Origin of the sequence: Pseudomonas sp. RGM 3321, from assembly GCF_022836805.1 — a bacterium.
Classification (GTDB): Bacteria; Pseudomonadota; Gammaproteobacteria; order Pseudomonadales; family Pseudomonadaceae; genus Aquipseudomonas.
In genome coordinates, this window is sequence record NZ_JALHBH010000108.1 from 113,744 (window position 1) to 154,319 (window position 40,576).

General features: G+C 59.4%; 40 protein-coding genes and 3 tRNA genes (1 of these 43 only partly in view). 39 read left to right on the top strand and 4 right to left on the bottom strand.

Features of this window, described 5'->3' with window-relative positions; all coding sequences use genetic code 11:
- The 3 genes in view from rluC to sppA are tightly spaced (at most 24 nt apart) and all read left to right on the top strand, a layout consistent with a single transcriptional unit that may run on beyond the window.
- Positions 1 to 616, top strand: the 3' portion of a protein-coding gene (gene rluC / locus RGM3321_RS13170; protein ID WP_002552683.1) for a 23S rRNA pseudouridine(955/2504/2580) synthase RluC. The gene continues 341 nt to the left of window position 1, outside the view; 616 of the gene's 957 nt are visible here — the last part of the coding sequence; the start codon falls outside the window, past its left edge; its stop codon occupies positions 614 to 616.
- Positions 606 to 1,268 (top strand): HAD-IA family hydrolase, encoded by a 663-nt coding sequence (locus RGM3321_RS13175; protein WP_244393379.1) that lies wholly within the window; start codon positions 606 to 608, stop codon positions 1,266 to 1,268. The genes rluC and RGM3321_RS13175 overlap by 11 nt, the downstream gene beginning before the upstream one ends.
- A gap of 24 nt (positions 1,269 to 1,292) precedes the next feature.
- Complete coding sequence (gene sppA / locus RGM3321_RS13180; RefSeq protein ID WP_002552685.1) at positions 1,293 to 2,291, top strand: signal peptide peptidase SppA; 999 nt, start codon at positions 1,293 to 1,295, stop codon at positions 2,289 to 2,291.
- A 55-nt stretch (positions 2,292 to 2,346) separates the two neighbouring features.
- Here the strand turns inward: sppA and RGM3321_RS13185 are convergent, their stop codons facing one another.
- Positions 2,347 to 2,925 carry a nucleoside triphosphate pyrophosphatase gene (locus tag RGM3321_RS13185; protein WP_244393380.1) on the bottom strand — a complete coding sequence of 193 codons (579 nt, stop codon included), beginning with the start codon at positions 2,923 to 2,925 and terminating at the stop codon, positions 2,347 to 2,349.
- Positions 2,926 to 3,031: 106 nt separating this feature from the next.
- Here RGM3321_RS13185 and RGM3321_RS13190 point away from each other — a divergent pair, with 106 nt between their 5' ends.
- The 32 genes from RGM3321_RS13190 to RGM3321_RS13345 all read left to right on the top strand — a co-directional run bounded on the left by RGM3321_RS13190 (position 3,032) and on the right by RGM3321_RS13345 (position 31,008).
- Entirely contained in the window at positions 3,032 to 3,559 is a 528-nt protein-coding gene (locus tag RGM3321_RS13190; protein WP_002552687.1) for a YceD family protein, read from the top strand.
- A gap of 13 nt (positions 3,560 to 3,572) precedes the next feature.
- Positions 3,573 to 3,755 carry a 50S ribosomal protein L32 gene (gene rpmF, locus RGM3321_RS13195; RefSeq protein WP_002552688.1) on the top strand — a complete coding sequence of 61 codons (183 nt, stop codon included), beginning with the start codon at positions 3,573 to 3,575 and terminating at the stop codon, positions 3,753 to 3,755.
- Between the two features lie 4 nt (positions 3,756 to 3,759).
- Positions 3,760 to 4,782, top strand: a complete 1,023-nt coding sequence (gene plsX / locus RGM3321_RS13200; protein ID WP_244393381.1) for a phosphate acyltransferase PlsX — start codon at positions 3,760 to 3,762, stop codon at positions 4,780 to 4,782.
- Positions 4,783 to 4,898: 116 nt separating this feature from the next.
- On the top strand, positions 4,899 to 5,837 hold the full coding sequence (fabD, locus tag RGM3321_RS13205) for an ACP S-malonyltransferase (protein WP_244393382.1): 939 nt from the start codon (positions 4,899 to 4,901) through the stop codon (positions 5,835 to 5,837).
- Between the two features lie 15 nt (positions 5,838 to 5,852).
- Positions 5,853 to 6,596, top strand: a complete 744-nt coding sequence (gene fabG / locus RGM3321_RS13210) for a 3-oxoacyl-ACP reductase FabG (RefSeq protein WP_244393383.1) — start codon at positions 5,853 to 5,855, stop codon at positions 6,594 to 6,596.
- Between the two features lie 191 nt (positions 6,597 to 6,787).
- Positions 6,788 to 7,024, top strand: a complete 237-nt coding sequence (acpP, locus tag RGM3321_RS13215) for an acyl carrier protein (protein WP_244393384.1) — start codon at positions 6,788 to 6,790, stop codon at positions 7,022 to 7,024.
- Positions 7,025 to 7,152: 128 nt separating this feature from the next.
- The gene (gene fabF / locus RGM3321_RS13220) at positions 7,153 to 8,397 is read left to right on the top strand and encodes a beta-ketoacyl-ACP synthase II (protein WP_002552693.1); all 1,245 of its coding nucleotides are present in this window, start codon (positions 7,153 to 7,155) and stop codon (positions 8,395 to 8,397) included.
- A complete protein-coding gene (gene pabC / locus RGM3321_RS13225) occupies positions 8,397 to 9,212 on the top strand; it encodes an aminodeoxychorismate lyase (RefSeq protein ID WP_244393385.1) in 816 nt (271 codons plus the stop codon). The genes fabF and pabC overlap by 1 nt, the downstream gene beginning before the upstream one ends.
- 3 nt (positions 9,213 to 9,215) lie before the next feature.
- A complete protein-coding gene (mltG, locus tag RGM3321_RS13230; protein ID WP_244393386.1) occupies positions 9,216 to 10,340 on the top strand; it encodes an endolytic transglycosylase MltG in 1,125 nt (374 codons plus the stop codon).
- Positions 10,341 to 10,362: 22 nt separating this feature from the next.
- Complete coding sequence (gene tmk, locus RGM3321_RS13235; RefSeq protein WP_244393387.1) at positions 10,363 to 10,995, top strand: dTMP kinase; 633 nt, start codon at positions 10,363 to 10,365, stop codon at positions 10,993 to 10,995.
- The gene (locus RGM3321_RS13240) at positions 10,988 to 11,974 is read left to right on the top strand and encodes a DNA polymerase III subunit delta' (RefSeq protein ID WP_244393388.1); all 987 of its coding nucleotides are present in this window, start codon (positions 10,988 to 10,990) and stop codon (positions 11,972 to 11,974) included. Before tmk ends, RGM3321_RS13240 begins: the two co-directional genes overlap by 8 nt.
- Before the next feature lie 34 nt (positions 11,975 to 12,008).
- Positions 12,009 to 12,365, top strand: coding sequence for a PilZ domain-containing protein (locus tag RGM3321_RS13245; RefSeq protein ID WP_002552698.1), 357 nt, complete (start codon positions 12,009 to 12,011; stop codon positions 12,363 to 12,365).
- Positions 12,366 to 12,379: 14 nt separating this feature from the next.
- The gene (locus RGM3321_RS13250; protein ID WP_002552699.1) at positions 12,380 to 13,165 is read left to right on the top strand and encodes a TatD family hydrolase; all 786 of its coding nucleotides are present in this window, start codon (positions 12,380 to 12,382) and stop codon (positions 13,163 to 13,165) included.
- 358 nt (positions 13,166 to 13,523) lie between these two features.
- Entirely contained in the window at positions 13,524 to 14,177 is a 654-nt protein-coding gene (locus tag RGM3321_RS13255; protein WP_004664328.1) for a LysE family transporter, read from the top strand.
- A gap of 155 nt (positions 14,178 to 14,332) precedes the next feature.
- Complete coding sequence (locus RGM3321_RS13260) at positions 14,333 to 14,995, top strand: TetR/AcrR family transcriptional regulator (protein ID WP_004657874.1); 663 nt, start codon at positions 14,333 to 14,335, stop codon at positions 14,993 to 14,995.
- Positions 14,996 to 15,118: 123 nt separating this feature from the next.
- Entirely contained in the window at positions 15,119 to 15,721 is a 603-nt protein-coding gene (locus tag RGM3321_RS13265; RefSeq protein ID WP_002552702.1) for a DUF4823 domain-containing protein, read from the top strand.
- A 20-nt stretch (positions 15,722 to 15,741) separates the two neighbouring features.
- Positions 15,742 to 16,302: a DUF1285 domain-containing protein gene (locus RGM3321_RS13270; protein WP_244393389.1), complete on the top strand. Its 561-nt coding sequence runs from the start codon at positions 15,742 to 15,744 to the stop codon at positions 16,300 to 16,302.
- Positions 16,303 to 16,387: 85 nt separating this feature from the next.
- The gene (locus RGM3321_RS13275; protein WP_244393390.1) at positions 16,388 to 17,398 is read left to right on the top strand and encodes an aspartate-semialdehyde dehydrogenase; all 1,011 of its coding nucleotides are present in this window, start codon (positions 16,388 to 16,390) and stop codon (positions 17,396 to 17,398) included.
- A 109-nt stretch (positions 17,399 to 17,507) separates the two neighbouring features.
- The gene (locus tag RGM3321_RS13280) at positions 17,508 to 20,342 is read left to right on the top strand and encodes a FimV/HubP family polar landmark protein (protein WP_244393391.1); all 2,835 of its coding nucleotides are present in this window, start codon (positions 17,508 to 17,510) and stop codon (positions 20,340 to 20,342) included.
- A 158-nt stretch (positions 20,343 to 20,500) separates the two neighbouring features.
- Positions 20,501 to 21,325, top strand: coding sequence for a tRNA pseudouridine(38-40) synthase TruA (truA, locus tag RGM3321_RS13285; RefSeq protein WP_244393405.1), 825 nt, complete (start codon positions 20,501 to 20,503; stop codon positions 21,323 to 21,325).
- 61 nt (positions 21,326 to 21,386) lie between these two features.
- Positions 21,387 to 22,007 carry a phosphoribosylanthranilate isomerase gene (locus RGM3321_RS13290; protein WP_244393392.1) on the top strand — a complete coding sequence of 207 codons (621 nt, stop codon included), beginning with the start codon at positions 21,387 to 21,389 and terminating at the stop codon, positions 22,005 to 22,007.
- 252 nt (positions 22,008 to 22,259) lie between these two features.
- Positions 22,260 to 23,180, top strand: coding sequence for an acetyl-CoA carboxylase, carboxyltransferase subunit beta (gene accD / locus RGM3321_RS13295; RefSeq protein WP_244393393.1), 921 nt, complete (start codon positions 22,260 to 22,262; stop codon positions 23,178 to 23,180).
- Positions 23,177 to 24,478, top strand: coding sequence for a bifunctional tetrahydrofolate synthase/dihydrofolate synthase (gene folC, locus RGM3321_RS13300; RefSeq protein WP_244393394.1), 1,302 nt, complete (start codon positions 23,177 to 23,179; stop codon positions 24,476 to 24,478). The genes accD and folC overlap by 4 nt, the downstream gene beginning before the upstream one ends.
- Complete coding sequence (locus RGM3321_RS13305; protein WP_244393395.1) at positions 24,462 to 25,121, top strand: SPOR domain-containing protein; 660 nt, start codon at positions 24,462 to 24,464, stop codon at positions 25,119 to 25,121. The genes folC and RGM3321_RS13305 overlap by 17 nt, the downstream gene beginning before the upstream one ends.
- 118 nt (positions 25,122 to 25,239) lie before the next feature.
- Positions 25,240 to 25,827 (top strand): CvpA family protein, encoded by a 588-nt coding sequence (locus RGM3321_RS13310; RefSeq protein WP_002552712.1) that lies wholly within the window; start codon positions 25,240 to 25,242, stop codon positions 25,825 to 25,827.
- A gap of 12 nt (positions 25,828 to 25,839) precedes the next feature.
- Entirely contained in the window at positions 25,840 to 27,348 is a 1,509-nt protein-coding gene (purF, locus tag RGM3321_RS13315) for an amidophosphoribosyltransferase (RefSeq protein WP_004657889.1), read from the top strand.
- Positions 27,349 to 27,369: 21 nt separating this feature from the next.
- Entirely contained in the window at positions 27,370 to 28,581 is a 1,212-nt protein-coding gene (locus tag RGM3321_RS13320; protein WP_244393396.1) for an O-succinylhomoserine sulfhydrylase, read from the top strand.
- 50 nt (positions 28,582 to 28,631) lie between these two features.
- Positions 28,632 to 29,396, top strand: a complete 765-nt coding sequence (locus RGM3321_RS13325) for an SDR family oxidoreductase (RefSeq protein ID WP_161796185.1) — start codon at positions 28,632 to 28,634, stop codon at positions 29,394 to 29,396.
- Between the two features lie 149 nt (positions 29,397 to 29,545).
- A tRNA-Val gene (locus tag RGM3321_RS13330) sits at positions 29,546 to 29,621 on the top strand.
- A 66-nt stretch (positions 29,622 to 29,687) separates the two neighbouring features.
- Positions 29,688 to 29,764 (top strand) — tRNA-Asp (locus tag RGM3321_RS13335).
- 115 nt (positions 29,765 to 29,879) lie between these two features.
- Positions 29,880 to 29,956 (top strand) — tRNA-Asp (locus RGM3321_RS13340).
- 233 nt (positions 29,957 to 30,189) lie between these two features.
- On the top strand, positions 30,190 to 31,008 hold the full coding sequence (locus RGM3321_RS13345; protein ID WP_244393397.1) for a DUF2242 domain-containing protein: 819 nt from the start codon (positions 30,190 to 30,192) through the stop codon (positions 31,006 to 31,008).
- 158 nt (positions 31,009 to 31,166) lie between these two features.
- Here the strand turns inward: RGM3321_RS13345 and ilvA are convergent, their stop codons facing one another.
- Positions 31,167 to 32,681: a threonine ammonia-lyase, biosynthetic gene (gene ilvA, locus RGM3321_RS13350; RefSeq protein WP_244393406.1), complete on the bottom strand. Its 1,515-nt coding sequence runs from the start codon at positions 32,679 to 32,681 to the stop codon at positions 31,167 to 31,169.
- A 142-nt stretch (positions 32,682 to 32,823) separates the two neighbouring features.
- Between ilvA and RGM3321_RS13355 the strand changes: the two genes are divergently transcribed.
- Complete coding sequence (locus RGM3321_RS13355; RefSeq protein ID WP_244393398.1) at positions 32,824 to 33,243, top strand: hypothetical protein; 420 nt, start codon at positions 32,824 to 32,826, stop codon at positions 33,241 to 33,243.
- Positions 33,244 to 33,249: 6 nt separating this feature from the next.
- Here the strand turns inward: RGM3321_RS13355 and RGM3321_RS13360 are convergent, their stop codons facing one another.
- Together RGM3321_RS13360 and RGM3321_RS13365 are read right to left on the bottom strand one after the other, a co-directional pair.
- Positions 33,250 to 34,290 (bottom strand): AraC family transcriptional regulator, encoded by a 1,041-nt coding sequence (locus RGM3321_RS13360; protein ID WP_244393399.1) that lies wholly within the window; start codon positions 34,288 to 34,290, stop codon positions 33,250 to 33,252.
- Positions 34,291 to 34,292: 2 nt separating this feature from the next.
- Complete coding sequence (locus RGM3321_RS13365) at positions 34,293 to 35,426, bottom strand: nitrilase-related carbon-nitrogen hydrolase (RefSeq protein WP_244393400.1); 1,134 nt, start codon at positions 35,424 to 35,426, stop codon at positions 34,293 to 34,295.
- A 203-nt stretch (positions 35,427 to 35,629) separates the two neighbouring features.
- Here RGM3321_RS13365 and RGM3321_RS13370 point away from each other — a divergent pair, with 203 nt between their 5' ends.
- From RGM3321_RS13370 to RGM3321_RS13380, 3 genes are all read left to right on the top strand, one after another.
- Positions 35,630 to 37,669: an NADPH-dependent 2,4-dienoyl-CoA reductase gene (locus RGM3321_RS13370; RefSeq protein ID WP_244393401.1), complete on the top strand. Its 2,040-nt coding sequence runs from the start codon at positions 35,630 to 35,632 to the stop codon at positions 37,667 to 37,669.
- Between the two features lie 25 nt (positions 37,670 to 37,694).
- A complete protein-coding gene (locus tag RGM3321_RS13375) occupies positions 37,695 to 38,639 on the top strand; it encodes a pyridoxal-phosphate dependent enzyme (protein WP_244393402.1) in 945 nt (314 codons plus the stop codon).
- A 148-nt stretch (positions 38,640 to 38,787) separates the two neighbouring features.
- Positions 38,788 to 40,125, top strand: coding sequence for an MFS transporter (locus tag RGM3321_RS13380; protein ID WP_244393403.1), 1,338 nt, complete (start codon positions 38,788 to 38,790; stop codon positions 40,123 to 40,125).
- Positions 40,126 to 40,576: the final 451 nt, after the last annotated feature.

Sequence of the window (40,576 nt, forward strand, 5' to 3'; positions counted from 1 at the left end):
TGTGCATGGCGGCAGCGGCCTGAGTTTCGGGGTAATCGAAGCATTCCGTCAGTTGCGTCCGGATGCCAAGGAGCTTGAACTTGTGCACCGTCTGGACCGCGATACGTCGGGCCTGCTGATGATTGCCAAGAAACGCAGCATGCTGCGCCACCTGCACGAGGCCTTGCGCGGTGACGGTGTCGACAAGCGCTACATGGCGCTGGTCCGCGGTAACTGGGCAACGGCTCAAAAGCAAGTGCGTGCGCCACTGATGAAAAGCAATCTGCGTTCCGGCGAGCGCATGGTCGAGGTCAATGAAGAGGGCAAGGAGGCCCTGACGATTTTCAAGGTGCTGCGTCGTTTCGGTGACTTTGCCACCATGGTCGAAGCCAAGCCGGTGACCGGGCGCACGCACCAGATCCGCGTGCACACGCTGCATGCAGGGCACGCCATTGCAGGCGATACCAAATACGGTGACGAGAATTTCAGTCGCGAGATTCGCGATCTGGGCGGCAAGCGTCTGTTCCTGCACGCCTACATGCTGACGGTGCCGATGCCCGATGGCAGCAAACTGAATGTGCAGGCGCCTGTGGATGAAATGTGGGCCAAGACAGTGGAGCGTTTGAGTGCGCCGTAATTACGATCTGTTGATTTTTGACTGGGACGGCACGCTGGCCGACTCTGTGGGGCGAATTGTTCTGGCCATGCGTACCGCGGCTATCGAGACTGATCTGGAGGTTCGTGACGATCCGGTGATCAAGGGCATTATCGGTCTGGGTCTGCCGGAGGCGATTCGAACCCTTTATCCGCAGATCAGTGACAATCAGGTGATCCACTTTCGGCAGCGCTACGCTGACAGCTATATGGCGATGGATAGCGTGCCTTCGCCGCTGTTCGAGGGTGTGCTGGAGTCGATGCAGGCGTTTCGCGAGGATGGCTATCGTCTGGCGGTCGCTACCGGCAAGGCGCGCCGTGGGCTGGATCGGGTGCTGCGGGCCAAAGGCTGGGGGGATTACTTCGATGCTACCCGGGCTGCCGACGAAACCGCCAGCAAGCCGGACCCGCGGATGTTGAACGAGATCATGGCGCATTGTGATGTTGCGCCGCAGCGTTCGTTGATGATCGGCGATGCGTCATTCGATCTGCTGATGGCTCGCAACGCAGGTATGGATTCGGTTGCGGTGGGTTATGGCGCTCAGTCGCTGGAGTCGTTGCGCCAGTTTCAGCCACGGTTGGCTATTGAGCATTTTTCCGAGCTGCGCACCTGGTTGAATGGGCGCGGCGTCTAGTTTTAGGGTTGGAGTGATTGGAGCATGTCTGACGAATGGAAGGCACCCGTCTCGCAAAGTGCGGACGAGGGCGTCAACGGCAAGGAAGAAGCAAAAAGCTGGAAACTTCTTGAAAAGACGCTGCTGGCCAGTGTTCAGGAGCAGCGTCGCGCGCGCCGCTGGGGAATCTTCTTCAAGCTTCTGACATTCGCGTTTCTGTTTGTTGCAGTGGTCGTTCCGATGCTGGATTTCGAAGGTGGTACATCGCGCCGCTCCAGCCACACAGCGTTGATTGATGTGCAGGGTGTGATTGCCGACAAGGAGTCGGCCAGTGCCGAGAATATCGTCACGGCGCTGCAAAAGGCGTTCGAGGATGAGAAGACCAAGGGCGTGATTCTGCGTATCAACAGCCCGGGCGGTAGTCCTGTTCAGTCGGGCTATGTCTATGACGAAATCCGTCGTCTGCGTGCTGCAAAGCCGGACATCAAGGTTTATGCGGTCATCACCGATCTGGGTGCTTCGGGCGCTTATTACATTGCCAGTGCAGCTGACCAGATCTATGCCGATAAGGCCAGTCTGGTGGGGTCGATAGGTGTGACGGCGGCCGGGTTCGGGTTTGTCGGTGCCATGGACAAGCTCGGCGTTGATCGTCGTACCTACACATCGGGCGAGCACAAGGCATTTCTTGACCCGTTCCAGCCGCAGAAGGCCGATGAGACGCAGTTCTGGCAGGGTGTGCTGGACACAACGCATCGTCAGTTCATTGCCAGCGTCAAGCAGGGGCGTGGCGACCGTCTGAAGGACAAGGATCATCCCGAGCTGTTTTCGGGGCTGATCTGGACCGGTGAGCAGGCCGTTGCGCTCGGTCTGGTGGACGGTCTGGGCAGCGCCAGTTATGTCGCGCGGGATGTGATCAAGGAAAAGGATATCGTTGAATACACCGTCGAAGAGTCGCCTTTTGATCGCTTTTCGAAAAAGCTGGGCACCAGTATCGCCGAGCGCATTGCCATGCTGGTCGGCTTCAACGGTCCAAGCCTGCGCTGACGGCTTGATGCAGAAACAAAGAACCCGGCCAATGGCCGGGTTCTTTGTCTGAGCGTCAGGGTACGCTGACCCCTTCCTTTATTAGCATGTCCACAAGGCGTATCAGTGGCAGGCCGATCAGGCTGGTCGCGTCGCTGCCTTCTGTGCTGCGAAACAGGCTGACCCCCAACCCTTCAGCCTTGAAGCTGCCGGCGCAGTCATAAGGTTGCTCTGCATGCAGATAGCGTTCGATGCTGGTTTGATCGAGTTCGCGCATGTGCACGGTAAAGGGCACGCAATCGACCTGGTACTTGCCTGTCGAGCTATTAAGCAGGGCCAGTCCGGTCAGGAAGGTCACGCTGGTGCCACTGGCAGCCGTCAGTTGCTCAAGTGCACGCTCGAAGGTGTGGGGCTTGCCGAGTATCTGTCCGTTGAGGACGGCGACCTGATCGGAGCCAATGATCAGGTGGGCCGGATATTCGCCCGCCAGCGCCTCGGCTTTCTCTAAGGCAAGGCGCCGAACAAGGTCGTGTGCGGTCTCATCCGGTCGGTGACTTTCATCAATGTCCGGGGACTTGCAGGTGAATGGCAGGCGCAGACGAGTGAGCATTTCGCGCCGGTATGAAGAGCTGGAGGCAAGGAGCAGGGATGGCATGCGGATCTCCGTAGGCTGAGCGTCGATTCTAAAGAGTGGCCGGAGTGACGAACAGGCCTGAATTTCCTTTGACATGCCAAGGGGTCATCCCTAGAATGCTGCGCCTATGTTGAATGACCCGATTCCATCTCACGTTGATCCGCGCAAATTGTCTGATCGCGGCACTACCCTTCAGGGTGAAGTGCTGCTGGGCGATTTGAAGAGACTCTGCGACCCGCTTGCCGACACTGTCGGTACGGTGCAGGCGAAATTCGTTTTTGAGCGTGACGAACGCCGCTCTGTGGTTATCCACAGTTCGATAGACGTCCCGGTCAAGATGGTTTGCCAGCGTTGTCTTGAGCTGGTGACCCTGCCGATCCACAGCGAATGCAGTTACGCCGTGGTGAAGGAGGGTGCGAATACCCAGTCGTTACCGAAAGGTTATGACGTGCTGGAACTGGGCGAAGATCCTTTGGATCTGCTGGCATTGATTGAGGAGGAGCTATTGCTCGCCTTGCCCATTGTGCCTGCTCATCATCCTGAAGAATGCCAGCAACCGGCGGGTCTCGATGAGCCCGAACCGAGCGTGGACGAGGTAACGCGGTCCAACCCGTTCAGTGTATTGGCGCAGTTAAAGCGTGACCCAAACGTTTAGGAGTTAATCAATTATGGCTGTTCAGCAGAACAAAAAATCCCGCTCTGCCCGTGACATGCGTCGTTCGCACGACGCTCTTGAGGCAAGCACTCTGTCGGTAGAAAAGACCACTGGTGAAATTCACCTGCGTCACCACGTATCGCCAGAAGGCGTATACCGTGGTCGTAAAGTGATCGACAAGGGCGCTGACGAGTAATTTCTTGTCCGCTCCGATCATCGCGATCGACGCAATGGGCGGGGACTTCGGTCCTCGCAACATTGTTCAGGCAAGCCTCGCGTGCCTGACAGCTACGCCCTCGCTTCATCTGGTCCTCGTCGGCCAAGCCTCCCTGATTGAAGAACTCATTGCCCATCATGGTGCCGTGGATCGCTCGCGCCTGCGTGTCGTAAACGCCAATGAAGCCATAGCGATGGACGAGCGTCCGTCCCAGGCTCTGCGTGGCAAGCCTGACTCGTCCATGCGCGTTGCTCTTGAGCTTGTTGCAAGCGGACAGGCCCAGGCATGTGTCAGCGCTGGTAATACCGGTGCGCTGATGGCGCTTTCGCGGTTTGTGCTCAAGACGCTGCCCGGTATCGACCGTCCCGCGATGATCGCAGCCATTCCCACTCGGTCTGGCCATTGCCAGTTGCTCGACCTGGGTGCGAATGTCGATTGCAGCGCCGAAGCGCTTTATCAGTTTGCGGTAATGGGTTCTGTTCTTGCCGAGACCCTGGGCGTCATAAAGCCCAGGGTCGCCTTGCTTAACGTGGGCACGGAAGACATAAAGGGCAATCAGCAGGTCAAGCTTGCCGCCGGCCTTTTGCAGGCAGCCCTGGGGCTCAACTACATTGGCTACATCGAAGGCGACGGCTTGTACCGGGGTGAGGCTGACGTCGTGGTGTGTGATGGCTTTGTCGGCAATGTACTGCTCAAGTCGAGCGAGGGGCTGGCGACCATGATTGCCGCCAGAATCGATACACTGTTCAACCGCAACCTGCTGAGCAGGGCGGTCGGAGCGCTGGCGTTGCCGTTGCTCAGGCGACTGCAGACTGATCTGGCACCTGCCCGTCATAATGGCGCGAGCCTGCTGGGGTTGCAGGGGGTTGTGGTGAAAAGCCACGGTTCTGCCAGTGTTTCAGGGTTCCAGAGTGCGATTCAGCGAGCGATCGTCGAATCCCGTGAAAACCTGCCACAGCGCTTGAAGGGGCGGCTTGAATTGCTGCTTCAGAACGGCCAAACCTGAAAATGTGACGCATCAGACTGGTCAGTCATCCAACCGATCAGTCATGTAAATTTGAATACCCGCGTTCGGCCTGTCCGGACGCCCATTTTGGCGACAATAATTCAGAGGCTTGTCAAATGTCTGCATCCCTCGCATTCGTCTTTCCGGGTCAAGGATCGCAATCTCTCGGCATGCTCGCCGAGCAAGGCGCGCAACATCCGCTGATTCTCGACACTTTCGAGCAGGCTTCCGAAGCCCTTGGCTATGACCTGTGGGCGTTGACCCAGAACGGTCCTGCCGAGTTGCTCAATCAGACCGACAAGACCCAGCCTGCCATTCTGACCGCTTCCATAGCCTTGTGGCATGTGTGGCTGGCCGAGGGCGGCGCCGTTCCTGCGTTCGTCGCAGGTCACAGTCTGGGTGAATACAGTGCGCTGGTAGCTGCGCAAAGCCTGAGCCTGGCTGATGCGGTGAAGCTCGTTGAGCGTCGCGGCCAGTTGATGCAGGAAGCGGTGCCGGCCGGTCAAGGCGGCATGGCCGCAATTCTGGGTCTTGATGATACCGACGTTATCGCTGCCTGTGCCGAAGCAGCGCAGGGCGAAGTTGTCAGTGCGGTTAATTTCAACTCGCCGGGCCAGGTGGTGATCGCCGGTTCCGCCGAGGCCGTCAAGCGCGCCATGGAACTGTGCAAGGCGCGGGGTGCCAAGCGTGCATTGCCGTTGCCGGTCAGCGTGCCGTCGCACTGCGAACTGATGCGCCCGGCCGCCGAGCGTTTCGCCGAGGCTGTTGAAGCCATTGAATGGCAAGCACCTGAAATCGCATTGGTACAGAACGTCAGTGCCAGCGCGGTCAGTGATCTGGCGACGCTCAAGCGTGACTTGCTGGAACAACTGTACAAGCCGGTTCGCTGGGTTGAATCCATTCAATGCCTGGCGAGCCGTGGTGCGACCCAGCTCGTGGAATGCGGTCCGGGCAAAGTCCTGGCCGGTCTGAACAAGCGTTGCGCCGAAGGCGTGATTACTTACAACCTTGATACCCCGGACGCCTTTGCCGCCGCGCGCGCGGCACTGGCCTGATTAGGAGAAGCCTGTATGAGCCTTCAAGGTAAAGTTGCACTGGTAACCGGTGCGAGTCGCGGTATTGGTCAAGCCATCGCCCTGGAATTGGGGCGCAATGGTGCTGTCGTTGTGGGCACCGCGACCTCTGAGTCCGGCGCCGAGCGCATCAGTGCGACGTTCAAGGAAAGCGGCGTCGAAGGCTTTGGCCTGATGCTCGATGTCTGCGATGCCGAGTCTGTGAATTCGGTCCTGTCGACCATTCAGGAGCGCGTCGGCGCACCGTTGATTCTGGTCAATAATGCCGGTATCACCCGTGATAATCTGATGATGCGCATGAAAGATGACGAATGGTATGACGTCGTCAACACCAATCTGAATAGCCTTTTCCGCCTTTCCAAGGGTGTTTTGCGCGGCATGACCAAAGCGCGTTGGGGCCGTATTATCAGCATTGGTTCGGTTGTGGGTGCCATGGGCAACGCCGGTCAAGTAAACTATGCTTCCGCGAAGGCCGGGCTGGAAGGTTTCAGCAGGGCTCTGGCCCGTGAAGTGGGCTCGCGGGCAGTAACCGTGAACTCGGTTGCGCCTGGTTTCATCGACACCGATATGACGCGTGAGCTGCCTGAGGCTCAGCGTGAGTCACTGATTACCCAGATACCCCTGGGCCGTCTGGGGCAGGCCGAAGAGATTGCGCATGTAGTCGCTTTTCTTGCCTCCGAAGGCGCAGGGTACGTTACCGGGGCCACAATCCCTGTTAACGGCGGCATGTACATGAGCTAATGTGACCATCTGTTTCAAAAAAATGTCATACGAGCTGTCTAAAATCCGTTATAAAGCTGCAATCTATGCATGGGCAAAGGTACGGTTGGGCATAAGGGGAGAGCGTTAAGCTTGAAATTCGCAAAACCTCTTCTATACACTTACCCACTGGCCAGATGCCTGAACATTTCCACTAGGAGTTAAAACTAGGTATGAGCACCATCGAAGAGCGCGTCAAGAAAATCGTTGCAGAGCAACTTGGCGTCAAACAAGAAGACGTTGTCAACACTGCTTCTTTCGTTGAAGACCTGGGCGCTGACTCCCTGGACACCGTCGAGCTGGTAATGGCTCTGGAAGAGGAATTCGAGACCGAAATCCCTGACGAAGAAGCGGAAAAGATCACGACCGTTCAAGCAGCAATCGACTACGTCAACAGCCATCAGGCTTAAGATTTGTAATCGCTGACTGCTGTCACGGGAAAACCGCACTGCTTTAACCGGCGTGCGGTTTTTTCTTTAGAAAACGCTGCGATTGTTCGTAAATGATTGTTCCGTAAACAAGAGAGAAGGAGAGTCCTGTGTCGCGTAGACGCGTCGTGGTCACCGGGATGGGCATGCTTTCGCCACTGGGCAATGACGTGCCCAGCAGTTGGCAGGGCATTCTGGCGGGCCGCAGTGGCATTGGCCTTATCGAGCACACGGACTTGTCGGCCTTCACCACCCGTTTCGGCGGTTCGGTCAAGGGTTTCAACGTCGAAGAATACCTGGCGCCCAAAGAAGCGCGTCGGCTCGATCTCTTCATTCAGTATGGCCTCGCGGCCAGCTTTCAGGCGGTGCGTAATGCAGGCCTCGAAGTCACTGATGCAAACCGTGAACGCATCGGTGTCGCGATGGGTTCGGGTATCGGTGGTCTGACCAATATCGAAAACAGCAGTCGTCTGCTGCACGAGCAAGGCCCAGGACGGATTTCACCGTTTTTCGTGCCGGGCTCGATCATCAACATGATTTCCGGTTTCCTGTCTATCCATCTGGGTGCACAGGGGCCTAACTATTCCATCGCGACGGCTTGCACCACGGCAACCCACTGCATCGGCATGGCGGCTCGTAACATCGCCTATGACGAAGCTGACGTGATGATTGCCGGTGGTGCTGAAATGGCTGCCTGTGGCCTGGGGCTGGGTGGATTCGGTGCTGCGCGTGCGCTGTCCACACGCAACGACGACCCGACCCGTGCCAGCCGTCCCTGGGACAAAGGCCGTGATGGTTTCGTCCTGTCCGACGGTGCCGGTGCGATGGTCCTTGAAGAGCTTGAACACGCTAAAGCACGCGGCGCGACCATCTACGCTGAACTGGTCGGGTTCGGCATGAGCGGCGATGCCTATCACATGACCTCACCGCCCGATGACGGTGCCGGTGCCGCACGCTGCATTGTCAATGCTCTGCGTGACGCGAAGGTCAATGCCGATCAGGTGCAGTACATCAACGCACACGGTACGTCGACGCCTGCGGGCGATTTGGCCGAGGCCTCTGCGATCAAGTCAGTGTTTGGTGATCACGCCTACAAGCTGGCTGTCAGTTCGACCAAGTCGATGACCGGCCACCTGCTGGGCGCCGCCGGTGCTGTCGAGGCGATCTTCAGCGTGCTGGCAATGGTTGATCAGGTGGCTCCGCCGACCATCAACCTGGATGAGCCAAGCGAAGGCTGCGATCTGGACTTCGTGCCTCACGAAGCGCGCCGCATGCCGATCGACGTTGTTCTGTCGAACTCCTTCGGTTTCGGTGGCACCAATGGCTCGCTGGTATTCCGTCGGTTCGCCGAGTAATGCCTGGCTGGGTCGATGGCTGCCCCGCAGACGCCTTGCCCCTCAAGGATCGCGGGCTGGCCTACGGCGATGGGTTGTTTGAAACCATCGCCGTCAGGGCCGGGCAGCCATTGCTGCTGGAGCGTCACCTGCAGCGTCTTGAAAGCGGGTGCCAGCGCCTGTCGATTGCAGTCGATCATGCACTGGTTCGCGCAGAAATGACCCGCTTCGCCGCTAAGCTCTGCGACGGCGTCATGAAACTGATACTCACCCGTGGCGATAGCCAGCGCGGCTATGCGCCGGCCCCCGATACCCAACCCCGCCGAATCCTGCAAGGCAGTCCTGCACCGGCCTACCCCGCTGCACATGCCGAGCAGGGCGTGCGCTTGTTTGCCTGCCAGACTCGTCTGGCAGAACAACCACTGCTGGCCGGACTCAAGCATCTGAATCGCCTGGAACAGGTGCTGGCCCGCTCGGAATGGAGCGATAGCGAGCATGCCGAAGGCTTGATGCGCGATACCTCCGGGCGATTGATCGAGGGTGTCTACAGCAATCTGTTTCTGGTCAGTCAGGGACGCCTGCTGACTGCCGATCTGAGCCGCTGCGGGGTTGCTGGAGTGATGCGTGCCGAGTTGCTGGATCAGGCACGAAACCTGGGGCTGGTTGTCGATATCCGTGATTTGCACCTGTCCGACCTTGAATCGGCGGACGAAGTGTTTCTATGCAATAGCGTCTACGGCGTCTGGCCGGTTCGCGGCTTTACAGTCTTGAGCTGGCCGGTCGGGCCGCTCACCCGTAAACTGCAAGGTATTGCTCGCACCCTTCTGGATATCTGATTTGTGATCCGAAAAATATTGGTGTTGCTGGAAACAGCTGTCGTTCTGGCAGGCCTTCTGCTCGGCTTTGCGTTCTGGCAGCAATATCAGGCGCTGAACCAGCCGCTCGAAGTGGCTCAGGAGCAACTGCTGGATGTTCCGGCCGGTTCAACGCCGACCGGCGTACTTAATCGACTGCAGGCCGATGGCGTGATCAAGGACGCCTTCTGGTTGCGTCTTTACTGGCGTTTCAACCTCTCCGGACAGGCTCTGCACAGCGGCGAATACCGCATGGTGCCGGGCATGAACGTCAAGGGGCTGTTCGACGTCTGGAAGCGCAGGGAGGTCGTGCAATACAGCCTGACCCTGGTCGAGGGCTGGAATTTCCGTCAGGTGCGGGCTGCGCTGGCCAAACAGGCCAAGCTCGATCAGACGCTGGCTGGCTTGTCCGACGGCGAGCTGATGGCAAAAATCGGCCATCCCGATGTATTCCCTGAAGGCCGTTTCTTTCCTGACACCTATCGCTATGTGCGCGGCATGACCGATGCTGAATTGCTCAGGCAGGCTTACAGTCGTCTGGAAGAAGTGCTTGATGAGGAATGGAACGCCAGGTCTTCGGAGGCTCCCTATTCCAACCCTTATCAGGCCCTGGTCATGGCGTCGATGGTCGAGAAGGAAACCGGCGTACCTCAGGAGCGCGGCCAGATTGCAGGTGTGTTCGTGCGTCGCTTGAAACTGGGCATGCAGTTGCAGACCGATCCGACCGTGATCTATGGCATGGGCGAGCGCTACAACGGCAAGTTGACCCGGGCCAATCTCAAGGAGCCCACGCCGTACAATACCTACGTGATAGCCGGTATGCCGCCGACACCGATTTCGCTGGTGGGGCGCGAGGCGATTCATGCCGCGCTCAACCCGGTAGCGGGCAGCAGCCTGTATTTCGTGGCCAAAGGGGACGGCAGCCATGTGTTCTCGGACGATCTGGATGCCCACAACGCAGCGGTGCGTGACTATCAGCTCAAGCGCCGCGCAGATTATCGCTCCAGCCCGGCACCTGCTGCGCCAGCACCATCAACCGATTCTCCCGCTTCAGAGCCCGAGCCCGCGACTGCACCGGACGCCCCGCAGCCCGAGCCGAATGCGCAATGATGGAAACAATTAAGGATTACCTGTGACTGGCTTGTTTATCACCCTTGAAGGCCCGGAAGGTGCTGGCAAAAGTACCAATCGCGAGTACCTGGCGGCGCAGCTTCGCGCGCAGGGCGTTCAGGTATTGCTGACCCGCGAGCCGGGCGGCACTCCGTTGGCCGAGCGCATTCGCGAACTGCTGCTGGCCCCCAGTGATGAAACCATGAGCGCCGACACCGAACTGCTGCTGGTCTTTGCCGCGCGCGCACAACACCTGGCTGAGGTCATTCGCCCGGCTCTGGCGCGTGGCGAGGTGGTGCTTTGTGATCGCTTTACCGATGCAACCTACGCGTATCAAGGTGGAGGCCGCGGCCTGTCTCACCAGCGTATTGCCGTGCTGGAAGAATTTGTTCAAGGCGATCTGCGGCCTGATCTGACGCTGGTGTTTGACCTGTCGGTGGAAATCGGTCTGTCACGCGCCGCGGCACGTGGCCGACTGGATCGCTTCGAGCAGGAAGGCCGCGCGTTCTTCGACGCGGTGCGCTCGACTTATCTGCAGCGGGCGAAGGCTGATCCTGCGCGGTATCGTCTGGTGGACGCGGCCCAGCCGCTGGCCGACGTTCAGGCTTCCCTTGATACATTGCTGCCGCAGTTGCTGGAGCTGCGACGTGGCTGAAGCCTACCCCTGGCAGGCTTCACTCTGGCAGCAGATGGCCGGTCGTGCTCAGCACTCTCATGCCTATCTGTTGCACGGTCCGGTCGGTATCGGCAAGCGGGCACTGGCCGAGCGCCTGATGGCCAGCCTGCTGTGCAAGGCTCCCGAAGGGCTTGAGGCCTGCGGGCATTGCAAATCCTGCCTGCTGCTGGCGGCTGGCAGTCATCCGGACAACTATGTGCTGGAGCCGGAAGAAGCAGACAAGCCGATCAAGGTTGATCAGGTTCGTGATCTGGTCAGCTTTGTGGTGCAGACCGCACAGATGGGCGGTCGCAAGGTGGTGCTTGTCGAGCCGGTGGAAGCGATGAACATCAATGCTGCCAATGCCTTGTTGAAAAGTCTGGAGGAGCCTTCGGGCAATACCGTTCTGTTGCTGGTCAGCCATCAGCCGAGCCGCTTGCTGCCAACGGTCAAGAGTCGCTGTGTGCAGCAAGCCTGCCCATTGCCCAGTGAACAGATGAGCCTGGACTGGCTGGGCAATGCCCTGCCTGATTGCACGCAGGAAGAACGGTTCGAATTGCTGACGCTGGCAGCCGGATCGCCGCTGGCTGCCGTGGCACTCCACACGCAAGGCGTTCGCGAACAACGCGCGCTGGTGGTGGATGGCGTCAAGAAGCTACTCAAGCAGCAGCAATCGGCTACCCAACTGGCCGAAGGCTGGAAGGACATCCCGTTGTTATTGTTGTTCGACTGGTTCTGCGACTGGTCGCACCTGATCCTGCGCTATCAGATGACGCAGGACGAGGAAGGCCTTGGCCTGGGCGACATGCGCAAGGTCGTTCAGTACCTGGCGCAGAAGTCTTCTCGCGCAAAAGTGCTGGAGATCCAGGAATGGATTCTGGCACAGAGGCAAAAAGTCATGTCCAAGGCCAATCTAAACCGGGTCTTGCTGCTTGAAGCATTGCTGGTGCAGTGGGCAGGCCTGCCGGGACAGGCGTAGACTCTGCGTTATCCGGAACCGTTGAGGTGTTGTCATGAGTCTGCCGCTGAACACAGGTCCACGTAATGGCATTCTGTCCCTGACCATCAAGGACAAATCCGTGCTTTATGCTGCCTACATGCCATTCATCAGAAACGGCGGGCTGTTCATCCCCACCAGCAAAAGCTACAAGCTGGGTGATGAAGTGTTCATGCTGCTCAATCTGATGGACGAACCGGAGAAGGTTCCGGTAGCTGGCCGCGTCGCCTGGATTACGCCAAAAGGTGCGCAAGGCAATCGGACTGCCGGTGTCGGCGTGCAATTCAATGACGGCGACAATACCGCGCGCAACCTGATCGAAACTCATCTGGTCGGAGCTCTGAAGTCCGATCGTCCAACCCATACGATGTAGTTGTGTTTTAACTCATGCTTGTAGATTCCCATTGTCACCTTGATCGCCTTGACCTTGCCCAGCACGACGGCTCGCTGGATGCAGCCCTTGAAGCCGCCCGGGGCAGGGGAGTCGGGCATTTTCTCTGCATCGGCGTCAGCGCCGACAACGCTGGCGCGGTCAAGGCGCTCGCCGAGCGCTACGCCGATGTCGACTGCTCGGTAGGCATTCATCCGCTGGACGTGAAGCCTGGTGAGATGCCGCCTCTGGACTGGTTGCTCAAGGAGCTGGATCATCCGCGAGTGGTCGCGATAGGTGAAACCGGTCTGGACTATCACTACGAACCCGAAGCTGCCGAGTTGCAGCAGGCTTCTTTTCGGTTGCATCTGGAGGCAGCCAGTGTCACTGGCAAGCCGGTGATCATCCATACCCGTGGCGCGCGCGCCGATACATTGAGCCTTCTGCGTGATGCGGCGCTGCCTCAGGCGGGCGTTCTGCATTGCTTCACCGAAGACTGGGAGATGGCCAGGGCGGCGCTGGATATGGGGTACTATATCTCGCTGTCCGGCATCGTGACCTTTCGCAACGCCGACGCCCTGCGGGATGTCGCAAGGCAAGTCCCCGCTGATCGGCTGCTGGTCGAGACCGACTCCCCATACCTTGCGCCTATCCCTTATCGGGGCAAACCGAATCTGCCGCAGTACGTACGTGAAGTTGCCGAGTTTCTGGCAATGCTGCGGGGCGAGTCCTACGAGCATTTCGCCGAGCAGACCACCGCTAACTTCGCTCGCCTGTTCCCGCTGGCGCATGTTCAACGCTGAGTGGCGTGCACGTCGACCGGCGGCAAATCGCGGGCAAAAAAAACCCGGATTCTGGGGGGGTGAAGCCGGGTTAAGACCATTAGGAGTAAAACAAAGGCACGCTATTCCTTAGGCACCTTTACTGGCGAGTCATTTGGGGAATGATGACCCGTCAGCGGCTTAAGTATTGCCCAGCATGGCGTACCGTCCAGTGCCTTTTGATCGTTTTTTAAACAGTTTTGGAATACTAAAGCGATTCTTGAGTCCTTGATGAGCACTTTTTGCCGGACGGGATACAAGGCCATCGTATCAAATTAGCCCGTGTAAGCCAGCAGATCAGGCATGCCGAGGTTTTTCAGTGCCTGGTCGGAGTGTTCGAGTGGAGTTTTCCAACGGTTTTCTACTGAGTCTGTCGTTATGCCTGGATATTGGCCTGGCAAACATAGCCATGATCACGCTGTCCATGCAGCGCGGCTTTTCCAAGGGCCTATGGCTTGGGTTGGGAACCTGTGTCGGCGATCTGGCCTATGCGGTCCTGGCCATGCTCGGCATGGCGGTGCTGCTGCAATATGAAGCCGTACGCTACGTGCTCTGGCTCGGCGGTACGGCGGTGTTGGCCTGGTTCTGCTTCAGGATGGTCATGAGTGCCACCGCAGTCAGCGCCGGCCTCGATAATCAGGATGTTCAATCGGAAAAATCCAGCCTGGCGTTGTTCCTGCGCGGAATTTTTCTGGCGATGTCATCACCCAGCGCCATTCTCTGGTTTGCTGCAGTCGGCGGTGCGCTGATTGCTCGACAGGGTTCTGATCTTGCCAGTGCCTCGACCTTTCTTGCCGGGTTCGTTGCGGCGGGCGTGGTCTGGTCGATCTCGCTGTGTGCGCTGGCACATCAGGGTGGGCGTTTCATGGGGGAGCGTATGTTGCGCTGGTCCTACATTGCCTCGGCGCTGATCTTTGCCTATTTCACGTTGTATGTAGTGATCACGGGTTACCTGGAGTTTGTCGCTGCATCCCCGGTACTGCCTGCGTCGTAGCATACCGTCGTGTGTCAGGTTTGCGAAGCGGACGCCAAAATGCGAATTTTTCGCCGGTTTCGTTCATAAAGGTCGACAAGTAAGGATGATCCGTGCAATTTAGCGCCGATTGGGCATAATACCCGGCTTCGATTTCGATCCTGACAGACCTCTCTATGCAGAAAGAACCTCGTAAGGTCCGTGAATTTCGCCGCCGTGAGCAGGAAATTCTCGACACCGCGCTAAAGCTGTTCCTGGAGCAGGGCGAAGACAGCGTCACTGTCGAGATGATCGCGGACGCCGTCGGCATTGGTAAAGGCACCATCTACAAGCACTTCAAGTCCAAGGCAGAAATCTATCTGCGCCTGATGCTCGACTATGAGCGGGACCTGAACGAGCTGCTGCACTCCGCTGATGTCGACAAGGACAAGGAGGCGCTCTCACGTGCCTACTTCGAATTCCGTATGCGTGATCCGCAGCGCTATCGCCTGTTCGACCGCCTGGAGGAAAAAGTGGTCAAGGGCAATCAGGTGCCCGAGCTGGTCGAAGAGCTCCACAAGATCCGCGCCTCCAACTTCGAACACCTGACGCTGCTGATCAAAGGCCGCATCACCGAAGGCAAGCTCGAAGATGTCCCGCCTTACTACCACTACTGTGCCGCCTGGGCGCTGGTGCATGGCGCCGTTGCGCTGTACCACTCGCCGTTCTGGAGCAATGTGCTGGAAGATCAGGAAGGCTTCTTCCACTTCCTCATGGACATCGGCGTGCGTATGGGCAACAAGCGCAAGCGCGATGCCGACGTCATCGCCGAGCCCAAACCTGACCCTGCTACGGAATAACGCCCCGGCCCGGTCTTGAGCATCTGCTTCAAGGCTTTGGTGCCTGCTGTGCCAGAGATGGCGCGGAAGCTGCATCCGACGACCATTCGCCGGTTTTCCGTCACCGGTATTTGGGAGGGGATGATGCGTAGCCTGGTTATGCTGCTCGCGCTTTTGGCGTTGAGTGGCTGCATGAAAGTCAGTGACATGGGCGAGGGGGTTCGCGAGCAATTCAGCGATGCGGGTCTGCTCGATCACAGCGACACTCGCCGTACTGCCAACTGGCGTGTGCAGCCCGACTCGTTCATTTACATCGCGCAAGGTGCCTTCGTGCCGCCAGGCAATGCCTATCCGCGGCCCAACGTGGTGGCTGAAGAGGCCTTCAAGGGGTTCATTGAGTACTTCCCGATGGTCCGCCGTGCCCGTGGGCCAATGGGCCTGGATGAGGCCATGATCGAGGCGCGCAGTGCGGGCGCACATTATTTGCTCTACACCCGTTTCGCCAAGGCCGATGATCGCATCGGCACCGGCGATCAGTGGGCCGATCAGGAAGCTGTGGACCGTCTGGGTGTCGACAGCGGTGTCATTCAACTGATGCTGATCGAAACCAGCACCCGTTATCTCATCGACAGCGCGCGTATTCGCAGCCGTGGCGGATTGCTGACGCTGTACGACAAAAGCCCCGAAGATTTGCTGGGTCCGCCTCTTGAGGACTACGCTCGTACCTTATTGGGCGTCGAACGTTAGGCCAGCGTCAGGAGAGTGGAGTGACCGATTCAAACAAGGCGGGTGATCTGTTTGCGCAGATCCCCAAAACCAAGGGGTTGCCGCCTGTTCATTTGTGGAATCCGGATTTCTGTGGCGATATCGACATGCGTATCGCCCGAGACGGGACATGGTATTACCTGGGCACGCCGATCGGCCGCAAACCGATGGTCAGGTTGTTCTCGACCATCATGCGTCGCGACGGAGATGACTATTTTCTGATCACACCTGTCGAGAAAGTCGGCATCAAGGTCGATGACGCGCCTTTTGTCGCCGTCACCCTTGAGGTGCTGGGAGAGGGCGAGGGTCAGGTGCTGCGCTTCCTGACCAATGTCGAGGATCAGACTGAGGCGGGGCCGGAGCACCCTTTGCGGGTTGTGACAGACCCTGGTACCGAGGAGCCAGCGCCGTATATCCATGTGCGGAGCAATCTTGAGGCGCTGATTCACCGCAATGTGTTCTATCAACTGGTCGAGCTGGCGGTCTCTCGCGAGATCGACGGACAGCGCTGGTTGGGTGTCTGGAGTCACGGCGTGTTTTTCCCGGTGGGTCTCGAACCTTGAAAAGCACGGCTATTTGCCGGCTTGAATTGCCTGTCGCCAGTGCGACAGTTAAAGTGCCGCTCCCTGATTTTCCTGAGGTTTTTGCATGAGCCAGTCCTTTGATATCGCCGTAGTCGGCGCAACCGGTACTGTCGGCGAAACCGTTGTCCAGGTGCTGGAGGAGCGCAACTTCCCGGTCGGCAATCTGCACCTGCTGGCAAGTATCGAGTCTGCTGGTCACTCGGTGCCGTTTCGGGGCAAGAATGTGCGCGTACGGGAAGTCGATGAGTTCGACTTCAGCAAGGTGCGCCTGGCGTTCTTCGCCGCTGGCCCGGCTGTCAGCCGCAGTTACGCCGAAAAGGCGGTGGCGGCGGGGTGCTCGGTCGTCGACTTGTCCGGCGCATTTACCTCCGTGCAGGCACCTAATATCGTGCCGGAAATAAATGCTACGCTTTTGCACAGCGGCGCGGCGGCCTCGCTGGTGGCCAGCCCGAGCGCCTCTGCCACTGCGGTCGCACTGGCTCTGGCGCCGTTGCGCGGGTTGATCGATATCCAGTCCGTGACAATCACGGCCTGTCTCGCGGTCTCAGCACTCGGGCGCGAAGGTGTCAGCGAGCTGGCGCGTCAGACTACCGAGCTGTTGAATGTCCGTCCGCTGGAAACCCGCTTTTTTGATCGTCAGATGGCGTTCAACGTATTGGCCCAGGTGGGTACGCCTGACGAGTCGGGGCATTTGCCGCTGGAAAGGCGTCTGGTTGATGAATTACGCGAACTGCTGACGCTGCCATCGCTCAAAGTCTCTGCCACCTGCATTCAAGTGCCGGTGTTCTTTGGCGACAGCTTTACCGTAACGCTGCGCACCGCAGGTTCGGTCGATGTTGCGGCGATCAATGCGGCACTCGAGTCTGCCGCCGGAATCGAACTGGTCGATGCGGGTGATTACCCTACGCCGGTGGGTGATGCTGTGGGGCAGGACGTGGTTTATGTGGGACGCGTTCGGGCTGGAACCGACGATCCCGAGCAGCTGAATCTGTGGCTGACGTCAGATAATGTGCGAAAAGGCGCTGCGCTGAATGCTGTGCAGGTTGGCGAATTGTTGATAAAAGACTATGTGTAAAAGATACTTGGCAACAATTTGAATAATTGTTTTAGCGGCGATACGCCTTACACCCAAACGCAGGACCACCTCCCCGGATCTCGGGGAATCTTTAAACAAGGGATGGGCTATGGTTCAGGTTCGTAAACTGGTATTAGCAATCGCTGCGGCTTCAGCGCTGTCATCGGGTATGGCGCAGGCGCTGGGGCTCGGGGAATTGTCGGTCAAGTCGACCCTGAATCAGCCCTTGGTAGCGGAAATCGAGTTGACCGAGGCGCAGGGGCTTAACGCAACGCAAGTTGTGCCGAGCCTGGCGACCACTGCCGACTTCGCTCAGGCGGGTGTTACCCGTCAGGCGTTTCTTAACGATCTCACTTTTACCCCGGTTATCAACGCCAGCGGTAAAAGTGTCCTGCGCATTACTTCCAGCAAGCCGGTGCGCGAGCCTTATGTGAAGTTCCTGGTTCAGGTGCTCTGGCCAAATGGCCGGTTGCTGCGTGAATACAGCCTTCTGCTCGATCCTCCGAAGTTTTCTCCAGAGGCCGCCGCTGGGGCCGCCGCCCCGGCGCCAGCTGCTGCTCCTGCCGCACCCGCGCAACTGGCGACAGTCGCGCCGTCGGCAGAAGCTGCGGCACCCGAGGCTCCCGCACCTGCCGTCAGTGCGCCAGCATTGCCGCCGCCAGACGCGGACAAACAGGCACAATATGTCACCGCCAATAACGATACCTTGTGGGAAATTGCCGCGAAGGTACGTACTGGCGGCACTGTCCAGCAAACCATGCTGGCCATTCAAGCGTTGAATCCGGAAGCGTTCATCGGTGGCAACATTAACCGCTTGAAGAAAGGGCAGGTGCTGCGCCTTCCGACTCCGCAGCAAACCACCGCGTTGCCACAACCGCAGGCAGTTGCAGAAGTTTCCCGGCAGTACAGCGCCTGGCGTGAAGGCCGTCGCCTGCCTGCCGGCACGCGCCAGGTCGATGCCACCCGTCGTGATCGCGCTGGCGCTGCTCCTTCCAAAGTCGATACCTCCGACAACCTGAGCCTGGTTTCGGCAAGCGGCAAACCTGCGGCAAAAGGTGCAGCGGGCGACAGTGATCTTGGCAACAAGCTGGCGGTGGCTCAGGAAGCGCTGGACACCACGCGTCGTGATAATGCCGAGCTGAAAAGCCGCATGAACGACCTGCAAAGCCAGCTCGACAAACTACAGCGCCTGATTGAGCTGAAAAACGGTCAGTTGGCCAAAATGCAGGCCGCCGGTGCAACTGTGCCTCCGGCTGCTGCCACCCCGCAAGCCACACCGCCTGCCAATGCGGCAGTGCCTGCTTCGCTGGTCGATGCCAATGGTGCTCCGGTCAAACCGGCTGGCGAGATTGCTCCTGAAGATGCATTGCCGGCAGGTGCCGCCGAGGTTGCGACTCCGGCAACCGATCAGCCGCTGGCTGTGGAGCCGGTGGCTGCAGCCGAAGATGAAGACGCGCTGCAGAAGATCCTCAACAACCCTGTACTGCTTGGCCTGATCGGCGGTGCTGCATTGTTGATTCTGGCCTTGTTGCTGTTGTTCCTGGCGCGTCGTCGCGCTGCGAAGGCCGAAGCCGAGAAGCACAAGCGCATGGCGCGTGCTCTGGCTGAGGAGTCGGATTTTGTTTCAGACATGGACATGAATGCACCGCCAGCCAGCTTCGACGGCCTGGATGTGCCACCACCGAATGTTCGCATGGGGGCCGCTGGTGCCGCCGCCGCTGCCACCGCGGCTCGCGAGCGTCCTGCCGATCCGTTGCTTCAGGCCGAGATTCATATTGCTTACGGGCGCATGAATCAGGCTGTCGAACTGCTTGAAGAAGCGGTGAAGGAAGATCCGAAGCGCGATGATATTCGCCTCAAGCTGATGGAAATCTACGCCGAGCAGGGTAATAACAAAGCCTACGCAGCCCACGAACGCAAACTGGTGGCAGCGGGAAAGCGTGAAGCTGAGGTCGAGCAGCAGGAAGAACTTAACTCGACCCTGAAACCGGTAGCGCCTGTTGCTGCGCCAGCGGTTTCTGAATCTGCCACTGCGTCGGCTGCTCCGGCAGTGGCCGCGGCGGCGGCAGCTGCCAGTGCTGCTGCGCTGGTTGCAGAGCTTGACGCCAAGTATGTTGAAGAGCTGTTGGCCGATGATTCGGCAGAGCAAGAGGTCGAACCTGAGCCTGAAATCGCTGTAACAGCAGATCCCGAGCCCGAACCTGAAGTGGTTACGCCGCTGGCCGCTGAGCCTGCCGAAGAGGCGGATCCGTTCGATCACGATTTTGATTTGAGCCTGGACGAGTTCGAAGAAGCGCCCACGCCTGAAGTCACCACTGTGAACGAGCTTGACGACTTGATGCTGGATGAGCCGAAGGTGTCGGCAGCAGCAGATGACGAGGAGCTGAGCTTCGAGTCGATCATGCAGCAACAGGAAGAGGCCCGTGCGGCGACAACGCCGGAAGACCTTGCCGACTTCGATCTGGACCTGTCGGAGGAAGATCCTGCGCTCAAGAACGAAGATGACTTCCTGCTCGGCCTTGGCAGTGACCCGCTTGATCTGGGTGAAACGCCGTCTGTGCCGCCTGTCAGTGATGACCTTGAGCTTCCGGAAGACTTTGATCTGTCGCTGGCGGACGAGATTGAAACCGATCAGGCCAGTCAGGCATTCGCGACCGAAATCGACGACGTCAATGCCGAGCTGGATCGCCTTTCGCAGAATCTCGAGCATCCGCCGCTCGATGAACCAAGGTTCACGGCCGAAGATGCCGCGGCACTGGATGACGAACCGGACTTCGACTTCATGGCCGGCACTGACGAAGCAGCGACCAAGCTTGATCTGGCGCGCGCCTATATCGACATGGGCGATGCAGACGGTGCCCGGGATATTCTTGACGAAGTGGTCACTGAGGGCGATGACGGACAGAAAAGCGAAGCGCGGGAGATGCTTTCGCGGCTGGCCTGATCCCATTAAGGCAACCTGCAAACGGCCGCTTATGCGGCCGTTTGCATTTCAATTGTCCGGCTTGGTAGCGTGTTTTTCTTGCGACCGTATAATGACCGACTTTTCGCGAACCGACAGGCTGTACCACTTTGGCGAACATAGACAACCCGGCATCTGAAATGGCTGCCGAGGGCTTTTCCCGAATCGCGCTGGGCGTTGAATACAAGGGCTCGCGCTATTGCGGCTGGCAACGTCAGGCGTCCGGTGTGCTGACCGTGCAGGAAACTCTTGAAGACGCTTTGTCAAAAGTGGCTGCGTCACCGGTATCACTGATGTGTGCCGGCCGCACAGATGCTGGTGTGCATGCCTGCGGGCAAGTGGTGCATTTCGATACGCAGGCCGAGCGCACCGTGAAGGCCTGGGTCATGGGCGCAAATATCAATCTGCCCCATGACGTTAGCGTAACCTGGGCCAGGGTCATGCCCGCGACGTTTCATGCCCGCTTCAAGGCCATTGCCCGTCGTTATCGCTACGTGATCTACAACGATCAGATTCGTCCGGCGCACCTGAATCAGGAAATCACCTGGAATCACCGTCCGCTGGATGTGGAGCGGATGGCACTGGCAGCCGAGTATCTGGTAGGTACTCACGACTTCAGCGCTTTTCGCGCCGGCCAGTGTCAGGCCAAGTCGCCAGTCAAGCAGTTGCACCACCTGCGCGTGACCCGTCACGGCAAGATGATCGTGATCGACGTGCGTGCCAATGCCTTCCTGCATCATATGGTGCGCAACATCGCCGGTGTTCTGATGACCATCGGCACTGGCGAACGTCCGGTCGAGTGGGCGCGGGATGTGCTGGAAAGCCGGGTTCGGCGTACCGGTGGTGTGACTGCCCATCCCTATGGTCTGTACCTCGTTCAGGTCGAGTACCGTGATGAATTTCCGCTGCCCGAGCGGTTTGTAGGTCCGCATTTTCTTACGGGCTTTGCGGAACTGGACGGCTGACGACCCGAGCAGCATTTGCTAACATCCGGGACTTTCCGAAAGGTCTGAGGTTACTCACTATATGTCAGCCGTTCGCAGCAAGATCTGCGGGATTACCCGCATAGAGGATGCTCTGGCTGCAGCCGAGGCAGGAGCCGATGCAATTGGCCTGGTGTTCTACCCGAAAAGTCCGCGTGCAGTAACTGTGTTGCAGGCCCGCGCCATCATTGCGGCGTTGCCGCCGTTCATCACCACTGTCGGCCTGTTCGTAAACGCCAGCCGCTGCGAACTCAACGAGACGCTGGATGCGGTTGCGCTGGACATGCTGCAGTTTCATGGCGATGAAACGCCGGATGAGTGCGACGGTTATCATCGTCCCTACATCAAGGCTTTGCGAGTCAAGGCGGGGGATGACATCGCTCAGGTTTGCCGTACCTATCGCAATGCGCGAGGCGTGCTGCTCGATACCTATGTAGAGGGTGTTCCTGGCGGTACCGGGGAAACCTTCGATTGGACGCTGATTCCGGATGATCTGGATAAGCCGGTCATTCTGGCGGGCGGGCTGACATCGGCGAATGTGGCACAGGCCATTGCCCAGGTCCGGCCCTACGCCGTGGATGTCAGCGGCGGTGTCGAAAAGAGCAAGGGCATCAAGGATCGGGAAAAGATCCTTGCGTTCATGAGTGCAGTGCATGGCACCTGATGTGACGGTTGCCGGTCGGCCGCCGTCCATAAGCCTGTCCCTGCCACAAGGCATGCGGGTCGAATCAAGTAAGCGGTGGTGCCAGGGTGCAACGCCGTCGTTGTGAAAAATCGGGGTGAGGGGTGCGCAGGTCCGGCCTTGGGTCGATCGCTATCCTTTCATCGTCGTCCATATACGAATTTATCTGAGGGCATGCGACTGGCGTTTGATTTGTCAGTCGTTCGAGCCACACCGGTACTGGAGATATAAAGCATGAGCAACTGGTTGGTAGACAAACTGATCCCATCGATCATGCGTTCCGAGGTCAAGAAGAGCTCGGTTCCCGAAGGCCTCTGGCACAAATGCCCGTCCTGTGAGGCGGTGCTGTATCGCCCTGAGCTGGAAAAGACCCTGGACGTCTGCCCCAAGTGCAACCACCACATGCGTATCGGCGCGCGCGCGCGCCTGAACATTTTTCTGGATGTAGAAGGCCGCGAAGAGCTGGGTGCCGATCTTGAGCCGGTCGACCGCCTGAAATTCCGTGACGGCAAGAAATACAAGGACCGCCTGACCTCTGCGCAGAAACAGACCGGTGAAATGGATGCGCTGATTTCCATGAGCGGCACGTTGCTGGGCATGCCGGTTGTGGCTTCAGCGTTCGAGTTCTCGTTCATGGGCGGTTCTATGGGCGCCATTGTCGGCGAGCGTTTCGTGCGCGCCGCCAACTACGCCCTGGAAAATCGTTGCCCGATGATCTGCTTCGCCGCTTCCGGCGGTGCACGCATGCAGGAAGCACTGATCTCGCTGATGCAGATGGCCAAGACCTCGGCCGTTTTGGCACGTCTTCGCGAAGAAGGCCTGCCCTTTATCTCGGTGTTGACCGACCCGGTCTACGGCGGCGTTTCCGCCAGTCTGGCCATGCTGGGCGATGTCATCGTTGCCGAGCCCAAGGCGCTGATCGGTTTCGCCGGTCCTCGCGTTATCGAGCAAACCGTTCGCGAGAAGCTGCCTGAGGGCTTCCAGCGTAGCGAATTTCTGCTGGATCACGGTGCTATCGACATGATCATCTCGCGTGGCGAGCTTCGTCCGCGTCTGGGCAATCTTCTGGCGCAGATGATGAACCTGCCGACGCCTCGCTTTGTAGCGCCGGTCATCGAGCCTATCGTTGTTCCACCGGCACCCACCACGATATGACCTCTACATCTCTGGGCGACTGGCTCGCTTACCTGGAACAACTGCATCCATCTGCCATCGACATGGGGCTGGATCGTTCTCGGCAGGTAGCGCTGCAGTTGGGGCTGACGCGTCCGGCCCCCAGGGTGATCACGGTGACGGGCACCAACGGCAAGGGGTCAACGTGTGCCTTTGTCGCTGCCTTGTTGCAGGCTCAGGGCTTGAAAGTCGGTGTCTACAGCTCCCCACATTTGATTCGCTACAACGAGCGGGTGAAAGTGCAGGGTGTCGAGGCAACCGATCTGGAATTATGCGATGCCTTCGCGGCGGTTGAAGCGGCGCGTGGCGATGTAACCCTGACTTATTTCGAAATGGGCACGCTGGCGGCATTCTGGCTGTTCGAACAGGCCGGGCTGGATGCGGTCGTTCTGGAAGTCGGTCTGGGTGGTCGCCTGGATGCGGTAAATCTTGTTGATGCGGATTTCGCGCTGGTCACCAGCATCGGCGTTGATCACGCCGAGTATCTGGGTAACACCCGTGAGTCGGTCGCCTTCGAAAAGGCCGGAATCTTTCGTGCCGGTTGCCCGGCGTTGTGCGGCGATCCTGAACCACCCGAGCCGCTGCTGGCCAAGGCTCGCGAGCTGGGTTGCCCGCTGCTGATACGTGGTCGGGATTTCGACCTTACGATAGGCAAAGACAGTTGGGACTGGCGTGGTGTTGCTCACGGCGAACAGGTTGAGCTGCGCGGTCTGCCACTGCTGGACCCTATGCAGAACGCAGCGTTGGCACTTCAGGCGTTCGCCTTGCTGGGGTATCCGCTGCAAGCGGATGCAGTAGGGCAGGTTCTGGCGCAGACCCGGCTCGCCGGTCGTCTTGATCGCAGAACGTTCAGTTGGCAAGGCAAGCGGCTTAACCTGCTTCTGGATGTGGGCCACAACCCCCATGCGGCGCAATTTCTGGAGCAATGCCTCGCGCGCCAGCCGGTTGCCGGCAAGCGTCGCGCTGTGTTCGGCCTGTTGAGCGACAAGGACCTTGAAGGTGTAGTCGCGCATCTGGTTCCGGCCATCGATGAGTGGGCCGTTGCGCCGCTTCCTACCTCGCGCAGTCGACCTGCAGAAGAGTTGCATTCGGCCTTGCAGAACCTTGGCGCCTGCGTGACGTCCTATCAGAGTGTTGCGTTGGCGCTGGAAGCTCAGTGCGCGCACGCCACGCCCGATGACGAGATTCTGCTGTTCGGATCATTTTACTGTGTTGCCGAGGCCCTGGAATGGTTGGCCCGGTACACCGATGAGGACGCTGCAAATGGCTTTGCTGGATAACGTATTCAAGCAGCGAATGGTTGGAGCACTGGTACTGATCGCTGTGGCGGTCATCTTCTTGCCCATGCTCTTCACACGTGAAGATGAAACGCGTCAGGTGCAGGTCGATGCACCGTCCGCACCCCAGGCGCCTGCTGCTTCGCAGATTCGTGTCGACCCGGTGCCTGTTCCGGAGCCTCAGGCCCTGCCTCAGGAGCCCGTGCCCAACGACGATGACATAAGCAGCAGCCTGCCGCCTTCCATGCCGATCGCACCTGCCCCAAGTACTCCGGCTGCACCCCCGGTTGCCAGCGCCCCGGCCCCCAAGCCTGCTGCCAAGCCGGCACCTGCGCCTGCTGCAACCCCGGCAGCCCCTGCGGCACCCGCCAAGCCGGCAGCACCTGCTGGCGTCGATGCCAACGGGCTGTCGATCAGCTGGTCGGTTCAATTGGCAAGCATGTCCAACCGTGCCAACGCCGACAACCTGCAAAAGACCCTGCGTACCCAGGGCTACAACGCCTACATTCGCACCGCTGATGGCGTGAACCGGGTGTTTGTCGGCCCGCTTATCGAGCGTGCCGAAGCTGATCGTCTGCGCGATCAGCTCGACAAACAGCAAAAGCTCAAAGGCATTGTGGTGCGCTTTCAGCCTGAGCGGGGCTGACCGTTCGGCACCTTGTGCCCTTGCATCAAAGGAAAATGCCTCGCGCCGGTAATCGCTGCTTACCGGCAGGCGGGCGCTCTGCTAAAATACGCCGCCTTATCCGTCTGCAGGCTGCAACGTGCCATTTACTCCGGTTGACTGGGCAATTCTGGGAATTGTCGCCATCTCCGCCCTGATCAGTCTGAAGCGCGGCTTCGTAAAAGAAGCACTGTCGTTGACGACATGGATCATTGCAGGCGTTGTGGCCTGGATGTTCGGCGCGGGGCTGTCGCAGTATCTGGTCAATTACATAGAAACACCCTCGGCCCGCGTGATTGCGAGCTGCACCATTCTTTTTGTCGCCACCTTGCTGGTAGGCGCCATGGTCAACTTTCTGATAGGCGAGCTGATTCGCGTCACCGGGCTTTCCGGGACCGATCGTTTTCTCGGCATGGTCTTCGGCGCAGCGCGCGGAGGCCTGCTTGTCGTTGTGGCGGTAGGGCTGTTGAGCCTGGGGCCGGTGCAACAGGATCAATGGTGGCAGCAGTCCAGGCTGGTGCCGCAATTTCTCATGGTCGCTGACTGGTCGAAAAACCTGATTCTAGGGATGTCCAGCAAGTGGCTCGCCAGCGGCATCAGCGTACCCGCTGATCTGCCGTTCAAGGAACAGATCCTGCCGTCTACAATGCCGCAGGATGTGCTCGGTAAATCCAGTTCCACTAAGTAGGGGTTGTGTCGCATGTGTGGCATCGTCGGTATCGTCGGCAAGTCGAACGTCAATCAGGCGCTGTATGACGCGCTTACCGTCCTCCAGCACCGCGGCCAGGACGCTGCCGGTATCGTAACCAGCCACGATGGCCGGTTATTCCTGCGCAAGGACAACGGATTGGTGCGTGATGTGTTTCATCAACGTCATATGCAGCGCTTGGTCGGGCATATGGGTATCGGTCATGTGCGCTATCCAACGGCGGGCAGCTCGACGTCTGCAGAGGCCCAGCCGTTCTACGTCAACTCGCCTTATGGCATCACGTTGGCGCACAACGGCAACCTCACCAACGTCGAACAACTGGCCAAGGAGATTTACGAATCCGACCTGCGCCATGTGAACACCAATTCCGATTCGGAAGTGCTGCTCAACGTCTTCGCCCATGAGCTGGCCGTGCGTGGCAAGTTACAGCCGACCGAAGAGGATATCTTCGCGGCAGTGACCGATGTGCATAATCGCTGCCGTGGCGGCTATGCGGTCGTGGCAATGATCACCGGCTACGGCATCGTCGGCTTCCGTGACCCGGACGCCATTCGTCCTATCGTGTTCGGCCAGCGTCATACCGACGAAGGCGTCGAATACATGATCGCGTCGGAGAGCGTGTCGCTGGACGTGCTCGGCTTTACCCTGATTCGCGACCTGGCGCCGGGCGAAGCGGTCTACATCACTGAAGACGGCAAGCTGCATACCCGTCAGTGTGCGGCCAACCCCAAGTATGCACCGTGCATCTTCGAACACGTTTATCTGGCACGTCCAGACTCGATCATCGACGGCATTTCGGTCTACAAGGCGCGTTTGCGCATGGGCGAGAAGCTGGCCGACAAGATCCTGCGCGAGCGTCCGGATCACGATATCGATGTGGTCATCCCTATTCCGGACACCAGCCGTACCGCTGCGCTGGAACTGGCCAACCATCTTGGCGTCAAGTTCCGCGAAGGTTTCGTCAAGAACCGTTACATCGGCCGGACCTTCATCATGCCGGGCCAGGCAGCACGCAAGAAATCCGTGCGTCAGAAGCTCAACGCAATCGAGCTGGAGTTCCGCGGCAAGAACGTGATGCTGGTGGATGACTCCATCGTGCGCGGCACGACCTGCAAGCAGATCATCCAGATGGCCCGTGAAGCCGGTGCCAAAAATGTCTACTTCTGTTCGGCGGCACCTGCCGTGCGCTACCCCAACGTCTACGGCATCGACATGCCGAGTGCTCACGAGCTGATCGCCCACAACCGCTCCACTCAGGACGTTGCCGACCTTATCGGTGCCGACTGGCTGGTTTATCAGGATCTGAATGATCTGATCGAAGCTGTCAGTGGCAGCAAGAAGATCAAGATCGATAACTTCGACTGCTCGGTTTTCGATGGCAAGTACGTGACCGGTGACATCGACGAGCATTATCTGAACAGGATCGAGAGCGCGCGTAACGACGCCTCCAAGATCAAGACTCAGGCCGTGAGCGCGATCATCGATCTGTACAACAACTAAATTGGACAAGGAGTGGGCGGCATGACTCAGGAATGGGATGCAGGTCGGCTGGACAGCGACCTTGAAGGTGTGGGTTTCGATACCCTTGCCGTACGTGCCGGGCAACACCGCACCCCGGAAGGTGAGCATGGCGATCCCATGTTCTTTACCTCCAGCTACGTCTTTCGCACGGCTGCCGATGCGGCCGCGCGTTTCGCCGGCGAGGTGCCCGGCAACGTCTACTCGCGTTATACCAACCCGACCGTGCGCTCTTTTGAAGAGCGCATCGCCGCGCTGGAAGGCGCCGAACAGGCCGTCGCTACGGCCACCGGCATGGCGGCGACCCTGGCGGTCGTGATGAGCTTGTGCAGTGCCGGTGACCATGTGCTGGTGTCGCGCAGCGTCTTCGGCTCGACCATCAGCCTGTTCGACAAGTACTTCAAACGCTTTGGCATCGAGGTGGATTACGTTCCGCTCGCAGAGCTGAGCGGCTGGGACGCGGCGATCAAGCCCAACACCAAAATGCTGTTTGTCGAGTCACCGTCCAATCCATTGGCCGAGCTGGTGGACATCGCGGCATTGGCTGAAATCGCTCACGCCAAAGGTACGATGCTTATTGTCGACAACTGTTTCTGCACGCCGGCCTTGCAGCAGCCGCTGTTGTTGGGTGCCGATATTGTCGTGCATTCGGCTACCAAGTTCATCGACGGCCAGGGTCGCTGCATGGGCGGCGTGGTTGCTGGCCGCAGCGAGCAGATGAAGGAAGTGGTCGGTTTCCTGCGCACCGCCGGGCCGACACTCAGCCCGTTCAACGCGTGGATCTTCCTGAAGGGCCTGGAAACCCTGAACCTGCGGATGCGCGCTCATTGTGCCAATGCCCAGGCGCTGGCCGAGTGGCTCGAGCAGCAGGACGGTATCGAAAAGGTCCATTACGCCGGGCTCAAGAGCCATCCGCAGCATGAGCTGGCGCAGCGTCAGCAAAAGGGTTTTGGCGCGGTGGTGAGTTTCGAAGTCAAGGGCGGCAAGGATGGCGCGTGGCGCTTCATCGATGCCACGCGGCTGATCTCCATTACAGCCAACCTGGGCGACAGCAAAACCACGATTACCCACCCGAGCACCACGTCTCATGGTCGTTTGGCGCCTCAAGAGCGTGAGGCCGCGGGTATTCGCGACAGTCTGATACGGGTTGCTGTGGGCCTGGAAGATGTGGCTGACCTGCAAGACGACCTGGCTCGTGGTCTGGCGGCGTTGTGAGTGACAAGGCCGGTAACAAAAACAGTGGCGAGACGGGCGAAGAGTGGGCGTTGAAATTTGCCAGTACCCACAACGGCCGTGTCGCACTGGTGACGGGTGCCGCGCGCGGCATCGGGCTTGGCATCGCGGCGTGGCTGATTGCCGAGGGCTGGCAAGTAGTGCTGACCGATCTGGATCGTGCAAGGGGCTTCAAGGTGGCGGGTGCGCTGGGTGAAAACGCCCTGTTCATTGCCATGGACGTTGCCAGTGAAGAGCAGGTTGCGGCAGGTGTGGCCGAGGTGCTCAGGCAGTTTGGCCGTCTCGATGCGCTGGTGTGCAACGCAGCGATTGCCGACCCGCATAACACTACGCTGGAAAGCCTTGAACTGTCGCACTGGAATCGGGTGCTGGCCGTCAATCTCGGTGGCCCGATGCTGCTCGCCAAGCATTGTGCGCCTTACCTGCGCGCGCACTGTGGCAGCATCGTCAACCTCACATCGACTCGTTCCCGCCAGTCCGAGGCCGATACCGAAGCTTATGCGGCCAGTAAGGGCGGCCTGATGGCGCTGACGCACGCGCTGGCAATCAGTCTGGGCCCGGAGATACGTGTCAACGCCGTCAGTCCCGGCTGGATTGATGCGCGCGACCCATCGTTGCGCAAGGCCGAGCCGTTGTCCGAGACCGATCACGCCCAGCATCCTGCCGGCAGGGTAGGGACGGTGGAAGATGTTGCCGCGATGGTTGCGTGGTTGTTGTCCAGAAACGCCGGTTTCGTGACCGGGCAGGAATTTGTGGTCGACGGTGGCATGACGCGCAAGATGGTCTATGCCGAATAGTTTTGTGCAGTCTGCCGACATTGACTCTTTGTTGGGCTTTTGATGTGTGGTAGCGGTTTTGCGATTGAGCCTGTTTTTTAAAAAACTTCAATCAGGCTATTGACTTAGGTTCGTTAGGTGCGTAAATTTCGCGGCCTCAACGAAGCAAAGGGTGATTAGCTCAGCTGGGAGAGCAGCTGCCTTACAAGCAGCGGGTCGGCGGTTCGATCCCGTCATCACCCACCATCGTTGAGTTTGAAAGCTGAAGTACGAGGGCTTTCAAAGTATAAAAAGGACGCAAGTCCACAATGCGCAGCGGTAGTTCAGTCGGTTAGAATACCGGCCTGTCACGCCGGGGGTCGCGGGTTCGAGTCCCGTCCGCTGCGCCATATTTGTACAGATCGGGTTCGCCGGGTCTGCGATTGAAAAGCCCAAGGGTCTTTCAGTCACAAGTACAGGAAGCAAACTACCGAAAGTTTGTTTCAAACAGGTTTACAGCGATACGCAGCGGTAGTTCAGTCGGTTAGAATACCGGCCTGTCACGCCGGGGGTCGCGGGTTCGAGTCCCGTCCGCTGCGCCATACACCGCTTCAAGGCCCTTGAACTCCTTGAAGCAAACACGAAAGCGACCCTCGGGTCGCTTTTTTGTTGTCTGCGTTTTGTCCGTAGGCGAGTAGGGTGGTTGACCTGAACACGTGTTGTATCCAAATCCTTTTGATCTGTACGTTGATCCAGCGTCGGCCTTGTTGCAGACTTACCGCCATTTCCCAGTTCGCAGTCTTGCTGGCAGTCTTTTCCTTCCTCAGGATTCTCGATGTTTAAGCTACTGAACGTTCGTACCGCATTCTGGATCTCTGCCGTGTTGATGGCAGCTGGTTGTTCATCGCCGAAGCAGGCGGTTTATGACCACGAACATTTCGATGACGCCGGGACCTTCTCCCGTAGTTATCCCGCCACCGACCTGGCTTATTGCGAAGCGGGGCGGCGTGCCTTGTTGAGCCAGGGCTATATCATCACCAGCAGCGACCCGAAGATGATTGCCGGTCGCAAGAGCTTTCAACAGACCGGCGATGCGCATATTGAAATCAGCTTCAATCTGGTGTGCGCCGCTGATGCGAAGGACGGCAGTTCCACCATGTTCGCCAACGCTCTGCAGGACCGCTATGCGCTGAAGAAGACCAACAACTCGGCCAGCCTCGGGGTTGGAGTGCTGGGTTCCGTCTCGATGCCGATAGGCTCCACTGATGACTCGATGGTCAAGGTGGCCAGTGAAACCGTGTCATCGGCGAAGTTCTACGAGCGCTTTTTTGGTCTGGTGGAAAACTTCCTGCCACCGGAAGTGAAAAAGGCTGCGCATATTGTCGAGAAGCCCAAAGCAGATCTGGGTGTTCCTGATGTAGCCCCTGCCGCACCCGAGGCGGCCAAGGCGGCCGAACCCGCCAAACTGGCTCCAGCAGCAACGGAGTCGCCCGCCAAGGCCGAACCCGCTGCCGAATCAGCCACGCCGCCCGCGGCAAGCGAACCACTACCAGCGCCAGCCGAGCCTGCATCGTTCAAGGCGGAAACGGTCGACACACCGGCAGCCGAGCCAGCAGACAGCGCCATGCCAGCCGAGGCTGAGCCCGCTCAATAACGGCTGTCGTGATCATGCACAGCGGACGCAGAGCGTCCAGAACTGCATCCCCACGCAGAGCGTGGGGACGATAATCAAGGTGTCCAGAGAACTTATATCGTGCCCATGCTCCGCGTGGGGATGCCGGTCCGCATGAGGAGCGAGAGGTATCCACGTCCTCAGCCCAGAAACAACCGGTACGCCGGGTTCTCGCTTTCATCCCAATACGGGTAACCGATCTCGTCCAGCGCTGCGCCCACCAGGTGCCGCTCTTCCTCCGGCACTACCAGACCAGCGACCACACGGCCGTCTGCTGCGCCGTGGTTGCGGTAGTGGAACATCGAGATGGTCCAGCGCCCGCCCAGGCGGTTGAGGAAGTTGAACAGCGCGCCCGGTCGCTCTGGGAACTCGAAGCGCAGCACCACTTCATCGTCGACGCGCTCTGCATGCCCGCCAACCATGTGGCGGATGTGCAGTTTGGCCAGTTCGTTGTCGGTCAGGTCGAGCACCGGGAAGCCTTGCCCGGTCAGGCTGGCGATCAGGGCGCTGCGTGGGTCGTTCTCGGGATGGGTCTGCACGCCGACGAAGATGTGCGCCTCGCGATCGGTGTGGTAGCGGTAGTTGAATTCGGTGATCTGCCGCTTGCCGATGGCCTCGCAGAAGGCCTTGAAGCTGCCCGGTTGCTCGGGGATGGTCACGGCAATGATTGCTTCGCGGCCTTCGCCCAGTTCGGCGCGCTCGGCCACGTGCCGCAAGCGGTCGAAGTTGACGTTGGCCCCTGAATCAATCGCCACCAGCGTCTGGCCGCTGACGCCGCGTTGCTCGACATACTTCTTGATCCCGGCAACACCCAGTGCGCCTGCGGGCTCGGTGATCGAGCGGGTGTCGTCGTAGATGTCTTTGATTGCCGCACATATTTCGTCGGTGCTGACGGTGATCACTTCATCGACATAATGACGGCACACTTCAAACGTGTGATGGCCGATCTGCGCCACTGCCACACCATCGGCAAACAGCCCGACCTGGCTCAATACCACACGCTCGCCCGCCGCCATCGCCGCTTGCAGGCAGTTGGAGTCGTCCGGTTCTACACCGATGACCTTGATCTCCGGCCGCAGGTATTTGACGTACGCCGCGATACCCGCGATCAGCCCGCCACCACCGACCGGTACGAAGATCGCGTCCAGCTGCCCTGGCTGCTGACGAAGAATCTCCATCGCCACGGTGCCTTGCCCGGCAATCGTGTCAGGGTCGTCATAAGGATGGATGTAGACCAAACCCTGCTCGTCGACCAGTTTCAGCGAGTAGGCCAGCGCTTCCGGGAATGAATCGCCGTGCAGCACCACTGTGGCGCCCCGCGAGCGCACGCCTTCGACCTTGATTTCCGGCGTGGTGCGCGGCATGACGATGGTCGCCAGAATGCCCAGTTCGCGTGCCGCCAGTGCCAGGCCTTGTGCGTGATTGCCCGCCGAGGCCGTGACCACGCCGCGTGCGGCCTCTTCTGCGGTCAATTGCGCCAGCTTGTTGTACGCGCCGCGAATCTTGAAGGAGAACACCGGCTGCAGGTCTTCGCGCTTGAGCAATACCCGGTTTCCCAGTCGCTCGGACAGCTGGCGAGCGCCGTGCAGCGGGGTTTCGATAGCCACGTCATAAACGCGGGAGGTGAGGATCTTGCGGGCGTAATGGTTGAGCAGATCGTGCTGGCCTTGGCTCATCGCGTCGATCCCTCATACATGCGCAGTTCGGCAATAGATGGCAGACCGCTAATCAGGTTCAGGGAGGCGAGAAGGGCAATAGAGCGAGGGATAACGATCATGTGTGACTCCTGGTTCAATAATGTTGCCCAGGAGACAGAAGAAACCCGCCTCCAGGGCGGGTTTTTGCAAACGTCGGCTAACCCGCCATGACTGGAATGACGGTAATAATAATCTGGCCGAGGTTTTGCTTGATGAGGTTCATGGCCTTGAGGTTAGGTCGACACGGGCCTGCAAGTCAATAGTGCCTGACTGGCAGCGTATCGAGATACGTGCTGAATCGGCGACGATCTTTTTCGTCTGTTTGATAGGGATCAACATTTTTATTTCACATTGGCACTTTAATGTTGATCTTGCGGTCAGTTATTTCAGCTTTAATTATCACGCATACTCAACCAGCCAAGAGGGCGAAGAAATGGACGAATACCAGGAAGAACTACTTGAATACCGTGCATCGGAACTGGACCCGGTAGAGCCTGCCGACGACGCTACCGAGCTATGAACGGCTTCATGCGCTTTGGCGCTGGCTGCGGCGAAACTCTCCCGGAGTCTGTCCGTTCCAGCGTTTGAAGGCGCGTTGAAAGGCTTCGGCAGAAGCGAACCCCAGCAGGTAGGCGATCTCCCCGAACGCCAGTTCAGTGTCGCGAATATAAGTCATCGCCAGATCACGTCGCGTGCCATTGAGCACGGCGCGAAAGCACGTGCCTTCCTCGGCCAGCTTGCGTCGTAGTGTCCAGGTCGGCAGCTTGAGCCTTGCCGCCACTTCTTCCAGATCCGGTTCCCTGCCGCCGTTCAATAGCGGCCCAAGCAGTTGAATGATGCGTTCACGCAAGCTGCGGGTACGGGTCTGTTGCTCCAGCTCGGCTTCGCATAATTGCAGCAGATGCCGCCAGGTACTCGGGCAGTGGTCCGGGTTGCGTAATGCAAGGCAGTTCTGATCCAGGCGCAGTTGATTGGTGGCGGCGGCAAATATCACCGGGCTGTCGCTCAGGCTGGCGTATTGCGCGGCGTAGTCAGGCGCTTCGAATTCGATCTCGACGCGTTGTGCACGCAGCCCGGTGCCCGCCAGTGTCGAGAGCTGAGCAAGCCAGCCAGCCAAGATCGAGTCCACAACAAAGCGGTTGTACACGTTATAGGGACTGATTGAATAGAAGCGCATCCAGGCGCCTTGCGCATCCTCGTGAAAGCTCGACTGACCGCGATAGTTGGAGGCATACAATGGCTCGAAACGGATCAGCGTGCGGGCGGCCTCGCGCACTGTGGGGGCCTGCGCGGCGGTCACGCCCGCCAGACCTGCATGTGCGAAACGACTGAGCTGGCCCATGTACAAGCCGAACCCGGGCTGGCCGGTAAGCTGAATGGCAGCATGCCCCAGGCGCATATAGCGCGGGATCGACAGTCGCGCACCGGCCTGACTCAGGCGGGCGGGGTCCAGACCGTACTGCTCGAGCAACGGATCAGGATTCTTGCCCAAGCGAGTGACCGCACCGGCCAGACTCTGGATGTAGCCCACCGACAGGTCACCAAGGCGCAGGGTCAAGGTCGGCATCGTCAAAGCCAGAGGTTGATCAGACGGGCACCGCCAGCGGGGCCATTGTCAGACGACGGTTCGGCAATTGTCTGACCTGCGTGGCTGGCAAAACTTTGCCCGGAAACGCCCTGATTCCAGAATTGCCCGCGCATGAACACGCTGACTCCTGCCTGTGCACTGCTTTGCGCAGGACGGCCGATCAGGGTCAAGCGATGCCAGGCTTCGCCCTCGCTTGGATTGTCGGCTGCCATATCGATGTCTGAGTGCCGAGGCTTGCGCCACGGTTCGGACCAGGCGGCCTTGCCGATCACAAAAGCAGGCACCGCAATCAGCTGCGCGCCGCTCCGATTCAAGCGTGCGTAATTGTCCGCGTACCAACTGTCGCCGCCGATCAGCACGGCCAGACGCCCTGCGGGCGTGTCGAGCACATTCAATGGTGCGTCGCTCGCCGTGTGCACGTAGCGTTTCTGAAAACGGTCCGGGTACAGCTGACGCTGAGGCTGGCCGAGCGGCTGGCCATCGCTGCCGAATGTCAGGCTGCTGTTGTACAGGGCACCTTTACCGACTTTCAACTGACCGTTTTCAACGCTCGGTTCCGGCAGCACAATCGACCCTGCCACCAGTGTTACACCGAACTCCTTGGCCAGGCCGCCGAACAGTGCCTGATAGTCTCGCGCCATCGCTCGTGCCTTGAGGCGCAGATGGGCGTCATCCACACGGTCCCGGCCTTCGGCACTGAGCATTGCCGAGATGAATTGCAGCGGATTGCTCCAGGACAGCCAGTCCATCGCTTCATCGACTGTTGCGGCTTGATAAAGCTCATCCTTCTCGCCACTGGCGAACAGCCAGGTGCCTATATGCTCGGGGAGTACTACCACCGTTCTGTGGTTGATCAGCCCGTAATCGCGGGCCTGTTGCAGATAGGCGGCCAGCTTGCGGTGCAGTCGGTCAGTGTTCTGATAGTCCGTGGGGAACAGCTCAGGCTCGATGCCCAGCAGGTTTCCGCGTTCACTGGGCTCGCCTTCATTGATTGCCAGGCGAATGCGCAGATCGGACAGGTAATGGCCCGCCGGACGTTGTCCGGTCCAGACTGCGTAACTGGCAAGGCTGGTTACGCTCAGCAGGATCAGACAGATGGCGAAGAGTTTGCGCATAAAAAGGCCGGCTGGCTGCCATCAGGAAATTGTCGACTAGGGTAGGACGACGTCAGGCGCTTGCCAAGTGCCGCTGCGCGTTTGGATCAATAACTTGTCACTTTCGGTCATTGAGTGTGTGGCTGGATGCGTCTTTACTGTTGCCCATGAGAGGACCCGCAGAGGTCCTTGTTTTCACGTGATTGACTCGATGGAGCTTCGCCATGACTGCTGCTCATTACCCGCAACTGCTGGCCCCGCTGGACCTGGGCTTCACAACCTTGCGCAACCGGACCTTGATGGGCTCGATGCACACTGGTCTTGAAGAGCGGCCGGGTGGTTTCGAGCGCATGGCGGCTTATTTTGCCGAGCGGGCCCGCGGCGGGGTCGGGTTGATGGTCACCGGCGGGATCGCGCCAAACGAAGAGGGCGGCGTTTACGACGGTGCGGCAAAACTCACCAATGCCGAAGAGGCGGCGCAGCATCGCATCGTTACTCGTGCGGTCCACGAGGCTGGCGGCAAGATCTGCCTGCAGATCCTGCATGCCGGTCGCTACGCTTATAGCCGCAAGCAGGTTGCGCCAAGTGCCATTCAGGCGCCGATCAACCCGTTCACGCCGCGTGAGCTGGACGAAGAGGGCATCGAAAAGCAGATCGCTGATTTCGTGAACTGTTCCACGCTGGCCCGCAGTGCCGGGTATGACGGTGTCGAAATCATGGGTTCTGAAGGTTATTTCATCAATCAGTTCCTCGCCGCACATACCAACCATCGCACCGATCGCTGGGGCGGCAGCTATGAAAACCGTATGCGCCTGGCGGTCGAGATTGTTACGCAGGTGCGTGAGGCGGTTGGGACAGATTTCATCATTATCTTTCGCCTGTCGATGCTGGACCTTGTGGAGGGTGGCAGCACCTGGGAAGAGATCGTCCAGTTGGCCAGGGCGGTCGAACAGGCGGGTGCGACGCTGATCAACACCGGGATCGGCTGGCATGAGGCACGTATTCCAACCATCGCCACCAAGGTGCCGCGCGCAGCGTTCAGCAAGGTCACTGCCAAACTGCGTGGTTCGGTGAAGGTGCCGCTGATCACCACCAACCGGATCAATACCCCGGAAGTTGCCGAGCGCATCCTCAGCGAAGGCGACGCCGACATGGTCTCGATGGCGCGTCCTTTTCTGGCCGACCCTGAATTCGTCAACAAGGCTGCGGCGGGGCACGCCGAACGGATCAACACCTGCATCGGCTGCAATCAGGCCTGCCTTGACCACACCTTCGGCGGCAAGCTGACCAGTTGCCTGGTCAACCCGCGCGCCTGTCACGAGACCGAGCTCAACTACCTGCCAACCCTGCAGGTGAAGAAAATTGCCGTGGTGGGTGCCGGTCCCGCCGGGCTGGCCGCTGCAACCGTTGCTGCCCAGCGCGGACATGAGGTGACGTTGTTCGATTCGGCCAGCGAAATCGGTGGCCAGTTCAATATCGCCAAGCGCGTGCCGGGCAAGGAAGAGTTCTCCGAGACGCTGCGCTACTTCCGCAACAAGGTGGAGGAAACCGGCGTGCAGTTGCGCCTAGGCACTCGCATAAACGCCGACGACTTGCTGGGCGCTGGCTTTGACGAGGTGATTCTGGCGACTGGTATCGCGCCGCGCACTCCGGCCATACCCGGCATCGATCACCCCAGAGTGCTGAGCTATCTGGATGTCATTTTGCAGCGCAAGCCGGTTGGGCGCAGCGTGGCAGTGATCGGCGCGGGTGGTATCGGTTTCGATGTATCGGAATTTCTTGTGCATCAGGGCGTGGCCACCAGCCTGGACCGTGAGGCCTTCTGGAAGGAGTGGGGCATCGACACCACGCTTGAGGCGCGTGGTGGCGTGGCCGGGATCAAACCTGATGTCCACGCCCCGGCACGCCAGGTATATCTGCTGCAACGCAAGAGCTCCAAGGTGGGCGACGGCCTGGGCAAGACCACCGGCTGGATTCACCGCACCGGGCTGAAAAACAGGCAGGTGCAGATGCTCAATAGTGTCCAGTACCTGAAAATCGACGATGCCGGTTTGCATATTCGTATTGGTGAAGACGGCGAGGAAAAGCTGCTGGCGGTAGATAACATTGTGATTTGCGCCGGACAGGACCCGCTGCGTGAGCTGTATGACGATCTGGTCAGCGCCGGGCAAAGCGTGCATCTGATCGGCGGTGCAGACGTTGCCGCCGAGCTGGACGCCAAACGCGCTATCGATCAAGGTTCGCGTCTGGCCGCTGCGCTCTGATTCAGCTTGTCTGTAAACTGCGCGGATGATTGTTGACGCCCTTGACTGGCAGCCCACTGCTGCGCTGCAACGCTTGAACCTGCCCTGGCTGCAAGATGCCGGGGTGGAGGTGGCAATCCTGCGCCTGGACCTTATTGACTCGCTGATCAGCGGCAACAAATGGTTCAAGCTCAGCGAACACCTGACCCAGGCTGTCGAGGCGGGCGCAGATGGATTGATCAGCTTGGGCGGCGCACACTCCAATCATCTCCATGCGCTGGCGGCAGCGGGCAAGCGCTTCGGTTTCCCGACGGTGGGCCTGTTGCGTGGTCACGTCCAGCAGACGCCGACGGTACTGGACCTGCAAGCTTTTGGCATGCAATTGCACTGGCTGGGCTATGCGGGTTATCGAGCACGACATGCTGCAGATTTCTGGCTGCCCTGGCAGGCGCAATATCCTGCGCTGTATCCGATTGCCGAAGGCGGTGGCGGGCTTGCCGGTGCGCAGGGCTGCGCAAGGTTGCGGGAGATGGTCGATAGCCAGCTCGGGCAACTTGGCTGGGACGATTATCACGGCTGGTGGCTGGCAGTCGGCACCGGCACAACGCTTGCCGGTTTGCTGTTGGCCGAGGCCGGCGCCCATCCGGTATACGGCGCGATGGCGGTGCCGGACGATCATGGCGTCGCTCAAAATATCGTGGCTGTGTTGAAAGAAGCCGCAGGGTCGCAGGTGAGCGCCTCGCCGAACCTGCCCGCTGCCTGTGTTCTGCTGGAGGCCAGCTGCGGCGGTTTCGCCAGAACCGATGCCCCGCTGCTCGACTTTATCGCCAGCAGCGAGGCGCATAGCGGCGTACCTCTGGAGCCCTTGTACACCGGCAAGGCTTTGCTGGCCCTGCACGATGAGGTGCTGGCCGGTCGGTTCAAGTCAGGCAGCCGTCTGGTCCTCGTCCATACCGGTGGCCTGCAGGGGCGCCGCGCGATGGGCCTGTAAGCCTTGTGGCAGAGCCTTTGGCATGAATTCTGCGCAGATCGGTGGCGAGACGTCGGCCATGACTACGTGGATGACACTTCTGGAGTGAGGCATCCGGGTCGCTGTCTCGATAATCGATCCATTCCAGATCAATACGCCGAGGTCAGCCATGACAACTACCGCCGCAGAGCAAGTCGATCCTGCCACGCTGAAAAAGGTCATCGTCGCGGCAGCCATCGGCAACTTCGTCGAATGGTTCGATTTCGCCGTGTACGGCTTTCTGGCAACCACTATCGCGCTGCAATTTTTCCCTAGCGGTGACAGCAGTGCCGCGTTGTTGAAAACCTTCGCTGTGTTTGCCGTAGCCTTCGCATTTCGACCGTTGGGCGGGGTCTTCTTTGGCATGCTGGGTGACCGCATCGGGCGCAAGAAAACCCTGGCGATGACCATCCTGTTGATGGCAGGCGCGACCACACTGATCGGCTTGTTGCCGACGTATGCGGCGATTGGCGTGATGGCACCGATTCTGCTGACCGTGATTCGCTGTGCGCAGGGTTTCTCGGCCGGAGGGGAGTATGCCGGGGCCTGCGCCTACCTCATGGAGCACGCGCCGCGCACGCGGCGGGCCTGGTACGGCAGCTTTGTGCCGGTGTCGACGTTTTCCGCCTTCGCTACCGCGGCAGTGGTGGCTTACGCGCTGGAGTCGTCACTGTCGACCGAGGCCATGGGCAGTTGGGGCTGGCGTCTGCCGTTTCTGATTGCAGCGCCCTTGGGCCTGGTCGGCTTGTACTTGCGCTGGAAACTCGACGAAACCCCGGCCTTTCGGGCTGTCACGCAGGAGCACGCCGTGGCTCACTCGCCACTCAAGGAGACCTTGCGCCATCATGCAGCGGCCATGTGTTGTCTGGGAGCATTCGTATCGTTGACGGCGCTATCGTTCTATATGTTCACGACTTACTTTGCGACCTACCTGCAAGTGGCCGGCGGGTTGAGCAGGGCGACGGCGCTGCTGGTGTCGTTGATCGCACTGGCCTTCGCCGCTGCTCTCTGTCCGCTGGCCGGTGCTTATTCGGATCGGGTGGGCCGTCGGGTCACCATGGCAACAGCCTGTACTCTGCTGATGGTCGTGGTGTTTCCGTCATTCCTGATGGCCAGCTCCGGCTCGTTCATTGCCTCGATCGTCGGGGTCATGCTGCTCGCCGTTGGCGCAGTACTGTGCGGTGTAGTGACGGCAGCACTGTTGTCGGAAACCTTCCCGACCCGCACCCGCTATACCGCCTCGGCAATCACCTACAACATGGCCTATACCCTGTTCGGCGGCACCGCGCCGCTGGTGGCGACCTGGCTGATCGGTGTCACGGGCAGCAACCTGTCGCCAGCGTTCTACCTCATCGCCGTAGCCGTATTGGCGATTGCTGGGGGACTGGCCCTGCCGGAAACCTCGAAAATCTCGTTGCACGATGTACCCGGTGCAGGCGATGAGCCGGTGGTGGGGTCGATTGCCTGAGCGTCACGATCTGCATGCCGTCACGCAGCCGCTGCCAACGCAGTGCTTTTCAATCGCGATGGCACTGGCGACGCAGAGTGCGACGTTAGTGACAGGGCGAAGGAACCCGACGAAGTCGGGCCGGAAGCAGTAGCGAAAGGCTTTGGTTACTTTGGCCCCTCAAAGTAACTCGCCGAGGGGCGAAAAGGTGACTTGAGTCGAGCCGGAATCTCACTGAATCGCAGAGTTATGTGACGCGGAGCGTCAAGAAAGGCATTACCACGCGGAGCGTGGGAACGAGAGTCCGAGCCGAGCCACAAGCCACCTGATGTCGCAGAACCGCTGTGTGACGCGGAGCGTCAAGAAAGGCATTACCACGCGGAGCGTGGGAACGAGAGTCCGAGCCGAGCCACAAGCCACCTGATGTCGCAGAACCGCTGTGTGACGCGGAGCGTCAAGAAAGGCATTACCA

What these genes read in the sequence shown, in the direction of transcription:
- fabG (WP_244393383.1), top strand. Translation starts at nt 5,853, where the DNA reads ATGAGCCTTCAAGGTAAAGTTGCACTGGTAACCGGTGCGAGTCGCGGT.
- RGM3321_RS13320 (WP_244393396.1), top strand. Translation starts at nt 27,370, where the DNA reads ATGACTCAGGAATGGGATGCAGGTCGGCTGGACAGCGACCTTGAAGGT.
- folC (WP_244393394.1), top strand. Translation starts at nt 23,177, where the DNA reads ATGACCTCTACATCTCTGGGCGACTGGCTCGCTTACCTGGAACAACTG.
- RGM3321_RS13280 (WP_244393391.1), top strand. Translation starts at nt 17,508, where the DNA reads ATGGTTCAGGTTCGTAAACTGGTATTAGCAATCGCTGCGGCTTCAGCG.
- RGM3321_RS13355 (WP_244393398.1), top strand. Translation starts at nt 32,824, where the DNA reads ATGTTGCCCAGGAGACAGAAGAAACCCGCCTCCAGGGCGGGTTTTTGC.
- sppA (WP_002552685.1), top strand. Translation starts at nt 1,293, where the DNA reads ATGTCTGACGAATGGAAGGCACCCGTCTCGCAAAGTGCGGACGAGGGC.
- RGM3321_RS13250 (WP_002552699.1), top strand. Translation starts at nt 12,380, where the DNA reads ATGCTTGTAGATTCCCATTGTCACCTTGATCGCCTTGACCTTGCCCAG.
- rpmF (WP_002552688.1), top strand. Translation starts at nt 3,573, where the DNA reads ATGGCTGTTCAGCAGAACAAAAAATCCCGCTCTGCCCGTGACATGCGT.
- acpP (WP_244393384.1), top strand. Translation starts at nt 6,788, where the DNA reads ATGAGCACCATCGAAGAGCGCGTCAAGAAAATCGTTGCAGAGCAACTT.
- purF (WP_004657889.1), top strand. Translation starts at nt 25,840, where the DNA reads ATGTGTGGCATCGTCGGTATCGTCGGCAAGTCGAACGTCAATCAGGCG.
- RGM3321_RS13290 (WP_244393392.1), top strand. Translation starts at nt 21,387, where the DNA reads ATGTCAGCCGTTCGCAGCAAGATCTGCGGGATTACCCGCATAGAGGAT.
- RGM3321_RS13275 (WP_244393390.1), top strand. Translation starts at nt 16,388, where the DNA reads ATGAGCCAGTCCTTTGATATCGCCGTAGTCGGCGCAACCGGTACTGTC.
- RGM3321_RS13305 (WP_244393395.1), top strand. Translation starts at nt 24,462, where the DNA reads ATGGCTTTGCTGGATAACGTATTCAAGCAGCGAATGGTTGGAGCACTG.
- RGM3321_RS13365 (WP_244393400.1), bottom strand. Translation starts at nt 35,426, where the DNA reads ATGCGCAAACTCTTCGCCATCTGTCTGATCCTGCTGAGCGTAACCAGC.
- RGM3321_RS13345 (WP_244393397.1), top strand. Translation starts at nt 30,190, where the DNA reads ATGTTTAAGCTACTGAACGTTCGTACCGCATTCTGGATCTCTGCCGTG.
- RGM3321_RS13375 (WP_244393402.1), top strand. Translation starts at nt 37,695, where the DNA reads ATGATTGTTGACGCCCTTGACTGGCAGCCCACTGCTGCGCTGCAACGC.
- RGM3321_RS13190 (WP_002552687.1), top strand. Translation starts at nt 3,032, where the DNA reads ATGTTGAATGACCCGATTCCATCTCACGTTGATCCGCGCAAATTGTCT.
- RGM3321_RS13360 (WP_244393399.1), bottom strand. Translation starts at nt 34,290, where the DNA reads ATGCCGACCTTGACCCTGCGCCTTGGTGACCTGTCGGTGGGCTACATC.
- accD (WP_244393393.1), top strand. Translation starts at nt 22,260, where the DNA reads ATGAGCAACTGGTTGGTAGACAAACTGATCCCATCGATCATGCGTTCC.
- fabD (WP_244393382.1), top strand. Translation starts at nt 4,899, where the DNA reads ATGTCTGCATCCCTCGCATTCGTCTTTCCGGGTCAAGGATCGCAATCT.
- RGM3321_RS13260 (WP_004657874.1), top strand. Translation starts at nt 14,333, where the DNA reads ATGCAGAAAGAACCTCGTAAGGTCCGTGAATTTCGCCGCCGTGAGCAG.
- RGM3321_RS13265 (WP_002552702.1), top strand. Translation starts at nt 15,119, where the DNA reads ATGCGTAGCCTGGTTATGCTGCTCGCGCTTTTGGCGTTGAGTGGCTGC.
- pabC (WP_244393385.1), top strand. Translation starts at nt 8,397, where the DNA reads ATGCCTGGCTGGGTCGATGGCTGCCCCGCAGACGCCTTGCCCCTCAAG.
- RGM3321_RS13370 (WP_244393401.1), top strand. Translation starts at nt 35,630, where the DNA reads ATGACTGCTGCTCATTACCCGCAACTGCTGGCCCCGCTGGACCTGGGC.
- RGM3321_RS13185 (WP_244393380.1), bottom strand. Translation starts at nt 2,925, where the DNA reads ATGCCATCCCTGCTCCTTGCCTCCAGCTCTTCATACCGGCGCGAAATG.
- RGM3321_RS13245 (WP_002552698.1), top strand. Translation starts at nt 12,009, where the DNA reads ATGAGTCTGCCGCTGAACACAGGTCCACGTAATGGCATTCTGTCCCTG.
- RGM3321_RS13380 (WP_244393403.1), top strand. Translation starts at nt 38,788, where the DNA reads ATGACAACTACCGCCGCAGAGCAAGTCGATCCTGCCACGCTGAAAAAG.
- truA (WP_244393405.1), top strand. Translation starts at nt 20,501, where the DNA reads ATGGCTGCCGAGGGCTTTTCCCGAATCGCGCTGGGCGTTGAATACAAG.